The following is a 57,671-nucleotide window of genomic DNA, read 5'->3' as shown; positions in this document are numbered from 1 at the left end:
CAAATTCAGGCAGGGCAGCGGAGTGAGAGCCCTGTTCCGTGAAGAAGGCTCCGCGGTCAGCGTGCTCGAGGAAGAAGAGGATCTGGAGCTCGTGCGGACCAAGCGGCATACGTTGAAGCCGATGGACGTGGAAGAGGCCATTCTGCAGATGAACATGGTCGGACATAATTTCTTCGTCTTTGCCAACGCGGACAATAAGGAAGTCAATGTCGTCTATCGGCGCAGCGACGGCAAATACGGATTGATCGAGCAAGGCTAATCCATAACGGGAATAACCGCGAGCCCTGTCTCCGATTCGGAGCAGGGCTTTTCTGTGCCCCGCGCGTAACACATTGCGACAGTGTCTACAAACTGTTACAATCGTTAACAAATAGACCTACTACCGAAAGGGGAAAACCATGCTCGGACTGGTGAAGAAAATATTCGGGGACGCGAACGAGCGCGAAGTGAAGCGTCTCATGCGGACGGTAGAAGAGATTAATGCTATGGAGCCGAAGTTTACGGCTCTATCGGATGAACAATTGCGCGGCAAGACCGATGAATTTAAGGCACGCATCGAGAAAGGCGAGGAGCTGACGGCGATTCTGCCCGAAGCGTTCGCTACGGTACGGGAAGCTTCGAAGCGTACGCTCGGCATGCGCCATTTTGACGTACAGCTGCTCGGAGGCATGGTGCTTCACGAGGGTAAAATATCGGAAATGAAAACCGGCGAAGGCAAAACGTTAGTCGCGACCCTTCCGGTTTATTTGAACGCGCTGCTAGGCAAAGGCGTGCACGTCGTTACGGTCAACGGTTACTTGGCCGAACGCGACAGCAAGATTATGGGCCAGCTCTATAACTTCCTTGGCATGACGGTCGGCTGCAACCTGCACGGATTGTCCCATGCGGAGAAGCAGGAAGCCTATGCCTGCGACATCACGTACGGAACGAACAACGAGTTCGGCTTCGACTATTTGCGCGACAATATGGTTCTATATAAGGAACAAATGGTTCAGCGTCCGCTGTACTATGCGATCATCGACGAAGTGGACTCCATTCTGGTCGACGAAGCGCGTACGCCGCTCATTATTTCCGGACAAGCCGCGAAGTCGACGGAGCTGTACCATGCGGCAGACCGTTTCGTGGGAAAGCTGAAGATCGAGGAAGACTATACGGTCGACGTGAAGCTTCGCAACGTCATGTTGAACGAATCCGGCGTAGAGAAGGCGGAGCGCGCCTTCGGTATCGAGAATCTGTTCGACCATGCCAACGTGCTCATCAACCATCATATCCAGCAAGCGCTTAAAGCGAACGTGATCATGAAACGCGATGTCGACTACGTCGTGCAAGAAGATGAAGTCGTTATCGTCGACGAGTTTACGGGACGTCTCATGTCCGGCCGCCGCTATAGCGACGGACTGCACCAAGCGATCGAAGCGAAGGAGCAGCTCAAGGTACAGAACGAGAGCATGACACTTGCAACGATAACATTCCAGAACTACTTCCGGATGTACCGCAAGCTCGCGGGCATGACCGGTACGGCCAAGACGGAGGAAGAAGAGTTCCGCCGGATCTACGGACTGGACGTCATCCAAATCCCGACGAACCGTACCATGATCCGCAAGGATACTCCGGACGTTGTATACAAGACCGAGAACGGCAAGTTCAAGGCCGTCGTGGAAGAGATCGTTGGCCGTCACAAGAACAACCAGCCGGTGCTGGTCGGTACGATTTCCATCGAAAACTCGGAGAAGCTCTCGGAGATGCTGAAACGCCGCGGCATCCAGCATAAGGTACTGAATGCGAAGTTCCACGCGGAGGAAGCGGAAATTATTTCGCGCGCAGGCCAATATGGCGCGGTTACGATCGCGACGAATATGGCCGGACGGGGTACGGATATTTTGCTAGGCGAGCAGGTGCCTGCACTTGGGGGCCTTCATATTATCGGTACGGAGCGCCATGAGAGCCGCCGGATCGACAACCAGCTGCGCGGACGCGCGGGACGCCAAGGCGACCCGGGATCGTCGCAATTCTATCTATCGCTGGAAGACGAACTGATGCGCCGTTTCGGTTCGGAGAACATCATGGTCATGATGGATCGTCTCGGCCTGGAGGAAGACCAGCCGATCGAGAGCCGCATGATTTCGAAAGCGGTCGAATCCGCTCAGAAGCGGGTAGAGGGCAGCAACTTCGACACGCGGAAAGTCGTCCTGCAGTACGACGACGTCATGAACCAGCAGCGCGAGGTTATTTATAAGCAAAGACGCGACATTTTGGAGTCCTCGGATATTCGCGGCGAAGTGATGGAGATGATCAAACCGGTCGTCGATCGGATCGTGGAGGCGCATTGCGCGGAGGACATTCCGGAGGAGTGGGATCTGCAAGCCATCGTCGACTACGTGCACGCCAATCTGCTAGAGGAAGGCGCGGTCACGAAGGAAGACCTGTGGGGCAAGGAGAAGGAGGAGATGTCCGAATTCATCCTTGGCAAGGTCGTTGCGTATTATGATCAGAGGGAAGAGCAGCTCGGCGCCGAGACGATGCGCGAATTCGAGAAGGTTGTCGTGCTTCGCGCGGTAGACAGCAAGTGGATGGACCACATCGACGCGATGGACCAGCTTCGCCAAGGCATCCATCTTCGCGCGTACGGCGGCACGGATCCGCTTCGCGAATACCAGTTCGAAGGCTTCGAGATGTTCAAGGCGATGATCGAGACGATTCAAGAGGAAGTCGCCAAATATATTATGAAAGCCCGCGTGGAGAGCAACCTGGAGCGCCAAGAGGTCGTGAAGGGGCAGACGGCTTCCACAAGCGGCGGCGGGGAATCGCAGGAGAAGCGTCCCGTGAAGCGCGAGGAGCGCGTCGGACGCAACGACATGTGCCCTTGCGGCAGCGGCAAGAAGTATAAGCAGTGCCACGGCAAATAATTAGATTTTGAGGAGAATAGCCATGTTGGATATTAAGGTCAAACAAGATTTGCGCGAGATGGCGAAGCGGCTCCAAGAGCTCAGGGGGTCTCTTTGACTTAGATCTGAAGCAGGAGATCATCGCGAACTTCGAAGAGAAGATGTCGATGCCGGATTTCTGGGACGACAACGAACGCGCTCAGGGCGTCATTTCGGAGCTGAACGCGGTGAAGTCGGTCGTGGAGCAATACGATCGCCTGAACAACGATCAGGAAGAGCTGCAGATGATGCTGGAGCTGGCTGAGGAAGAAGGCGACGAGTCACTAGAGTCGGAGCTTGCGCAAGGCGTTGAAACGTTGCTTACGAAAGTAAGCGACTTCGAGCTGCAGCTTCTGCTGAACCAGCCGTACGATAAGCTGAACGCGATCATCGAGCTGCATCCCGGCGCGGGCGGCACTGAGTCCCAGGACTGGGGCCTGATGTTGTATCGTATGTACACGAGATGGGCGGAGAAGCGTGGGTTCAAGGTCGAGGTGCTGGATTACCAGGACGGCGACGAAGCGGGCATCAAGAGCGTTTCCATGCTGATCAAAGGGTATAACGCCTACGGCTACCTAAAGGCGGAGAAAGGCGTTCACCGCTTGGTGCGGATCTCGCCGTTCGATTCGGCTGGCCGCCGCCACACGTCCTTCTGTTCCTTGGACGTCATGCCGGAGATCGACGACACGATCGAGATCGAAATCCGTTCGGAGGATTTGAAGGTAGACACGTACCGCGCCAGCGGCGCGGGCGGACAGCACGTCAACAAGACGGAGTCCGCGATCCGGATCACCCATATCCCGACGGGCATTATCGTGGCCTGCCAACAGGAGCGCTCGCAGATCGCGAACCGCGACAGAGCGATGAAGATGCTGAGGTCGAAGCTCTACGAGCGCAGAATCGAAGAGCAGATGAAGGAGCTGGCCGAGATTCGGGGCGTGCAGTCCGATATCGCCTGGGGCAGTCAAATCCGCTCCTACGTCTTCCATCCGTACAGCATGGTCAAGGACCATCGCACGTCGGTGGAGACGGGCAACGTCGGCGCGGTTATGGACGGCGATCTGGACGCGTTTATCGACGGCTACTTGCGGAGTCAGATCCGCCACGATTGATTTTGATATGAAATAGCTAGTATAGCGATTAAGAAGAGTTCCAACACTGTAATGGACAGTGTGGAGCTCTTCTTTTGCGAATTGGGGGATGAATCGAGTGGAAGTTGGAAAGATGAGACGCGGTGACCTGCTAAAGCGGCGCAATCCGCAGGCCCAATTGATTTGGAATTTGCTGCAATTATTATTAGGTTCGCTCATTGTGGCGCTAAGCTTCAATTTATTCCTGGTGCCGAACGGTATCGCTTCGGGCGGGGTATCCGGCATATCGATCCTGGTGCAGGAGCTGACGGGCTTTATGCCGGCCCTCACCCAGTGGGCGGTCAACATCCCGCTGTTCATCGCGGGGCTTCTGCTGATCGGCCGCAAGTTCGGCGCGAAGACGTTGCTCGGCACGGTCGTGCTGCCTCTCTTCGTCTTGCTGACGGCGCATGTGCCGGCACCGACGGACAATCCGATTCTGGCAGCCATCTACGGCGGCATCGGCGTCGGCTTGGGGCTCGGGTTAGTCTTCCGCGGAGGGGGCTCGACAGGGGGGCTGGATCTGGCGGCGCAGATGCTGCACAAGTTCACGGGGATTCCGTATAGCCTGGCGATCGTTATTTTCGACGGCTGTGTCATTATCGCAGCGGGCATCGTCTTTTCGCCCGAGGTTTCGTTATACGCGCTGATCGGACTGTTCGTGACGAGCAAAACGATCGATTTCGTGCAGAACGGCCTGCAGCTGTCGAAGGTGGCTTTCATCATTAGCGAACGGACGGAGGAGGTGGCGTCCGCCATTCTGAACGATTTGGATCGCGGATTAACGCGGCTGGACGGGCATGGCGGCTTCACGGGCCAAGGCAGGACGGTGTTGATGGTCGTCGCCTCGCAGAACGAGGTATCGAAGCTCAAGCAGCTCGTGCGCGAGATCGACGCGGGCGCGTTCGTCATCATTAGCAACACGGCGGAGGTACTAGGGAAAGGCTTTAAGCTGGAGACCTAAACGAAGTCATAACATACCCATGCGAATGAACGCGAGGACATCGTCCGAACCGTTCGCGTACGCATGGGTTTTTCTTTTTTTAATGCTGGGTTTCAAGATTGCGCTTGTCCCCGAATTGGTGTACACTAACATTTGTCAACAAACAGGAACATATGTTCCTAATTAATGAGGTTGAAATTTAAAGTTGTCAACAAATCGTGCCAAAAAAACGGCATTCCGATGATTGTATTAATATTAGGTTGAATGTATAATAATACAGACTTCGGTTATATGTTCATCGCATCCCGAATGTTGTAGAATAGAAAGTTGTAGATATTGGAAAGCCTTTCGACTGTAGGGCAAACGTAGAAGGACATCCTGCGGAAGCGGGCTTACATAGCACGTAGTATTGAAAATGAGTGGACGGGGAGAGGAAACATGTGGACAAGAAGCTGGGCGTTGCCATCATCGGCTCGACGGGATACGGCGGCGTTGAATTGATACGTCTCCTGGCGTCCCATCCGCTGGCGGAGGTTACTTCGGTAATCTCGTCTTCCAGCGCGGGCACGCCGATTACGGAAGGATATCCGCATTTGAACGGCATCAGGGAAGAGCTTCTGGATGACGTCGATCCCGCGGCGATCAAAGCGAAGGCGGATGTGGTATTTCTCGGCACGCCCGCGGGCGTGGCATCGAAGCTGGTGCCGCAGCTGCTGGAAGCGGGACTGAAGGTTATCGACCTATCGGGAGACTTCCGGCTGAAGTCGCCTGCGCTATATGAGCAGTGGTACAAGAAGCCGGCGGCGGAAGAAAGATATTTGGAGCAGGCGGTATTCGGGCTCGCGGAGATCTACGGAGACAAGGCGCGGGACGCTTCGTTCATTTCGAACCCGGGCTGTTATCCGACTGCGACGCTGCTTGGCCTTATACCAGCCGTTCGGGAAGGCTGGATCGACCCTTCGACCATTATCATCGACGCCAAGTCGGGCGTATCCGGCGCCGGCAGAGGCGCGTCGCTGGGCACTCATTATTCGGAATTGAACGAGAATTTCAAAGCTTACAAAATCAATCAGCACCAGCATATCCCCGAGATCGAAATGGTCTTGTCCGACATGGCGGGCGCACCCGTCGTGACGACGTTCACGACACATCTGGTGCCAATGACGCGCGGCATTATGTCGACGATGTACGCCAAGATCGAAGGCGGCCGCAAGGCAAGCGACTTCGTCGAGCTGTACAGGAGCTTCTACGAGGGCAGACGTTTCGTGCGTATTCGTCCGGAAGGCCAGTGGCCGGCGACGAAGGAAGTTTGGGGCTCCAACTATTGCGATATCGGCTTTGCGGTGGATGAGCGCACAGGACGCGTGACGATCGTGTCGGTCATCGACAACTTGGTGAAGGGCGCCGCGGGTCAAGCGGTGCAGAATATGAATCTGATGATGGGCTGGGACGAGACGCTAGGCTTGCAGTTCGTACCCGTCTATCCGTAAATGATAGATCATCCGAATATCGAAGGGGATACGAACGACCATGGGACAGGACAGCTATAAGGTTGTAGAAGGCGGCTCCGTTACGACGCCGAAGGGATTCCGGGCGGGCGGCTTGCATTGCGGGCTTAAGAAAACGACGCGCCATGATTTGGGAGCCATCGTATGCGAGGTACCGGCGGCGGCAGCGGGTGTTTATACGACGAATATTTTTCAGGCTGCGCCTCTGAAGGTAACGCGCGAAAGCATTGGTTCCGGCGGCGCGCTCCGGGCGGTGCTCGTGAACAGCGGCAATGCGAATGCGTGCACGGGCGAGCAAGGCGAGGCGGACGCGTACGAGATGCGTTCCCGGTTCGCGGAAGCGATCGGCGTATCTGCCGATCATGTGGCGGTGGCATCCACGGGCGTCATTGGCGAGAATTTGAAAATGGACAAAGTCCGCGCCGGCATCGACGGGCTGCCTGGGAAGCTGGACGGCGGCCTGGTCGGCGCCGAGGATTTCTGCCAAGCGATTCTGACGACGGATCTCGTGCAGAAGATGGTTTGCGTGGAGCTTGAGCTGGACGGCGAGCGCGTGTCCGTTGCGGGCGCGGCGAAGGGCTCCGGTATGATTCACCCGAACATGGCGACGATGCTGGGCTTCGTTACGACGGATGCGAAGATCGGAAGCGACGCGCTTCAGACGCTTCTCCGCCAAGCGACGGACCTCACTTTTAATATGATAACGGTGGACGGCGACACGAGCACGAACGACATGCTCGTCGCGATGGCGAGCGGGCTGGCCGGCAACCGGGAGCTGACGCCGGAGCACGAGAACTGGGCGGCGTTCGCCGCAGCGCTGCGCTACGTGTGCGAGGTGCTCGCGAAGGCGATCGCAAGAGATGGCGAAGGCGCGACGAAGCTGGTCGAGGTGCGGGTGCGCGGCGCACAGAGCGACGAATCCGCGCAAGCGATCGCGAAGACGGTCATCGGATCCTCGCTGGTGAAGTCGGCCGTATTCGGCGCCGACGCGAACTGGGGCCGCATCATTGCGGCCGTAGGCCGCGCGGGACAGCCGGTGGATCCGGCCACGGTCGATATCCGCATCGGCGATATCGTCACTTTGGAGCAATCGCGGCCCGTGCCTTTCGACGAGGATGCGGCGCTCGAATACCTCAAAGGCGACACGGTCGTCATCCGTGTCGATCTGAACATGGCCGGCGGCGAGGCGACGGCTTGGGGCTGCGACCTGACTTACGATTACGTTCGCATTAACGCGGCGTATCGGACGTAAGGAGGAGGCGGAGCACATGGAGCAACGGTTTGTGATGAAATGCGGCGGCAGCACGCTCGCGGCGCTTCCGGACGGCTTCTTCCACGAGCTGCGCGACCTGCAGCAGTCGGGCGTGAAGCCCGTCATCGTGCACGGAGGCGGGCCGGCGATCTCGGAGACGCTCACGAAGCTCGGCATCGAGACGGAATTCGTGAACGGGCTGCGCAAGACGAACGACGACGTGCTGGACGTCGTGGAGATGGTGCTGGCGGGACGGATCAACAAGGAAATCGTACGCAAAATCGGCGTGAACGGCGCTCAGGCGCTAGGCCTCTCCGGTGTGGACGGCGGCTTGATTGAAGCGAAGCCGGTTGCGAACGCGGACGAGATCGGTTTCGTCGGCGACGTGACGGACGTGAACGCGTCCATCATCGAAGGCGTGATGGGGATGGGGTACATCCCCGTGATCGCGCCGATCGGAATAGACGCGTCCGGACAACGATACAACATTAACGCGGATACGGCGGCGGGAGCTGTCGCTTCGCATCTTGGCGTGGAGCGGATGATCGTGGTGACCGACGTGCCAGGCATCCTGAAGACGGTAGACGGAGAGAAACGAGTCCTGCCGTCTGTAACGGTAGCGGAGATCGACGAAATGATCGCGAGCGGCGAAATTTACGGGGGCATGATTCCGAAGGTTCGCGCGGCGGTGCAATGCATACAGGGACGCGTGCAAGAGGTGGTTATCGTCAGCGGACAAGAACCGGGCGTGCTGACGCGAGCGGTCCGCGAAGGCGGCGTAGGCACCCGCATCGTCCAATCTAACGAAGGGCGGGTGTAACCCAAGATGACGGATACGATTACGGCTGCGGCCTCGCAGTCGCTGCTTCCGACCTATGCGCGATATCCACTCACGCTGGTGAAGGGTGAAGGAAGCTGGCTGTGGGACGACAAAGGCAACAAATATTTGGATTTCATGAGCGGCATCGCCGTCACGAATCTGGGGCATGCTCCTAAGCGAATCAAGGAAGCGCTGGTGAAGCAGCTGGATGAGCTGTGGCATGTATCGAACTTGTTCCAAATTCCGAACCAGGCGGACGCGGCCAAGCTGCTGACGGACAACAGCTGCGGTGACGCGGTGTTCTTCTGCAACTCCGGCGCGGAGGCGAACGAAGCGGCGATCAAGCTGACGCGCCGTTACCAGCAGCTGGTGGCGAAGAACGGCCGGTACGAGATCATTACGTTCGAGCAGTCCTTCCACGGCAGGACGCTCGCTACGCTGACCGCGACAGGACAAGCGAAGGTGAAGGAAGGGTTCGCTCCGCTGCCGGAAGGATTCAAAACGGTGCCGTACAACCAAATCGGCGCGTTGGAAGAAGCGGTGAGCGACGTGACGGCCGCGATCATGCTGGAACTGGTGCAAGCGGAAGGCGGCGTACATCCGGCGGATGCGGCTTATATCAAGCAAGTTGTCGAGCTTTGCGAGCGTGAGGGCATTTTGCTGATCGTGGACGAGATTCAGACGGGCATTGGGCGGACGGGCAAGTTGTTCGCATATGAGCATTACGGCATCGAGCCGGACATCTTCACGCTGGCGAAGGGTCTTGGCAGCGGCTTCCCGGTCGGCGCTATGGTCGCGAAGGAGAAGCTGCGCGAAGGGTTCACGGCGGGCAGCCACGGCTCGACGTTCGGCGGCACGCCGATCGCGACCGCGGTGGTCAAGGCGACGCTCGAGACGATCGTGGGCGACGGATTGTCCGCGCGCGCCGCGGAGCAGGGCGCTTATTTGATCGGACAGCTTCGCGAGAAGCTGGCGGACGCGCCTTTCGTCCAAGAAGTAAGGGGAATCGGATTAATTGTCGGCATCCAGTGCGCGGGTCCGGTCGCGAACGTGTTGACCGAGGCGCAGCAGCGCGGGCTGCTTGTTATATCAGCGGGACCTAACGTCGTCCGGTTGCTCCCGAATTTGCTCGTCACGCACGAAGAGATAGATGAGGCGGTATCGCTATTGGCGGAGCTTCTCCAAGCATCCGGCTAAGCTCAAGTTTGAAGGAGGAATACCCATGCAAGTCGTAAACGAAGAATTGGCGCATAGCCTGAAAGGCCGCGATTTCCTTATGCTGGTCGATTTCAAGCAAGAGGAGCTGCGGTACCTGATCGATCTGGCGATCGATTTGAAGAAGAAACAAAAAGCCGGCGAGACGCACCATGTATTGAAAGGCAAAACGCTCGGCATGATTTTCGAAAAATCGTCGACGCGTACCCGCGTGTCGTTCGAAGTCGGCATGTACCAGCTGGGCGGCCAAGGGCTGTTCCTGAGCGGCAACGACTTGCAGATCGGACGCGGCGAGACGATCTGGGATACGGCGCAGACGCTGTCGCGTTATTTGGACGGCATCATGATCCGCACGTTCGCGCATCGCAAGGTCGTCGAATTGGCGCGCGGAGCGACAATCCCGGTCATTAACGGCCTAACGGATCTGTCCCATCCTTGCCAGGCGCTGGCCGACTTCCAGACGATCTACGAACAGAAGGGACGTCTCGAGGGGCTGAAGATCGCCTATGTCGGAGACGGCAACAATATGGTCCATTCCCTGATGATGGGCGCGGCCAAGCTGGGCATGCACATGTCGGTCGCGACGCCGGAAGGCTACGAGCCGGATTCGGATATCATTAAGCAGACGGAGGCGCACGCGGCCGAGTCGGGCTCGCGCGTACACATTTGCCGCGATCCGAAGGAAGCGGTCGACGGCGCGGACATTATTTATACGGACGTATGGGCTAGCATGGGCCAAGAGGCAGAACAGAAGGAACGCGAAATCGCCTTCAAAAAGTATCAGGTGAACGACGAGCTCGTGAAATACGCGAATAACGATTATTTGTTCATGCACTGCCTGCCTGCGCATCGCGGCGAAGAAGTGAGCGAGAGCGTCATCGATGGCGGACAGTCCATTATTTTCGATCAGGCGGAGAACCGTCTCCATGCGCAGAAGGCGATCATGGCTGCGATTATGTCCTAAAATTGCTCAAAACGACGATTGAAGGGGAGTTAGAGATATCATGGCGAAAGAAAAAATCGTGCTGGCCTATTCGGGCGGCCTTGACACATCCGTCATCCTAAAATGGCTCAAAGAAACGTACGACGCGGAAATTATCGCGTTCACGGCCGACATCGGGCAGAAGGACGAGCTCGACGGACTGGAAGCGAAAGCGCTGGCGACAGGCGCATCCAAAGTCTACATCGACGACCTGCGCGCCGAATTCGCGAAGGACTTTATTTATCCGATGTTCCAAGCGGGAACGTTGTACGAAGGACAATACTTGCTAGGCACGTCCATCGCGCGTCCGCTGATCGCGAAGCGTATGGTGGACATCGCCCGCGCGGAAGGCGCAACGGCGATCGCGCACGGCGCGACCGGCAAAGGCAACGACCAAGTGCGCTTCGAGCTGACGGCTGCCGCACTGGCGCCCGAGATCGGCGTCATCGCACCATGGCGGCTGGAAGCGTTCCGGGAGCAATTCCCGGGCCGCGCAGAGATGATCGCTTACGCTGAGAAACACGGCATTCCGGTGACGGCGTCGGCGGCGAAGCCGTATTCGACGGACCGCAACCTGCTGCATATCAGCTTCGAGAGCGGCATGCTGGAGGATCCTTGGTTCGATCCGAGCTCGGAAGAGAACGAAGAGATGTACGTGCTGAGCGTATCGCCTGAGCGTGCACCAGACCAAGCGGAATACGTGGAGCTGACGTTCGAGAAGGGCGACTGCATCGCGCTGAACGGCGAGGCGCTGAGCCCGCTGGAAGTGATGGAGAAGCTGAACGAGCTGGGCGGCAAACACGGCATCGGACGCGTGGACATGGTCGAGAACCGCTTCGTCGGCATGAAGAGCCGCGGTGTATACGAGACGCCGGGCGGCACGATCCTGTTCACGGCGCATCGCAAGATGGAATCGCTCACGATGGACCGCGAAGTGATGCATTTGCGCGATTCCTTGATCGCAAAGTACAGCCAGCTCGTGTACAACGGCTTCTGGTTCGCACCTGAGCGTCTTGCTTTGCAGTCGCTCGTGACGGAATCGCAGAAAAACGTGACGGGCGTCGTTCGCCTCAAGCTGTACAAAGGCAACGTCATCGGCGCTGGCGTGAAGAGCCCGGTCAGCTTGTACAACCCGGATATTGCGACGATGGAAGCCGATCCGTCGAAGGCGTACGACCAAGGCGACGCGACGGGCTTCATCCGCTTGAACGCGCTGCGTCTGAAAGTATCGTCGGGCGTGCAGCAAAGCCAAGGCGAATAAACCAGGAATGCATAACGAATGACCGGAAAAGGCGGAAGCTTGCCTCGCAAGCTTCCGTCCCTTATGTCCGAATAGGAGAAAACCTCAATCGATGTCTATCGAAGACGAGCGACCGTAGTTAGAGGAAGAGATATAGCAAGAAAGAACGTTTGGGAAGGGAGTGCTTGAGCGCGTGAGTAAATTATGGGGTGGACGGTTTACGAAGAAAACGGATCAGCTGGTGGAGGAGTATACGGCTTCCATCATGTTCGACAAGGAGCTCGCGGAGGAGGATGTTCAAGGCAGCCTGGCGCATGTAACGATGCTGGGCAAGCAGGGCATTCTGCCTGCGGACGACGTGGAGAAAATTAAGGACGGTCTGCATCGCGTCCTTCAGCGCATCAAACGCGACGATATCGAATTCTCCATCGGCGACGAAGACATTCACATGAATATCGAGAAGACGCTCATCGACGATGTAGGTTCGGTCGGCGGCAAGCTGCATACCGGCCGGAGCCGCAATGACCAGGTCGCGACGGATATGCATCTGTGGCTGCGCAAGCGCGTCGTCGAGTTTGTCGACATGCTGCACAAGCTGCAAACGGCGCTCGTCGAGCAAGCCAAAGGGAACCTAGACACAATCGTGCCGGGTTACACGCATCTCCAGCGCGCGCAGCCGATCCTGTTCGCGCATCACTTAATGGCGTACGTCTCCATGTTCGGCCGCGACATCGAACGCCTGCAGGACAGCTACAAGCGGATCAACGTCTTACCGCTCGGCGCCGGCGCGCTCGCGGGCACGACGTTCCCGATCGACCGCCACTTCGTAGCCGGCCAGCTGAAGTTCGACCGCGTATACGAGAACAGCCTCGACGCGGTGAGCGACCGCGATTTTATACTGGAATTCCTCTCCCACGCTTCGATCATCATGATGCATCTGTCGCGCCTCAGCGAGGAGCTGATTCTATGGTCGAGCACGGAGTTTCGTTTCGTCGAGCTGGACGATGCTTTCTGCACGGGCAGCAGCATCATGCCGCAGAAGAAGAACCCGGATGTGCCGGAGCTTGTGCGCGGCAAGACGGGCCGTGTTTACGGCAACCTCGTTAGCCTGCTGACGGTACTGAAGTCGCTGCCGCTGGCGTACAACAAGGACATGCAGGAAGATAAGGAAGGTATGTTCGATACGGTGAAGACGATGCAGGGCGCCCTTCAGCTGTTCGCGCCGATGATTGCGACGATGAAGGTGAACAAGGAACAAATGCGCCAAGCGGTCAACAAGGACTTCTCGAACGCGACGGATATCGCGGACTTCCTCGTCGGCAAAGGCATGCCGTTCCGGCAGGCGCATGAGGTCATCGGCAAGACGGTTCTGTACTGTATCGAGCAGAACAAATATTTGCTTGACCTGACGCTCGACGAGTTCAAGCAGTTCTCCACGCTGTTCGACGACCGCATCTACGCGGTGCTCCAGCCGGAGCAGGTCGTCAACGCTCGGAATGTCTACGGCGGCACGGCGAAGCCGCAGGTCGAAGACGCGATCGGCCGCGCCGAAGCGGCGCTGTCCGAGACCTCCGTATGGGTCGCGGAATATTTGGAGCGCAGCAGATAAGTTACGTGATGGCTTCAAACCAAGCTGCTCTGCAGCCTATCGACTAGAAGAAAACGGAGAGCAGTCCCTTCAGCATGAGGGGGCCGCTCTCCGTTATTTTTGCATGCAATGCGACGATTCCTCCTACAATCCGTCCTCCAAGATCGGTTCGTCCGTCGAAGGCGCGCTTGGTGCTGGCGTAGCGGAGAGCGAAGACGGTCCAACCTCGATGATCGTCGGCTGGGCGCGGTATGTATCGCGGGAAACGCGCTCGCGCGATACCGCTTTTCCGTCTTGCATGAGCGTGCGGAACGTCTCAACCACGTACCCGGGCTTCCCCTGCTCCACAACGACTTGCTCGCCAACCGGAAGTTTAGGGTTGACGGTCTGCTTCGCGTCAGGCTCTACCGTCTTCAAAGTGACGGATTCGATGTCGTAGCTGACGTCTTCCGGCATCGTGCCGAACAGCTTGACGGTCAATTTGCGATCCTCTGCGACGGTACGGATGATGAGGTGTTTGCCGGTCGAATTGCGGAACTTGAAGTCGATCGCGTCCGTGGCGTAGGTAGCGTCATGTCCAAGCGGAAGATAAGCGACGGGGAGGGAGTGGTTGCGCCGCTCGACGATTTCGAGTCCCGCGCGCAGCACCGCTTGGTACAGCGTACTCGATACTTGGCAAATCCCACCGCCGATGCCCGGCACCAGCTTGCCGTTCAGAATGACAGGAGCCTCCCGGTATTCATGCTCCTTCTCCGCCATGGCGATCAGCTTGCTATAGGAGAACACCTCGCCGGGCGCAAGATGCCAATCGTTCAGCGTCTCCGCCGTCACGGTCACGTTATGTGCCCGGCCTGCCGCGCTGCTGGCGAAGTCGGTCGTGAACGATAAGATTTTGCGATCAATTCCTTCGGCCTTAAGCTTCTCCAGCGTTACTTCCGGATGAACGGTCTTCACGGGCAATTCCGCTACGAAATGCGCCTCGTTATCCGATATTCCCGACCCGATATCCGCTTCGTTGATTACGACCCATTCGTCAACTTGCTTCGACAGCACCCCGATATCCAGCCGATAGGCATCCTTATGGGGCTCGTACACGACCTTGTCATCGTCCGTGATCGTTCGCGTCGCATCCTTCGGCTCGCCTTCCTCCATCCAGCTCCATTGCTTCCGTACGGCCGTATCGAACGTTTCCCGGTCCCAGCTCTGGGCAAGCGAGTAGCTCCTCGGGAACTTGTAGCGATAGACTGCGCGATCCCAGACAGAGCCTTCTCTCAGCCCGAGCAGAGCGATCCGCACCGCATCGAACTGCGCGCGGTAGCCAAGCTCGGCGACGGTCCAGCTTCTGCTGTCGCCAGCCGGATCGCCCGCGCGGACGGTAACCGTGCGCTCCAGCAGCGACTTCTCGTAACCGGAGAGCATGGCGAGCGCGTCGTCGATTGGCATGCCGCCGAGCGCCATGTTGCCGACCGTTACTCCCTCGGGAACGGTGTCCTGCTTCGCGTAGTTCCATACCAGCACGCCGGCGACGGCAGCAACCAGGAGGAGGACGGACAAGAGGGAGACAAGCGTAATACGCAGCTTTTTCATCGATTCTCTAGCACCTTTCCTGTATGAAAATAATTTGGGCAATCATCCTTTCATGTATATGCGAAAGCAAGGTGGTTTTTTCCAAATCCAAGAAAATGGAAGGCGCAAATTCAAAAATATAAGTAGTATAAGTTTTCACTATACTGTGCTTATATTTCTCGGAATGAAACGCGCTGCGCCGCCAAAGGACGGCGACAGCCGTTTCACCTTGAGCCAAGGGTTAACGGTGAAGCAATGGTTTTTCGACAAAGAAAAGACAAGGTGTTCACGCGTAAGATTTGCATTCGAAGAGAATTCGACAAATCTGTGAATCATGAGAAATGTGAAAAAAGAGGAATTGGCGCCGCTGTTGAAGGAATTAGCCGCAAGCTGTCGAAATAGTAGAATTGACTACATACAGGATGTGATAACGTGATCGAAATGCACGACATATGGAAAACGTACGCTGATGGGACGCATGCGCTTCGCGGTGTTTCTGTTCGAATAGATCGCAATGAATTCGTGTACCTCGTAGGCCCTTCCGGCGCGGGCAAGTCTACGTTCATGAAACTCATCTATCGCGAGGAAGTCCCGTCGAAAGGTCAGATTTCGGTCAACGGCTTTAACATCGGCAAGCTGAAGCCTCGCAAAATTCCGTACGTGAGACGGAATATCGGCGTTATTTTCCAGGATTTCCGACTGCTTCCCAAGCTTACCGTCTACGAGAACGTCGCGTTCGCGATGGAAGTCATCGAAGCGCCGCGCCGCATCATCAAGAAACGGACGATGGAGGTGCTGGAGCTTGTCGGTTTAAAGCACAAGCATGCCAGCTTGCCTTCTCAGCTATCCGGCGGCGAACAGCAAAGGGTGTCGATTGCCCGGGCAATAGTGAACAATCCGTCGGTTATCGTCGCGGACGAACCTACGGGGAACTTGGATCCGGAGACGTCGCTCGGCATCATGAACTTACTCGAGGAGATCAACTTCAGAGGTTCGACCATCGTCATGGCCACGCACAACAAAGATATCGTCAACAGCATGCGCAAACGGGTCATCGCGATCGAGAACGGCAACATCGTTCGAGATGAGGCAAGAGGGGAGTACGGCTATGAAGCTTAGCACGTTGCTCCGGCATATGAGGGAAGGCGCGAAAAACATTCTGAGAAACGGCTGGATGTCCTTCGCGTCGATGAGCTCGATCTTCATCTCGTTATTCATTCTCGGCATCTTCATTCTGCTTGCGATGAACGTCAATTCCATGGCCGACCAGATTGAGAGCCGAGTGCAAATTCGCGTGTTCCTGCAGACGAACGTGGAGCAGGCGAAGGTAACGGCCCTGCAGAACGAGATCGGCAACATCCAGGAAGTCAGCAAAGTCACGTTTGTGTCCAAGGAAGAAGGACTCGCGATTCTACGCGAAGCGATGGGCGAGGAGAACGGCGACTGGCTGGAAGGCTACAACAACGAAAACAATCCGCTCCCGGTGTCGTTCACGGTCGAAGTGTACGACCCGCAGACGGTGGACGAAGTGGCGACGAAGATCGAAGCCATCAACACGACGGACGAGACGAAGCCGATATTCCGGATCAAGTACGGGCAAGGCACCGTCGAGACGTTGTTCAAAGTGACGAATGCGGTACGCAACATCGGCTTCGTCATCGTCATCGGCCTGGCGGTAACGGCGATGCTGTTGATCTCCAACACGATCAAAATGACGATCATCAACCGCCGAAGGGAAATCGGCATCATGAAGCTGGTTGGTGCGACGAACGCCTTCATCCGCTGGCCGTTCTTCGTCGAGGGAGCGCTGATCGGATTCATCAGCTCCGGCTTGACGACGGTGCTGGTGCTAATCTGTTATAGCCAGATCATTAAGCTAACGCAGCTCGATATGTCGCTAATGTTGATATCGCTAGTGTCTATGAAGGAAGTTGGCTGGCTGACGGCCGGTCTGTTAATGGTCATCGGATCGGTGATCGGAATGCTCGGAAGCACCATTTCGATACGAAAGTATTTGAAAGTGTAGGTGAATCGCGTACATGAAAAAAGCAGGAGCATGGCTGCTCATCGCGGCCCTGTTGTCGGTATTCGTCTTCCAGCCAGCGGGCAAGGGCGGGCAGGTAGAAGCTGCTTCCCTCTCGCAGATCGAGAAGGACATCGCCGCCGCCAATAAGCAGATCAAGGAAGCGGAGCGCACAGCCGCCAACGCGGCCAAACAGGCGAACACAGCGGAACACGAGAAACAGGATTTGAATGTGAAGAAAGCGGATCTGCAGCAGGAAATCACGAGCTTGATGAAAGAGATCGACAAGGTCGCCGTCGAGAAGCAGAAGACGCAGGAGAAGGTCGACGCCAAGGAAGAAGAGTTGAAGCAAGCCGGCGTGGAGCTGGACGAAGTGCAGGCGCGGATCGTGAAGCGCGAGGCGTTGCTGGAGCAGCGGATGCGGCTGATGTACACGAACGGTTTCGTATCCTATATGGACGTCTTGCTCAGCGCGAACAGCTTCAGCGATTTCCTCGACAGGTTCGACGCGCTCCAGACGATTCTGAACTCGGATCGCGACGTGCTCGAATCCCATAAGAAGGACAAGGTGCTCGCCGAAGAGAAGAAGGCGGATATCGAGAAGCAATACGCCGAGATTCAGGCGCTGTTCCACGAGCTGGAGCTGCAGCAGGTCGACCTCGCGAAGAAGGAATCCGAGAAGGAAGTGCTCATCGCGAGCTATAACGCCAACTTGGAGAAGCTTGACGATACGCTGGAGCATCTGGAGGAAATCAGCGAGGAGCAAGAGAAGCTGCTTGTGGCGCTCGCCGCGAAGAAGTCCAAGCTCGTAGCCGAGAAAAACCGGATCAAAAATCCGTATACCGGCGGCAAGCTCGGCATGCCGATCGATCCTAGTTATCGAGTTACGTCGAACTTCGGCACGCGGGTCCATCCGATCACTGGCAGAAAACATTCGCACACGGGCATCGACTTCGGAGCCCCGTCGGGCACGCCGATCTACGCGGCGGAATCCGGCGTCGTTATCATTTCGCAAGTCTGGAGCACGTACGGCAATTGTATCGTCATCGACCACGGCAACGGGCTGTGGACGCTGTACGCGCATATTCGCAACGGAGGTTTGCTCGTCGACGAAGGAGACAATGTCAAGAAAGGCCAGCAAATCGCGGAAGTCGGCAGCACGGGCAATTCGACTGGGCCGCATCTGCATTTCGAAGTGCGCAAGAACGAAGTGCCCGTTAATCCGGGCGGATATCTGAAATAAAAGCAATCATTCCATAGCTATATTATGACGAGAGGCAGCCCGCGCGAGGGCTGCCCTTGTTGTCAATACGAGGCCGCGCTTGGTAAATAATTGTGTCCCGCTTGTCATATACTAGTGGGGTCGCGCAAGCGGGAATTCGATAAGGTGGTGTACCGGGTGTATTTTAAAGGAAGAACCGTATTTACGTTTGTGCTGCTAACAATGATCGCATCCGTGCTCGTCACGTTAACGGTTGCCGATCAGTTGATACGTCCGGATGCACGCGGAGCGGCCGTGGTCGCCGCAGCGGCGGACGAGGGCGGGGCGCCCGGCCTGAAGAAGGAGGAACTGGCGAAGCTGAACGCGGTGCTGGAGCTCATCGAGACCAGATACTACGAAAAGGTGGAGCGAGAGGAGCTGCTGGACGGCGCGGTCAGCGGGATGATGGAAGCGCTGGACGATCCTTATTCCGTCTATATGGAGAAGGACGACGCGCTGCATTTTTCAGAGTCCATAGAAGGTTCTTTCACCGGGATCGGGGCGGAAGTCACGACGGAGAACGGCAAGATTGTCGTCGTCTCTCCGATCAAAGGATCTCCGGCGGAGAAATCGGGGCTTCTCGCTAAAGACGTGCTTATTTCCGTCAACGGAGAAAGTTTGGACGGGCTTAATCTGCAGCAGGCGGTCGGCAAGATTCGGGGACCTAAAGGGACCAAGGCGAAAATTGTCGTGCAGCGCAGCGGCAATGCCGAGCCGATCCAGCTTGTTTTGATCCGCGACGACATCGATGTCGAGACCGTTTACTCGAATCTGCGTTCCGATGGCGTAGGCATTATCGAAATTAGGCAGTTCTCGCTGAACACGGCGAAGCGGTTCAAGGAAGAGCTCGCGAAGCTGGAGCAAGCGGGCATGAACGGACTTGTGCTGGATGTGCGGAACAACCCGGGCGGTGTGCTGCCGATCGTCGTGGAAATTTCGCAGCTGATGATGAAGGATGGCGCTACGGTCGTACAGGTCGAAGACCGGAACGGTAACCGCGACCAGACGAAGGCGAAGGGCGGCGAAGCGAAGTCATATCCGATCGCGGTTCTGACGAATAAGGGCAGCGCGAGCGCGTCCGAGATTTTGGCCGGAGCATTGCAAGAAGCCGCTGGCGCGAAGGTGGTCGGCGAGCAGTCGTTCGGGAAGGGCACTGTGCAGGTTAGCTATAACAAGGCGCTCGGGGACGGCAGCCTGGTGAAGATGACGATTGCCAAGTGGCTGACGCCAAACGGCAATTGGATTCACGAGAAGGGGATCAAGCCGGATATCGTGGTGCAGCCTCCGGATCTGTACACGGTAGCGCGCATCTCCTTGCAGGAGACGCTGAAGCCTGATTCGCTGAGCGAAGCGGTAAGGAGCGCGCAGGTGATGCTGCACGGCCTCGGCTACGAGCCGAAACGCGAGGACGGCTACTATGGCGAAGAGACGGTGAACGCGGTTCGGCAGTTTCAGTCGGAGCATAGCCTGCCCGTGACGGGAGAGATCGACGTCAAAACGGCTCAGACGCTGGAGCAAGCCGTCATCAAGTGGATTCAGGACAAGGAGCACGATACGCAGCTGCTGGAAGCCGTCAAGGCGGTAAGCAGGAAATAACGTTCCGCGTGTCGAAACATTATAAAGGCCGGTTTCGCGGCAAGCGAAGCTGGCCTTTCTCATTTTAATGACGCGAGGAGTGGACGGGAAATGGAAACGGCTCGTGAAATAGTGGAATTGCTGGGTTCCGCGGCATTGCAGATGGTTACGGGGCCCTTTTATTATATCGCGGTGTTATTTATCATTCTTCAATACACAAGGCAGATGCGGCTGGAGCGGCAGCTGTTCGCGGTGAAGCTTCATGATTGGAAGGGTCTCGCCCTGAAGGCGCTGGCGACGGGGCTGCTCGTCGGCGTCGGCATCTCCGCCGCGTCGGTCTTCATCGGTGCGTCATTGTCGCCGTCGGCCGTGTTATGGTTGTGGGCGATCGCGGCCGTGCTCATGCTGGCGCGCATCCGGTATCTCTGCTTCGCGTACAGCGCGGGCATCGTGACGCTATTGCAATGGGCGGTCGGCTTTACACCGCTGCACGAGCGCGCGGATTGGATCGGCGCTATGGCAACGTCGCTGGCCCGGATTGATGCGGCGGGGCTTCTGCTGCTTGTGGCGCTGCTCCATTTGGCGGAAGCGCTGCTTGTCCGGCTGCAAGGTGATAAGCTTTCTACGCCGCTGTTCCTCGAGGGCAAGCGGGGCAAGCTGGTAGGCGGCTACATGCTGCAGGGCTTCTGGCCCGTGCCGCTTTTGCTGCTTGCGCCGGTATCGGCGGAGACGGCAACAGCTTCCGCGTCGAGCGCAGCGCTGCCATGGACTTCGCTGCTGGGCGGAATGTTGCCTGAAGGCTGGACGTTCATCGCGCTGCCGATGATTATCGGATTCACGGAGATGACCAGATCCATGCTGCCCGCCGCCAAAGCCAGGCATGCGGCCAAGGGGCTGCTGCTCTACAGCGTTTGTTTGGGTGGCGCCGCTCTCGCGGCATGGTGGCAGCCCGCTTTGCTCCCGGTGGCAGCGCTGGCATCGATTCTGCTGCACGAGGCGCTTGTTTGGCGAAGCAAAGCTATGGAAGCAAGACGGGAGCCGCTCTACGTACATGATACGCGCGGGCTTCGCATTCTCGGCATCGTGCCGGGTACTCCCGCGGAGACGATGGGGCTTTCCGTCGGCGAGATGCTCTATAAGGTGAATGGCGTTCGCGTATCGACCAAAGAAGAGCTGTATAGCGCGCTGGCGTCCAATTCGGCCTTCTGCAAGCTGGAAGCGCTGACCGTGGGCGGCGAGCCGAAGTTTGCGCAGCGGGCGCGGTACGCGGGCGAGCATCATCAGCTCGGCGTCATTCTGGCGCCGGATGAGCAAGCGAACTTCTACGCGGCAAGCGGCCCGGCGTCGCTGCTGGAGCTGCTTAGAGGGCGCAAGGCTTCCAATCGAAGAGGCGGCAAAGCAACGGCCGGAGGCAGCGAGGAGCGTCTACAGGCTTAGCGCCGGATTCGGGGATGCAAGCATCCATTGTTCAGAGCGACAAAAAAGAGCTGTTCCTAACCCTTCGGGGCTGGAACAGCTCTTTTGTTTCATCTGGGCGTATCCGTTAAGAGTTCCGACGTTTGCCTCTGGCGCGTAAGACGATACCGCCAGCAACGAAGGCAGCGCCGATCAAATACAGCATCAGATAGCTCTCTTCGCCCGTCTTCGGAAGGTTGCCTATATCAGGCGTGCCTTCGAATCCGCCGAGAGGAGGTTCTTCGACATCGATGTCGAACCAGAATTCTTCTTCGTTGCCGTCCTTGTCTTTGACGATCACGGAGAACTTATCCTTGCCGGTATAACCCGGTTTCGGCGTATACGTTACTTTCCCGCCCGGCTTCACCGTGACGGTGCCGTTCTTCGGCGGCGTGCCGGTTTCGGTTGTTCCGCCCTTCGGCACCTCGACTTCGACGTCGATCGGCGTATCCTCAGGCGTTTTCTCCGTCTGCGGAGTCGGCGTTGGCGTTGCCGTTCCCGGGGACGGCTTCGGCGTTGGAGCAGGAGTCGGCGTCGGTTTTGGCGTTGCACCCGGCTTTTCCGATTCCTCCGGTGTCGGCGTCGGCGTAGGAGTCGGCGTCGGGAATACCGGCGGAATGTAATAGAACCCTTGGTCAATCGTCATATTCCGCCAAACGGCGGGAGCCGCGGATCCGATCGCGACGACTTCGGTATAGCCGCCGAGCGTCGGATTGGAATCTTGACCGACCGTAACGCCGTCCGCTCCTTGTCTGGTCGGAATATAGAATAACGGCGTTACGAATTCCACGTAATAGTTGCCGGCTGTGAGATGATCAAACAAGTAGTAGCCCGGCTTGCCGTCTTTGTCCGCGGTCACGGTCGAGGCGAGCAAGGTTTTCGAGGAGTCGTACAGCTTGACGGTCACGCCGTTGATGCCGTAGTTTTCTTCTTCGTCCTGCTTGCCGTCGTAATCTACGTCATGCCAGACATAATTGCCGATCGCGCCTTTGCGGACCACGCCGAAGTCGATCGTCGGATCATGCCAGCCCTTCGGAGCCGCGTCGCCGATCGCGATGGCGACGGTCATGTTTTGCGCGTTCACCGCGTTGGAATCCAGCTCATGCGCGTTCGCGCCGCTGCCTTGCTCTTCGGCGGTGACTTCATGGTTATCGTCCAGATCGATCTGCACGTAATAGTTGCCGCTTGCCAAGTTGTCGAATAGATAGTATCCCGGTTTGCCGTCCGGGCCGTTCGCGGTGACGGTCTCGGCGTAGACCGGTCCGGCCGCACTGTTCTTGTACAAACGAAGCGTGATGCCGTTCAACCCTGCTTCGGAAGCGTCCTGAATGCCGTTCCGGTTACGGTCGAACCAGACGTAGTTGCCGATCGTGCCTTGAGCTACGAGTCCGAGATCGATGCTCGGATCGACCCAGCCGTAAGGCGTCTCGGTTTCGCCGATCTTGATCGCTCCCGTCACATGTGTCGCGTTCGTCGCATTGGAGCCTACGGCCGAGTCGTCGTCCGATTCCGCGACCGTCTTCTCGTATTCGTCAGGGAGCTCGAAACGAATGTAATACGTGCCCTGCGGCAGTTCCTTGAAGTTGTAATAACCCGGATTTCCGCCTTCTGTTTTCGTCGTATCGGTTTTGTATGGCGTGCCCGTCGACGCATTGCGGTACAGGTAAACCTTTACGCCGTTGATGCCGTGCATCGGGTCTTCATCTTGGATGCCGTTACGATTACGGTCATGCCAGACATAATCGCCGATCGCGCCTTTGCCGGTGAAGCCAAGGTCGACGGTCAGGTTTTCCCAGCCTGCCGGGCCGATCGGAATAGCGTTAATCGTCTGGCCCGCGTTTGCGCCGCCAACCTGAATCCGGTTCGAATCATTGGCGGATGTGGAGCCCGCCTCTTCCATTTTGGCCAGATCGTAAATAGAAGGCGTCTGGAACCAAACGTAATAATCATTGCTTTGAACGAGATGATCGAATAAATAATAGCCGTTGGCATCCGTATATTGCGTTTCCACCAGCACGTTGGCGCCACCGGTTTTGTCGTACAGCTTCACTTCGATGTGCTCGATACCGGGTTCGCCGGCTTCCTGAATGCCGTTATCGTTCGAGTCGAACCAAACGTAGTTGCCGATCTTGCCTTTCGCTTGCAGGCCGAGGTCGATCGTGTGATCTACCCAGTTGCCGACGCCGATTTCGATTAGGTCGGTCAAACCGGTCGCGTCGGTCGCATTGGAGTCGCCCGCGGCGCCTGGGCCAACCTCTTCTGCCGTCTTGTCGTAGCTGACGGGGACAACGAATTGCACGTAATAATCTCCGCCCAGCAGATGTTCGAACAAATAGTAACCCGGCGTATGATCGTACGGATGGTTGGCCGTCAATGTGCGCGCGACTTCCGTGCGAACGCCGCCGGTTTCCTTGAACAGGATCGCCTCGATTCCATTGATGCCTAGCTCGGCGGCGTCCTGACGTCCGTCCCGATCCCGATCAAGCCATACATAGTCGCCGATTTCGCCTTTGGCGACAAGACCAAGGTCGATCGTCAAATCTTCAAAGCCGTTCGCGCGATTGATTGTAATCGCGGCGGTCTTCCGATCGCCGTCCAGCGGATTCGAATCTTTGGTAGCATTGCCCGGCACGTTCTGGGTTAGCTCGTAATCGACGGGCCAATTAAACTCCACAACGTAATTGCCGGGCTCCAGATCGGTAAACAAGTAATGGCCCGGTTCGCCCGATCCTCCGGCCGCCGTTGTCGTCGTTTTGAAAATCGTTGTTTCGCCTGATTTGTACAGATTAACCGTCAAGCCGTTGATGCCGGCTTCGCCGGTGTCCTGGATGCCGTCGCGATCGCGGTCCAGCCAGACATAGTTGCCGATCCTGCCGGTGTTCACCACGTTGGTTAACGTAAGAGTCTGCTCCGTCGTGGAGTTAATTACGATCTCGTGCGCCGTCGTATCCAGCTTATAGCCGGTCGGCGCCGTCACCTCGACGATCTCGTACACGTCGAACGGCAGATTGGTGAACGTCACCTCGCCGTTTTCGTCGGTTGGAGCCGGAGGTATCGTGTCCGGACCGAATTTGGGCTTGATTTTGAAAATGGCGTTCTCGAGCTTCAGACTCGCGTCGTCGTCGGCTTGTTTCACGATTTTCACGCTTCCGCGATAGGAAGCTCCGGACGGGAAGGAGAAGCCCGATGCCGAGTTTTTGTTCACCGAAAACGTATGCTGCGCCGGCTGGCTCGTAACCGACGAGCCCCAGCCGCTCATGGAAAATTGGTTCGTCGTATTATTGCCGACGCCAACCGCGAGCAAGGAACGGTAGACGAGCTTATAGGCCGCTTCGTCCGGCGCGTCGATCGTCAGCTTGAACTTCAGATGGCCGGTCGGCGTAGGCGTGGCGTCAAGGAATTCGAGCTCGTAGTTCGCCGCGGGCACGGGAGTCAGCGTGAAATGGCTGTCCTGCGTCGGATTTGCAACGTTCGGCACCGCCTTGAACAATTGGAACGAATTCTGCACCAGCGTCTGATATTGATCCGGCGTATCCTCTACGACGATTTCGTTCAGCTTGGAGAGGCTGCGGTTGATCCACAGGCTCCACTCGGCAAGCCTCAGGCCGCCGGGATCCGGCTGCTTAAATTGTTTGACGATAAACTCATTGCCGTATGCCGGCGACACGCTGGCTTGCAGGGTGGCGCGGTACAACGCGTTGCTGCTGGTGAATGTGGCCGTGTTGTTGATTTGCTGCGGCACGAGCTTGCCTTCCAGCGTTGTTTTGAACGTAATGAGATGCGGTCCCGTAATCGTGCCGATAAACGTTATCGTCAGCACGGGATTTGCGCCGGAGGTGTTATAGCTCACCGTAAAATGGGTATCTTCCGTTAGCGTCGCTGCGTCGGAGAGGTTCCCGTTAGCGGCAAGCGTCTGGCTTTTTACCACAATGGAACCGGCAACAAGCGCTTGGCCGGATTGCAGCGTATCGGTTACCGTAGCGCCCGTCACCGATTCGTTGTGATAGTTGAACAGAACGTTCCATGTCGTATTTTTGTTGCGGGCGTCATACGAGCCGTTTTTGTAGCCGTTGTAGCGTGTGTTGGTATTCGGCGTGATCGTATGGGCGTTGGACTGGCTGTCCTTGCCGAGCAGCGTCGTCGTGCCCGTTGCCTTGTCCACGATTTTGCCCCACGAGAACACGCCGGTGTTCGGGAACGAATAGTTGCTCAGGCTCCATGAGCCGGCGGCCGGGTACTCTTCGTAGTCGAAGGTCGTTTTGTACGCAATCGTATGCGGCTTGTCGAACGTGTAACCGTCGGCGAACACGATCTCGAAGCCGGACTCCCTGCTGGCGCCGTCGTACGTTTGCGTCAGCACGTAGTCGACGCCGTTCATCAGTGCCGCTCCTCCTTGAGGCGTCACGGTCAACGAAAGCGGGATGAGCGTAAGCCCTCTGTTAGTAAAGGTATCGACCAGCTTCACCTTGTCGGCACCGTCTTCCTCGAAGCGGTATCCGTTTTTGTTGAGCGCGATCGTCCAAGTCATCTCTTTGGCACCGTAGTTCGTAATGCTTCCATCCTTGTCGATGATCCGCTGCTGATAAAGGACCGAAGCGTTTGTGCCGCCCGCGGCCACGTCCGTCGTATAGCTGTTGCTTTTGGTTTCGCTCTTGACGACCGGGGCGATATCCTTGGCTTTCGTTTTGTATACGATCCGATAAGCGTCGTCTATCGTTCCGTTCAACTGCAGATCGAAATCGTCCTTGTCGGTCGGACTTCCGGAAGCCGTGTAAGTCAGCGTGTAGCCGGTACCTGCCGCAAGCGGCGCGCCGATGACGCTGCCCGCCGAGCCGTCGGCGGCCACGTTCACCGCTTCGACCGTCATGGTGCCCGGAACGAGCTCATGCCCTGCAGGCAGAATGTCGGTGAGCACCGGATCCGTATGTTCAAGCTGGCCGAAGTTGAAATACAGCGTCCATGTGACGGTATGATCGGAATCCGGTAAGTAGCTGCCGGAAACTTTCTTCAGCGTAGGCCCGCGCTGAACGGAAACGTTCGCCGAGGCGGACGCCTTTTGGACGGCTCCGTCCAGCAGCCGAACCTGGTTGGTCAGCGACTTCGGCGGATTCTCGGGAATGACCGCGTCGCTCTTTACTTTCGTCGTAAATTTGATTCGATAGGCCGAATTTATCGATCCAAGGTCGACGGTGAATTTGTTCACTCCGGCCGCCGGATCGACTATGTAGGCTGCCGCCGCCAAGGCTGCGCCCTCGGTCGCGGTTCCGTTCATGCTCACATTCAGCGGATGAACAGCGATGCTGGAAGGGACAAGCTCCAGATCGCTTGGGAGCGTATCTTCCACGATGGCTTGTCCGATCGCGGTGAGCGAACGGTTGACGTCGACGGTCCAATACACTTCGGACGTATTGACGGTCCGGTCGACGCCGGCCAGCGCTTTGCTGATGTTTGGCGCGGGATTTCCCAGATCGACGGGGAGGTTGACCACGATCGTAGCCGATGCGCTGACGGGAATGCGAACTTCGATTTCGTTATTTTCGATGACGGTCGTTTGCTCCAGCCATGCGCTGATCTGCATGCCGCCTTTTTTCTGGCGGGCCGAAGGATCCAGGCCGTCCTGCGCGGCGAACGTAATCGTGATCGTTTTGCTGTTCTTGTCCACGGAGAACGAGCCGGCGCTGCCGATCGGGACGTTAAGAATATCGGCTTCGAGCTTAAGCGCGGCCGGAAGGGCGAAGGTATAAGTACCCCCGTTCGCCGCGATATCGTCGTCGATTTCCCATTCGTAGGCAAGCGTGAAAGGATAGCTGGTCGAGCCCAAAGCGGCTTCGAATTCACCGGTGTAGCTAGGCGTCGAAGAGCCGTCGTTCTTGACGGCCGTGAGCAAGGAGGCGCAAGAAGCGTCGGGACTCGAGAAACAGGCCGTTAAGGCGTCGTTGCCGAAGCTCGATCCTTGAAGCAGCAGCACTTGCTTGATCACCGTATCCGGAACGGGCACGGGAGCGGCCGAAGTGTGCTGCATGAATCCTCCTATTTGAATCGTCTGCAGCAGAAGCAGCGCGGCCAGCATGAGGCTGACGCTCTTCCGGCGCAGGGACATGCGGTTGCTGGGCAGGGCAGGCGTGAAGCCCAGCCAGCCCAGCAGCCGGTCGATGGCTGGTTTCTTATGCCGTTTGGATCTTGAAACGTACATGATCGTCATTCCTTTCATTGAATCGGGTTGTGCGCTTTCTCGTATCTAGTCTATTAGTCCTATATATAATTCCTATTTACTAGATTATCATATTGATCTGAACAAAAACTGATCTTTTTGTAGTTCAAAAGAATCTAATTTATGAACATTTTTTGTAAATTTAAGATTCGGGTACGTGAAGCTGAAAACTTTTGGTGAGCCGAGTCGTTTAATAAGAGAGCATATCGCTAGAGTTGGGAAGTGTGGATTGTGGACGTGATAATGATTGACGATGAATGGCTGGGACTGGCCCTCTTGGAGAAAATGCTAGGGGAGGCGGCCGCAGGGCTTGGCCTGCCCGTGCGTCTTCACGGGTTCGAAAGTCCAGAAGAGGCGATCGAACAGGCGGGCAAGCTGCGTCCGGCAGCGGTGTTCCTCGATATTCAAATGCCCGGGCTGTCGGGGATGAAGGCGGCCGAGAAGCTGAAGGAGCTTTGCCCCGACACTTGCTTCGTGTTCGTGACCGCTTACGCCGAATACGCGGTTAAAGCATTCGAGTTGAACGCGGTGGACTACTTGATGAAGCCTTATACCAAGGATCGGGTAACGACGGCGCTTAGACGCGTATTGGACCGGAAGCCGTCCGGCGAACGACTGCAGGCTGCGGCAGCTGGAAACGGAGGGGCAAGGGTCCTTTGCTTCCGCTCCATTCGGTTTCAAGCTCCGGGCGGAACGGCGATCACGCCAAAATGGAGAACGGCCAAGGCGCAGGAGCTATTCGCCTATTTGCTCCAGCGGCGCGGGGCAGCCGTGCACAAATCGGCAATTTTGGAGATGATTGCTCCGCAGCAGGAGAAGAAGCAGGCGATGTCGCTGCTATATACGATCGTCTATCAGATCAGGAAAACCCTTCAGCAAGAGGGTATCGATATTGAGATCGAGAGCTCCGGCGTTCAAGAAACCTATTCGATGCGTATGGGTGAAGGAGTGTCCGTCGACACGGAAACGTGGGAGCGGGAGCTAACGGAAGCGGCGCGCGGCGATATCATCCGATACGACAGGTTGATGAAGCTGCTGAACGAATACGAAGGAGACTATTTGGCGGAACACGGCTACGCTTGGGCGGAGGGCGAGCGGGAGCGGCTGCGCCGGGTGTGGTTGGCCCATGCGCGCAAGGCTGCAGGCCGTTTGGCGGAGGACGGCAGGGAAGAGGAAGCGGCGAAACTTTATGGAACCATGCAAGCGTTCGATCCCTACGACGAAGGAACGGCTTTGACGCTGCTCATGTTATACGATCGGCAGGGGCTATACGACAAAGTGGTCGAGCACTTCGGAAGTTTCGAGCAGGTATTCTTGGAGGGTCTGGAGCTTCCCGTTCCCGTCGCCGTCTCGGAGTGGTACGCGGCGTGGAGAGCCGGCGTGATTCGGGAATGAGGTAGCAACATTTCGAAGATCGACATTGCATCCGTTCGCCGTTAAATGTATAATGAATGGGAACACACATTCTTATATGTGGACAATCGGAGCAATTGGACGCAGAGCGTTCGCATAAGGCAGGAAGAGACGCAGCCGGGCTTCCGTATGGCAAAGCTCGGCCGTTTGCGTTTGCGCTCGTTATTTTTGAGACGGGAAGAATTTGACTATACTGTATGCATACAGGAATGGCTGGGGGGAAGCGGGTTATGAATGCTGTGCCGGAAGAGAAAGTGTTTCAGTTGAAATCGGAATATACGCCGCAAGGCGATCAGCCGAAGGCGATTAAGCAGATCGTGGAAGGGATAACGGCGGGCAAGCGCCACCAGACGCTGCTCGGGGCGACGGGGACGGGCAAGACCTACACGATCGCGAACGCCATTGCTGAGCTGAACCGGCCTACGCTGGTCATCGCGCACAACAAGACGCTCGCAGCTCAATTATGCAGCGAATTCAAGACCTTCTTCCCGGACAACGCGGTCGAATATTTCGTCAGCTATTACGACTATTACCAGCCTGAAGCCTATATTCCGTCCACAGATACGTTCATCGAGAAGGACTCCAGCATCAACGACGAGATCGACAAGCTGCGGCATTCCGCGACGAGCGCGCTGTTCGACCGCAGGGATGTCATTATCGTGGCGAGCGTATCGTGTATTTACGGTCTCGGTTCGCCCTCGGAATACGGCAGTCTTGTGCTGTCGCTCAGGGTCGGCATGGAGAAGCCGCGCGACGCGATCCTTCATAAGCTCGTCGATATTCAATACGCGCGGAACGACATTAGCTTCACGAGGGGGACGTTCCGCGTACGCGGCGACATCGTGGAGATCTTCCCGGTCGCGAATAACGAACGGGCGATCCGGATCGAGCTGTTCGGCGACGAGATCGAACGAATCTCGGAGATCGACGTGCTGACGGGAGAGATCGTAGGGGAGCGGGATCATGTGGCGATTTTCCCGGCGTCCCACTTCGTTACGCACGAAGAGACGATGAAGCGGGCGCTTGTCAACATCGAGCGCGAGCTGGAGGAGAGGCTTGCCGAGCTGCGAGAAGCGGGCAAGCTGCTGGAGGCGCAGCGGCTGGAACAGCGAACGCGCTACGATCTGGAGATGATGGCGGAGATGGGATTCTGCTCGGGCATCGAGAACTACTCCGGGCCGCTCACGTTCAGAGAGCGTGGATCGACTCCGTACACGCTGATGGACTACTTTCCGGACGACTTCCTGGTCGTCATCGACGAATCCCACGTGTCTCTACCGCAGATCCGCGCCATGTTCAACGGCGACCGGGCACGCAAGGAAATGCTCGTGAATCACGGCTTCCGGCTGCCGTCCGCCATGGACAACCGGCCGCTTCGTTTTGAGGAATTCGAAGAGAAGGCGAAGCAGCTCGTATATGTTTCGGCGACCCCGGGGCCCTACGAGCTGGAGCATTGCCCGACGATGATCGAGCAGATCATCCGTCCGACGGGACTCGTGGACCCGATCATCGACCTGCGGCCGACGAAGGGCCAGATCGACGATCTGCTGCATGAAGCCCGCGAGCGGATCGCGCGCGACGAGCGCGTGCTCGTGACGACGTTGACGAAGAAGATGGCCGAAGATCTGACCGATTACTTGAAGGATGTCGGCATCAAAGTCCGCTATTTGCACTCGGATATCAAGACGCTGGAGCGGCTCGCGATTCTTCGCGACTTGCGTCTTGGCGTATTCCACGTGCTGGTTGGCATCAACCTGCTGAGGGAAGGGCTCGATCTACCGGAAGTATCGCTGGTCACGATCTTGGACGCGGATAAGGAAGGGTTCCTGCGATCCGACCGGTCCCTCATCCAGACGATCGGACGGGCGGCGCGGAACAGCGAGGGCCGAGTCATCATGTATGCGGACAAAATAACGGATTCCATGGACCGCGCGATGAAGGAGACCGATCGTCGCCGCTCGATCCAAGTGGCTTATAATGAAGAACATGGCATTCAGCCGCAGACGATCCGCAAGCGGGTGCACGACGTCATCGAAGCGACGAAGGTGGCGGAGCAGAAGGCGGATTACCTCACGGGTGCGGATTCCGGCAAGATGACGAAGAAGGAGCGCCAGAAGCTGATCGAGCGTCTGGAGGCGGAAATGAAGGATGCGGCGAAGAGCTTGCAGTTCGAGCGTGCCGCGGAGCTTCGGGACGCGCTGCTTGAGCTGCGCGCCGAGAATGGGTAGTAGGAGGAGAACACATTGGCTAGTGATAAAATCGTCGTGAAGGGCGCTCGCGCCCACAATCTCAAAAATATTGACGTTACCATCCCCCGCGACAAGTTCGTCGTATTGACGGGACTTAGCGGCTCCGGCAAGTCGTCGCTCGCTTTCGATACAATCTATGCCGAGGGTCAGCGCCGCTACGTGGAATCGCTGAGTGCGTACGCCAGGCAATTCCTCGGGCAGATGGAGAAGCCCGATGTCGATTCCATCGACGGATTGTCGCCGGCCATCTCCATCGACCAGAAGACGACCAGCCGCAATCCGCGTTCGACCGTCGGCACCGTTACGGAGATTTATGACTATCTCCGTCTGCTGTTCGCCCGCGTCGGACGTCCGCATTGCCCCGATCATGGCATCGAGATCACGTCGCAGACGATCCAACAGATGGTGGACCGGATCATGGAATATCCGGAGAAGACGAAGCTGCAGATCATGGCGCCGATCGTGTCGGGCCGCAAGGGCGAGCACACGAAGCTGCTTGCGGATATGCAGAAGCAGGGGTACGTTCGCGTGCGCGTTAACGGCGAGCTGCGGGAGCTGAGCGAGAAGATCGAGCTCGAGAAAAACAAGAAACATAATATAGAGGTCGTCATCGACCGGATCGTGGTCAAACCGGATATTCACGCACGGTTGGCTGATTCGCTGGAGACGGCGCTGAAGCTGGCGGAAGGCCGCGTTCTGGTCGACGTCATGGAGCAAGAAGAGCTGTTATTCAGCTCCAATCTGGCTTGCCCGGAATGCGGCTTCAGCATCGAAGAGCTCGCGCCGCGGATGTTCTCCTTCAACAGCCCGTACGGGGCCTGCCCGGAGTGCGACGGACTCGGCGCGAAGATGATCGTGGATCCGGACCTGCTGGTTCCGGATATGAGCAAGACAATCGAAGAAGGCGCGTTCCTCGCTTGGGCGGGAAGCACCTCCAATTACTATCCGCAATTCCTGAGCGCGGTGTGCGTTCATTACGGCATTCCGGAGGACGTTCCGTTGTCGGAGCTGACGCAAGAGCAGATGAAGAAGCTGTTGTACGGCACGGGCGGAGAGAAAGTCCGCTTCCTATATGAGAACGACTTCGGCCACCGGAAGGAAGCGTACGTGCCGTTCGAAGGCATCGTAAATAATTTGGAACGGCGTTACCGCGATACCGCCTCGGAGATGATGCGGGAGCATATCCAGAATTACATGAGCGCCAAGCCTTGCGGCGGTTGCAAAGGCCAGCGTCTGCGCAAGGAAAGCCTCGCCGTGACGATCGGCGACGAGAATATCGCGTACGTGACATCCTTGTCGATCGGGGAAGCCAAACGTTATTTTGATTCCCTATCACTCACGGAGAAGGAGCGCACGATCTCTCATCTCATTCTGAAAGAAATCAACAGCCGACTCGGTTTTCTCGTAAACGTCGGCCTGGAATACTTGACGATGAGCCGCGCGGCGGGCACACTGTCCGGCGGCGAAGCGCAGCGGATCCGGCTCGCAACCCAGATCGGCTCCAGCCTGATGGGCGTTCTCTACATCCTGGACGAACCGAGTATCGGTCTTCACCAGCGGGACAACGACCGTCTGATCCAAACGTTGGAGCATATGCGCAACCTTGGCAACACGCTGATCGTCGTCGAACACGACGAGGATACGATGATGGCGGCCGATTACATTATCGACATCGGACCAGGGGCGGGCATCCACGGCGGACAGGTCATCTCCCAAGGCACGCCGCAGGAAGTCATGAGCGACGAGAACTCGCTCACCGGACAATACCTCAGCGGGCGCAAGTTTATCGAGGTGCCGCTGGAGCGGCGCGCCACGAGCGACAAGTGGATGGAGATCCGCGGGGCGAAGGAGAACAACCTGCGGAACGTGAACGTGAAAATTCCGCTAGGCGTCTTTACGGCGGTGACCGGCGTATCGGGCTCCGGCAAGTCGACGTTCGTGAACGAAATTCTGTACAAGACGCTTGCCCGCGACCTGAACAAGGCGAAGGTTCGCCCAGGCCAATACAAGGAGATGCGCGGAATCGAACATTTGGAGAAGGTCATCGACATTGACCAGTCACCGATCGGACGAACGCCGCGCTCCAACCCGGCAACCTACACGGGCACCTTCGACGACATTCGCGACCTGTATTCGAACACCAACGAGTCCAAAGTACGGGGTTACAAGAAAGGCCGATTCAGCTTCAACGTGAAGGGCGGCCGCTGCGAAGCCTGCAGAGGGGATGGCATCATCAAGATCGAGATGCACTTCTTGCCGGATGTATACGTACCGTGCGAGATCTGCAAAGGCAAACGCTACAACCGAGAAACGCTGGAAGTGAAATACAAAGGCAAAAACATTGCCGAGGTGCTGGAGATGACGATCGAGGACGCTTGCGCGTTCTTCGAGAACATTCCGCGCATTCATCGCAAGGTTCAGACATTGCTCGACGTAGGCCTGGGTTACATGACGCTTGGGCAACCGGCTACGACGTTGTCGGGCGGCGAGGCGCAGCGCGTCAAGCTGGCGGCCGAGCTGTATCGTCGAAGCACGGGCAAGACGCTGTACATTCTTGACGAACCAACGACGGGACTGCATGTCCATGACATCGACCGTTTACTGACGGTGCTGCACCGTCTTGTCGAGTCCGGTGAATCTGTGCTTGTCATCGAACACAATTTGGATGTCATTAAGACGGCGGACTACCTGATCGATCTGGGACCTGAAGGCGGAAGCGGCGGCGGCATGATCGTCGCTACGGGTACGCCGGAACAGGTTGTCAAAGCGGAGGGCTCCTATACGGGGCGGTACTTGAAGCCGATTTTGGAACGCGACAGGGAACGGACGGAGCAGCGCTTACGGAGCTTAGAGCATGTCGGAGCAGGCATCCAGGAATAATCCGTGTCAAATCGTGACAAACTTGTTACGAATGCGAATTCGGACTTGCAACGTAAGCGTCTAGAGGCTAACATAGACTAAGATTAGGTTACGTGTGATTTGGAGGGGGTCCCTTATGTTGTTCCTGGCAGAAGAAGCTACAAAAACAAGCACTATTGATCCGTTCGATTGGTTTATGCTTGCTTTCACGGTCATCATCGCAATCGGCTTCGTACGTCTTCTCATGGCTCGTCCGAGGAAGAACCTGTTTGCAATTGGCTTCACGACCGTCGCGCTCGCTATATTCCTGTTTATTGATTACGTGATGATCTTTAAGATCTGGATGGCCTAGTTGCCATTGAACCAAAAAGCGGTCTGTTGAGTTTACTCAACAGACCGCTTTTTTTGTTGAAACAGGTTGTTTAAAGCTTAACTTCCTACACCCACCACATGTCGCCAAGCGGCTCGCGGATAAGCACTTGTTGCAGGTTCTGGACAGCTTTCGTGAAGCCTTCGTCGACGGACATCAAGCCGTCTTCGTGTTCGATGCTGACGACGTAGTCGTAGCCGACCAGGCGAAGGGCGCTGATGATGTCGGCCCATACTTTGAGGTCGTGGCCGAAGCCGACGGTACGGAACTGCCAAGCGCGGTCCAGCATAAGCGCATAGGACTGCATGTCCGTTACGCCGTGGCGGTTGACGTTGATCGGATCGATCGTCGTATCCTTCGCGTGGAAGTGATGGATCGCTCCGGCGCGGCCGAGGATATGTACCGCTTGAACGGGATCAATGCCTTGCCACCACATGTGGCTCGGATCAAGGTTCGCGCCGATCGCGTTGCCAGCCGCTTCGCGAAGGCGAAGAAGCGTCGCAGGGCTGTGTACGGAGAATCCGCCGTGCAGCTCCAGACCGATCTTAACGCCGGCTTTCTCGGCGATGCCGCCGATCTCGGACCAATAAGGAATCACTTTTTGTTCCCATTGCCATTTCAGGATATCTTGGAAGTCGTTCGGCCAAGGAGCAACCGGCCAGTTCGGATACTTCGCGTCCTCGTGGTCGCCTGGGCAGCCGGAGAACGTGTTCACGACTTCGACTTCGAGACGGTTTGCAAGCTCGATCGTCTTGCGGATAATGGCGTCGTCCGGAGCGGCCAGAGCCTTCTGCGGATGAAGCGGATTCGCATGGCAGCTGAGCGCGCTGATCATGAGGCCGCGCGATTCTACCGCTTGTTTAAACGCTTTCAGCTTACCTGCGTCGGCAAGCAAAGTATCAGGGTCGCAATGCGCGTTGCCAGGATATCCGCCCGTGCCGATCTCGACGGCGTCAAGGCCTTTCGATGCGATGTAATCGAGTGCTTCTTCCAGCGGTTTCTGTGCGAACAATACGCTGAATACGCCTAATTTCATACGTGATATACCTCCCGAATCCATATGATGGATTGATTTCACAGCCGCCATTAGTATACCACTTTCCTTTTGGATACACATGTGGGAAAACGCGATTTTGACAAAATCGCATAATAACTGGGCAAATGAGGAACGAGCCGTCGTAGCTGGAAGCATTGTTTGCTGGAATCAACCGGCTTCGTTTGATAAACTAAGGATAGCGAATTTATAGGACTAGCTGTTTTTTAAAACCGCGCATCGACCCGAGGGGCTGCGCCGAGAGGAATATAGAACACATGAATACAACGCAATTAACAAGATCGGATATAGAATTGCTGGCTCCGGCCGGCGATTGGGAATGCATGCGGGCAGCCGTCGCGAACGGAGCGGACGCGATTTTCTTCGGAGTGGAGAAGTTTAATGCGCGCGCTCGGGCGAACAACTTCCGTAGTGAAGAACTTCCGGAGATCATGAGCTTCCTGCATACGTACGGGGTGAAGGGTTTCCTAACCTTCAATATTCTCGTCTTCGAGGACGAACTAAGGGACGCGCAGAAGCTCATCGAGATGTGCATCGATGCCGGCGTGGACGCGGTAATCGTTCAGGATCTCGGCCTCGTGAAGCTCATTCGCGAGCTGTCGCCGGACTTCCCGATCCACGGCTCCACGCAGATGACGATTACGTCGCCCGAGGCGGTGGAGTTCACGAAGCCGTTCGACCTGGAGCGGGTCGTGCTGGGACGCGAGAACAATCTGAAACAAATCAAGAAGATCGGCGAACAGGCGAAACTTCCGATGGAAGTGTTCGTGCATGGCGCGCTGTGCGTATCGTATTCGGGCCAATGCTTGACTTCGGAAATGTGGGGCGGCCGTTCCGCGAACCGCGGCGAATGCGCGCAGGCATGCCGCTTGCCGTACGACCTGATGGTGGACGGCGAGCATAAGCCGATGGGCGACATTGCTTACTTGCTGTCGCCGAAGGATTTGGCTGCGATCGACCTGGTGCCGGAGCTGATCGAAGCGGGAGTGACCTCGTTCAAGATCGAAGGGCGGCTGAAGAGCCCGGAATACGTCGCCAATGTAGTGAGCAAGTATCGCAAGGCGATCGACAACTATTTTGACGGCAATATGGAGAAGCCGTCCAAAGAAGACGTCCGCGAGCTGCAGCAGAGCTTCTCGCGCGGCTTCACGCATGGCTTCTTGAGCGGAACGAACAATAAGCAGCTCGTGGAAGGCACGTTCCCGAAAAGCCGCGGGGTTTATCTGGGGCGCGTGGAGCGGATCATGCGCGACGCGGTGACGGTGCGCCTGGAAGCCCCGCTCAAGCGCGGCGACGGCATCGTGTTCGACGCTGGCGACCCAACGAAGAAGGAAGAGGGCGGACGCGTTTACGACGTGAGGCGCCAAGGCGTGAAGCTGGAAGGCGAAGCGGCGGAAGGCATCTTGATCGAAGTCGTGCCGGGTCGCAATGACGTAGACCTCCGCAAAGTCCATGTCGGCGACCGCGTATGGAAAACTAGCGATCCGGCGCTCGACAAGCGTCTGCGTGCGACGTTCGAGACGGACAAACCGTACCGCGTGTTCCCGCTTCATATCCGCGTGACGGGCGCGCTCGGCGAGCCGATGCGCACCTGGTGGACGGACGTACAAAAGGGAACGACGGTAGAGGTTGTCTCCGAGCTTGAGCTGGAGCAGGCGCAGAAACGTCCGATGGACGCGGCATTGCTCGAGGATCAACTCGGCCGTCTCGGCGGGACGGTGTTCCAACTGGATAAGCTGGATGTCAATCTGCAAGGCGAACTGATCGTGCCGATCCGCGAGTTGAACCGGATGCGCCGCGAAGCGGTCGAACTGCTGGCAGGCGAGCGTCCAAAGCCGCCGGTCTATGTGAAACATCATGTAGACGCGTTCTCCGACGCAGCCAATAATGGCGCCGAGAGACGGGATGCCGCGCGCAGCGGCAAGGCTGCAATGCTGACGGCGCTCTGCCGAACGCTTGAGCAAGTCGAGGCGGCGATCGAAGCGAACGTTTCGTACATTTATGCCGACTTCGAGTTTATCAAGCAATTCCCGGCAGCCGTGGAAGCCGCTCGCCGCGCCGGCGTGCCGATCGCGCTTGCGACGCCGCGCATTCATATGCCGGGCGAGAACGGCTACCACGCGAACATTCTCAAGCTGAAGCCCGATGCGGTGCTGGTGCGGAACACGGGGGCGCTGTATTATTACCTCCGTGCGAAGATGGACAATCCAGACGCGCCGTTCCCGAAACTGATTGGCGACTTTTCACTTAACGTCGCTAATCATAAAGCCGTTAAATTATTCGCGGAAGCCGGAGTCGACCTGATCACGCCGTCGTACGACCTGAACATTCAACAAATGGTCGATCTGCTCGAACGTTCGGACACGTCGAAGCTGGAGGTCGTCATTCATCAGCATCTGCCGATGTTCCATACGGAGCATTGCGTCTACTGCACGTTCATGAGCGAAGGGACGGACTTCACGAACTGCGGACGTCCATGCGAAGAGCATCGCGCGTCGCTGCAGGACCGGATCGGCATGTCCCATCCCGTCCGCGTCGACGAGGGCTGCCGCAATACGGTATATAACGCGATCGAGCAATCCGGCGCGGAATATATCCGTAATTTCGTAGAGCTGGGCGTCTCGCATTTCCGAGTCGAGTTTCTGGAGGAAGCCGGCGACAAGGTGGGCGAGGTGCTGTCGCTTTACCGCGACGCGCTCGACGACCGCATCAGCGGCACACAAGTATGGCGCAGCTTGAAAGCGACAAACCAACTCGGCGTGACGCGCGGGCAGTTGGTGAAATAACGAAGAGAACCGCCTTCCACTCGGGAGGCGGTTCATTTCGTTAGAGAGTGACGAGGTGAGGTAAATCGCTCATACGCTGCCCGATGCTTTTACGAGGAGTTGGGAGGCGTCTTCCGGAAGTCGGAGCGATATGAATCGTTGCTTAAGTAGAATGTTCATTTGGTTTTTTCACAAAAATGCTTTTCCGCGAGACCGGGTTACGAATGATAAGGCTGTTCTTGTCGAAGACGGGGGATCGGTAATCATCTTGATTATAGTCGCCTAACGATTCGTACTGTGGTGCAATAGTGGTATCCATTATTGAATATTGCGTATAATGCACGGTTAATAATCCTTGCGGTTTGAGCAGCTTATCCAAGTCGATGAGCTGCTTTTCGAATTTTTCGAAAGGATAAATCTTTTGAAGAGAGGTGATCCCTTTGCCCTCGATGAGATTTGGTTTTCTTTGCAAAACGGCCATGCAGAAAATCGCATCGAATTTCCCGTGTTTTTGAAGTTCGCCGAATGATGAATGTACGAAGGTGATTTTCTCGTCCACGGACCGTTTTTTGCATACGGCGAGGCTATGTTTGTTAATTTCCGCTCCAACGATGTGCGCGGTAGGGAAATATTGTCTTAAGGTTAAAACTTCCTCCCCCGTCGAACAACCGTAGGAAAGGATTTTCAGGTTCCCGTTATCGCCCAGATAGTCGCGGCATGCCGAGAAAATGACGGGGTAACGATTCATGGAGGTGAGCGGCGTTGTTTGATGGACATGTTGGGCATTCAAAACCCGCAATTGAATGATCGACCGAAATTCTTTAGAGGTTATAGCCCGCACTGCCGTACGCGCGGCATTTCGAATCCGAGATGCGACTGAAACGCCGGCTCGAATCAACGGGTGATGATAGAGCCGATGCTGCTTAATCGCTTGGATCGTTACGCCCGGCTTCTGATTCCGTGAATTTGTGAACAAACGAACACCCCTCGCTTTTATGAAATATAATAAAACGCATTCCAATCGTTCCGGAAGTTTGATGTCGCCCGGAGTCGAAATAAGCATACCATTGTTCTTTATAAAGAACAATGGAAATGCAAGATTGAACGGTGCCCCGGTCAACATGGATGGCAATTGACACTCGCTCTTTACTGCCTTAGCATAAGAGTCGAACCGTTTAATCGCGGTTATCGGAATACGTTCATAATAAGAAACGAGGCGAAAGCGTTAGATGAATTGGTATTCGCATTGGCGGCATGCGTTCAAGCTTGACCCTGACAAAAATATATCGGATGAGGCGCTCGACGCCGTATGCTTGTCCGGAACCGACGCCATTATCGTCGGAGGTTCCAGCGGCGTGACCTTCGAGAACACGGTGGATCTGATGTCGCGCATTCGCCGGTACGAGGTGGACTGCGCGCTGGAGGTTTCCACATTGGAAGGAGCGGTTCCCGGATTCGACGGCTATTTTGTTCCGTTGGTGCTGAACACGGACCGCGCGGAATGGATCATCGGCCGCCAGCTGGAGGGGCTCAAGGAATACGGAACCTTCGTGCCGTGGGACGAAACGGCTGCACAAGGATACATTATATTGAACGAAGAAGCGACGGCGGCCAAGCTGACCGGGGCGAAAGCTCCCCGCGACGAAGAAGAGTTGATCGCCCACGTGAGAATGGCGGACAGGCTCATGCGGCTGCCCGTCATTTATTTGGAATACAGCGGACGGTTCGGCGATATGGAGCTGTTGAAGCAGGCTAGCAGGCATGTTAGCCAGGCGCGGCTGTTCTACGGCGGGGGCATCGATTCCGCGGAGAAGGCGGGCATGGCCGCGGAACACGCGCATACGGTCGTGGTCGGCAACATCTTGTACAACGACCTCCAGGCGGCGCTGTCGACGGTCGGGGCCGTTAAGCGGCTGTAGTATCGCTATTATGAGCTTGATGGCTCCGCTCGAAGTTATAAACGAAAACACGGCAGAATACAATAATCAAAAATAGGGGAGGTGTCTTTCAGGTGGACAGGGAGCTGACAGCCAGACTATCGGCGCGCGCATCCAATCTGATCGAGAGAGGCATGCTGCCGCCCCCCATGAATGAAAGAGTGACCGTCATTGTGCGCAGCACGAGGGCGAGATGGACGAAATTATGTATATACGCCTTGTGCCAAAATACGAAACAAACCATCCATGTTATCGTCGTCCCCGATCATACGGAAGAGCTAACTTCCATCGACGAACCCCACACTGTTTCCGTTCAATATCTGGCGCCGGAGCCTGGACTCGACCTATCGAATCTCGCTTTGTCCATGGCGGAAAGCTCCTTGTTCGTTATGATGGAAGACCGCGTCATCGTTACTCCCGATTGGCTTTCTAAGCTGCTATGGCCTTTTTACGAGGATTCAACGATTGCCCTAACCGGACCTGTCACCAGCAAGCATCATCCCACAGCCGCAGGGCAAGCGGAAAGCTTGAATCGCCTCTATCACATTTCGAAGGAATTGTCTTCGGAATACGCCGGCGTTTGGACTTATGAACCCATGCTTGATTGGACCTGCCTTGTTTGCCGAGCAAATCTCATATCCGAAATCGGCGGGCTCGATTACGCGTGCCCGACTGGGGAAGCGAGAGTGACGAATTGGATAATCCGCGCAATCGATCATAATTGGAAGCTTGCGCTCTGCCGCGATACCTACCTACATGCCATGCAAGCTCGCGAACCTGGAACAACAATCAATCGGGAGCCCGTTATGCGGGAAAACTCGAAGGACCTGTTCATCCCTCTAACGAAAGCTGCCTTATCCCCTCCGTTAATGACATTAATCGTCAATCTCCCGAATTTTTCATGCGATCAACTTAATCGGATCATATTGGAATTAACGAAACAAAACTATCCCTCTATCGAACTGGTGGTCATTTCCCGGCTTCCGGATAGCGGTTTTATTGCAGAAAAAAATGACAGTCCGTTTCCCGTTCATTTCATCGGCCTGGCAGGCAATCCACATTCACCCAAAGCATACGCGGCAGCGTGGGCGCTTGCAAACGGCAAATACATCTCGTATTGGAATCCGGATACGATCTACGATTCCGATTATTTCGGCACGTTGTTGGACCGAGTGCACAAGCGCCGTTCTTTGATCGCTTTTTATGACGATAAAGGAAGCCATGTGCCAAAAAATAAAAAACAACAAATCCCTCTGAAACGCCTCATCCATCTTCATCCCAACGAAAACGATACCCCCTATGTCGTGCATATTGCTCAAGATGAGGCGTACCTGTCGATCGACGGCTGGAAGGACAATCAAATGAACAGAATCGAAAGGATCTTGCCTTATGAAACGGATTATCATCTTTCCTGAAGCTTCATGGCGGCATTATTCGTTCAAATGGATGATTCCGCTGCTTCATGAATACGGGCAAATCTACTTTATAACGAGCAAGCAAGACGACGAGTTGCCCGAAGCAGTCATCCCCCTTTCCTATTCAGAGCTGCATACGATGGAGCTCACGGATACGATTGCGGTCGTTTCCCATCCCTACTGGGTCCCCAGCCTATACGAACATCAACCCGACTTTGTGATCGCACTATTACCTAATCAACCGGAAGACGAAGCGTCAGGACTGTGGCGAAAATACCGCGAACAGCTGATCGCCGCGGCCGCTCTTGTCGGCACCCCGTCGGAGACGCAATATTTGGAGCTGCAGTTCCGCCGCGACAATGTGATTTTCTTAAATGGGGAAGATCGCTCCGCTTACGACTTTATCGCATACGGTTCAGATATTTTGTTTCTCAAAGATTATGAAGCATGGATGAAGCAAGCCTTTGGGCATATGCTTCGTCATGAATCGCTACAATCTGTCGCCAGACAACAGTGGCTGGCCAGAAAAACGTGCTACGAGAGCCTCGTTCGAAATACGGAAGGTCATGAGACGATCAGCTTTCTGATCTCCGTGTACAGTTACCTTCTAGGCGATGGGGATGCCAAAGAACATTTACTATTAGCCTTTGAGCAAGCCGTCCTATCCGGCGCCGGAGATTGCTTGCATACCCATTACCGGTTCTTGTCTGCCATTGAAGCACTGTATGGGGATCTGGATCGGGCGGCCGATCTATACGGCATAACGGCAACGACGCCGGAAGCCAAGCGGCAATATGCCTCGGTTGTCTCTTTCCTTGGGCAAGGGAAGCGGGATCTCGCTAAAGCGAAGCTTCTCGAGTTAAATGACGATTACCGGTTAGCCGCAGAGCTCCTTGCATCTAACTCTTCAACAGAGGCAAGAACGCTGCTCATTCAAAATCATTTACAAGCCGGGCGGCTTGAGAGCGCGTTCCAACTGCTTGTGCCGGAGGAGCTTACAACGGACAGCGATCTTCGCGACTACTATCTACTTGAAGGAACTGTATATCTGAGCCGCAACAATCGGCATCTCGCCATCCGCTCCTTTTTGAAGGCGGCAGCTTACGACTACGACGCGCTGGCTCACATCCTCGAACTGAAAGCGTTGGATGAAGCACGAATCCATTTGATCGGAGAGGATCTGCGTTGACATTCCGGCCTTTGCGCAAACCGGCAAACAATAAATTAACCGCGATGATGCAGGTCCGAAACGAAGAAAACCGCTACTTTGAAGAAGTATTAGACCATCTAACCGGGTTTGCGGATGAGATCGTCATCGTCGACGATGCCAGCTCGGATCGTACCGTGGACATTTGCAGGCGTTATCCCAAGGTCGTCAAGCTGGTGGAATTGACCGAATCGAAGTTCCGTGAGGAATGGAAGCTGCGCCAGCTGCTATGGGAAGCGGCGGCGGCAACCGATCCCGACTGGTTGCTTGCGATCGACGCGGACGAAATCTACGAGGACAAAACCAAACACCGTATTCATGAGCTCATCAATCAGGACCGGTATGATTGGGTCGGCTTTCGCTTTTACGATTTCTGGGGCGGAACTACGTATTACCGCGAGGATGAATATTGGAATATTCATAAGCGGCATACGATGACGCTGGTCCGATATTTGCCTGAATACCATTATTTCTATCCGAAGCGGGAGCATCATGTCTCGAGGCTCCCTCTAAGCTGCGGCGCTTTGCCTGGTCATGGGAGCGAATTGCGGGTTAAGCATTACGGCTGGGCGGGAGGCGAAGAGGAGAGGCATCGCAAATACGTTCGCTATATGGAGATGGACCCGGAAGGGAAATGGGGGAGCTTGGAGCATTACCGGTCGATCCTGGACCCCGATCCTCATCTTGTCGAATGGAAAGAGGAGCCGTAACGATGACGAAAGTCAGCATTCTGACCCACAGCTTTCTGGATGGCTACAACCGTAATTTCTCGCGCATATTCGGCGGCGGGCTCGAGAGATATATATACGATCTGTGCGGGATCGTGAAAGAGCTCGGCGGCCAGCCGATCGTCCATCAATTATCGTTTTACGAGCCTTTCGAGACGACGGTGGAAGGCATTCAAGTATACGGACATCCATATGAGCTCGATAAGCAGGCGGAAGGCTTCGAGAAGATGGCCGATCAGGCGGAGGGGAAGCTGATTTACGCCAGCTTCATATGGCATCAGATGCAATACAAGCCGGGCAGCATCGGGATATGCCACGGGATCAATTGGGACCAACCCGCTTTGCCAAACCCACAAAAACAGCATGTGGCTATGAGTATTCAAAACGCGCTGAGCCAGCTGGACCGTATCGTTTCCGTCGACTCCCATTTTCTGACCTTCTGCCGGTCCGCTTGTGCGTATACGGATCCGGAGAAGGTTATCCTGATTCCCAATTCCGTAGATACGGGTTATTTTAAGCCTGCCAAAAAGAAGCGCGCTTCTTCCCGGCTGCGCATATTGTACCCGAGAAGAATCAGCTACGAACGGGGCATCATTCCGATGATGCTGGTCACCGACCGCCTGCTGGAGAAGTATCCCGGTATCAAAGTCGAGTTTGCCGGCGAACTCATTCAAGAAAGCCATATCGGCGATACGTTTGCGATTTGGCGGCAAGCCCATCCGCACAAGGACCGCATCCTTCAGCGCAGCTATACCTTTGATCAAATCATTGATGCGTATCACGGTGCGGATATTGCGGTTATTCCGACGATTTTTTCCGAAGGCACCTCTTACTCCTGTTTGGAGGCGCTTAGCTGCGGGCTTCCCGTCGTCTCCAGCAACGTAGGCGGCCTGAACGATCTCATTATCGACGGCTACAACGGCAAGCTGGTCGTTCCGACGGAACAGAGATTGTTTGAAGCCATATGCGAGCTAGTCGACAACAAAGAAGAGAGGCGCAAGCTGTCCGGACATGCGCGGAATACGGCTTTTGCCTTTGACAAATCGGTCTGGACGAAGAGATGGAAGCAAGTGTTGACTCATTATTTGGCTTAAGGGGATGGCATAAGATGGAGGACCGGAGAAGCTCAAGATTTTTTGTGGCTGGAGACGCGAGTGCGGACACGTTCCTGTTCAAGCTCCCCCCAACCTGGTGGAGCCGTCCGTATGAATATGAATGGGCGAAAGAGTTTGTCCGACAAGACAACGTCGTGCTGGACGCCGCATGCGGCATTTCCCATCCGTTCAAATTTGTGCTGTCCGAATTATGCCGGGAGGTGCATGCATGCGATATCGATCCGCGGATCACTTCCCCCGACGAGATTGTTCTGGATATCGAAAATGATTTCGGAGCGGAAGCGGCCCGGCAGTTTCCTCGTTCTTACTTGAACATCATCCGGTTTTGCCGCGCCAACCTCGCAAGTCTGCCTTATGGCGATCGGACGTTCGATCGTATCTTTTGCATTTCCGTATTGGAGCATTTGGATTTTGGGACGATGCTTCGCTCCTTTCATGAATTTCGCCGCATATTGAAGGATGACGGAAAGCTGGTCGTGACGTTCGATTACCCGATCATACAATTTGATGCTTTGCGGGCGGCACTGGCCGATGCGGGACTGGTCTTTGCAAGCGATGTGTACTACGAAATGCCGGACGATGCTTTGTATTCCGACTTGTACGGGGTCAGATTGTTTTGTTTCCGGGCCGTCTTCGGCAAAAAAACTAGTCTTCCATAAGCAAGCAATTCCATACGCTCTCCGGCGGATCAAGCTCGACGACGCTGTAGCGACGGGCCGCTTCGATGAACGAATGAATCAAACCGGTGTACGTAATCAGCCGTTTGCCTTCGTATTGATCCGCTGCCTTCATAAACCAGCGTGCGGATTCTTTGTATTGCCCGCATTCGGTGGAGAGCACGCCCGCCAGCAGCAGATCGGAATACGGGAGAGGGGGCGCTTGATTATTCAACCGGTCCAGATGAAGCTGCAGCAGGAAGGACTTCGTTTCGCCAGACAGAAGCAGCAGCTGTTCCGAGATAAACGAATTCAGCCGATGCGAGCGCCCCGACAAACAAGCGGTAAACGTTAACTGCTGCCAAGCAGGCGAATAGTTGGGATGATACTGCAGCGCTTTGCCGTAAAGCTCGAAAGCTTCCTCCCACATGAACAGCCGTTCATGGAGCGTTCCCGCCATAAAGCAGCTTCGATAGGTTCCCGATCCGGAGGAACTCGTATATTTATGAGACACATCCCCAATGCTAATGGCGCGCTTCAGCAGCTCCAAGGCCGCTTCATACGCTCCCGAATCCGAATGCATTATCGCCATAAATTCCAGCAGATCGGTGAAGTCGGGAAAATAGCGAAGTCCTTCTTCCGCAAGGCTTAATGCCCGCTGACGGTTTCCCGTTTCCTTGCAGGCATAAGCCGTCTTCAGCAAAATATCCGACGCGAAGCCGGCGTACACCGATGTGCGGGGCAGGATCGACTCGAATACGGCGAGCGCCTTATCATAATCCTTCTGCTGGAAATGCTCCGTGCCAAGCGCGTACAGCAATTGCAGGTCGTCCTGTCGAGCTTTCAATGCTTCCAAGATGATCGCCAAATTACGTTCGTTTTTGTTTTTTTCGCGGATGACCGCATCCAAATAACCGTAATGCCTGATGACAAGGCTGGACGATTCTATGCCGCTAGGCGAAATCGCCAATATGCTGTCCGTCACGCCTTCGTGAATGGAGCCGGAGAAGCGGATGCGGGGATCGTTGCGGAAGAGGCGGCATACCGAGTCGGTCACCGATTCTTGGCCCGTTTCTCCTACATAGCTAACGAGCTTCACATCATAACCTGATCTCTGTTCGTTGCCAAGCAATTGCCGCAAGTAGTCGGGGGCCGGCGGCGCCCATTCTTCGTCCGCATCCAATACGAGTATCCATTGCCCGGTTGCCCGTTCTAACGCCGCGTTTCTTGCTTCGGCGAAGTGATGCTTCCAAGGGACGTTGATAACGCGCGCGCCAAACGTCTCGGCGATCTCGACGCTTCGATCGGTTGATCCCGTATCAACCACGATTATTTCGGCAACCGTGTCCTTGACCGAAGACAGACACCGGGAGAGCGTTTTTTCCTCATCCCGCACGATCATGCATAAAGAAATATCGAATGTGCGCATAGCCATTCTCCTCGCCATTTAAAAGCCTTCTTTGCAGGGCAATAGAGTACGGGCGGAGCGAATAAGGGTTTGCACATGTTGCCGGCCGCCTATCGAAGCCAAGTGCTGATCGGCAAGCGTGATCAAAGCTCTGCTTATCGCTTCCGATGCCTCCTTCCGCTCATCCGGGTGCTGTCCCGCCGCCTCATGCCGCCATTGCTCTGTGAATAAGGAGGCTGCATATTTGTTGCCGGAGGCGTAAGCAGCGGGAATAACGATATCCGCGTCCTCCCATAGAGATTCTTCTTCGGGCTTTTCGTTATTTTCGATCCACCTCAGCCAAGCTTTGAAATTGCGCAGCTCGAAGTCCGTTTCCCCGCCGCGGGTCTTTTCCCGCTCTTCTAAAAAGGCTTTCATTTCATCGATTTGCCCGCCGCTCAGCATCTTCAACATGTGGACTGTCGAAGTCATGGCCTGATGTTCAGAGCCCGGCAGTTTTTCCTGTGCCAGCTTCAGTGCGGCCTCGTAACAACGGCATTCGATCAAGATCGAAATCATCTTTATGGCGGACTGCGACGAACGGATGACAAACCGCTCATGGAACAGGTCCGCCAGACATTCCTCCCGGCCCAGCACTCTGTATATATGAAATAGGCGATAGAGAGGCGGATTCAAATCCGATTTCAACCGAATCGCTTCGACGTAAGCTTCTACAGCGCGATCGTATTGATTCTCGGCTTCAAACAGCTGTCCCAGCATATAGAGGCTTTGATAGCTTCCGATTCCATCCTCCGTATGATAGCCGGCCGGCGCCGGACCGAGCCGAAGAGCTTGCTCGATCGCTTCTTTCGCTTCGTCAAACTGGCCGAGCGCCAAGTGGCATGACGCTTTGTAATGGTATAAATCGCTGTAGTCCTCGTAGATGCCGATCGCTTCCCTCAGCGAACCGATAGCCGAAGACAATCGTCCCAGCGCCTGCAGGCAGCGCGCTTCGTATTTACGGATTAAATGCGCATAGCTGATCTCGGGTGAAGGGATCATCTCTTTTGCTGTTTGGAATGATGTAAGTGCAGACTCCGCGTTGCCCGCACGCAAATATTCGACACCTATGTTATAGCGGTGGAAGGGTTCGTCCGGCTGCTCTTTGATCGCCTCGAGAAGCAACCGCAGGTTCCGGTCGGTTTTTCCTTTTTTGACGACCGTACGATGAATGTAGCCATAATGATGGATCTTTACATCGGTCATCAGGAAGGCGGCATCCGGCACGCGCTCGATGATTTGCGAAGCGATCTGTTCGTGAATTTTCCCTTTAAACCGGCATCCGGGCAAGTTCCGGAACATCCGCAGGACGGGGTTGATCGTAGCCCCCTGACTGCCGTTCCCTACGTAATTGTGAATGTGCAGAAACAATCCGGCAATTTGCTCTTGCAGAGCGTATTGCCTTAGCTTATAGCCTTCCTGATCGAGTCTTTCGTCCGCATCCAGAAAAAGAATCCATTCGCCGTCGGCTAGTTCTATTCCAGCGTTTCGTGCCTCGGAGAAATCGTGCTGCCACGGGACAGAGACGACGCGGGCCGCATGTTGTTCGGCGATGGCGACGGTTCGGTCGCTTGACCCGGTATCGACCACAATGATTTCATCCACGACGCCGCGGACGCTTTCCAGGCAGCGCCCAAGGCTTTCTTCCTCATCCTTAACGATCATGCATAGGGAGATCAATTTTGGCCGCATTAAAATTCCTCCTTTGCACGCCGTTCCATTCCGTGTGCCAACGAAGACCCGTCAACTTTTTTTTGCTGTTCTCCACGCGTTGCCACTCGTTTCGGAGAGTCGGATCATCCGGCTGCTCCCGCAGACATTCCGAGATGAGCTCCGAAGCCATCTCCAGATAACTTAAAGCCGCTCCCGTTCTAGCATGCATACAATTCGGATCGAGCTCGGCCGCCTGTTCGAACAAGTTAACGCTTTGGCCGAAATGCCCTTTGTCGTACAAAATTTCCCCCAGCATGAACAGGCCTTCCGCATCCAGCTTGTTTTGCTCCATAAAGCGCAGCAAGTACTCTGCGGCGGCATGCAAAAATCCGTTTCGGTACAACCGGCTCGCGAAAGCTCGCGGAAGAAGAACGTTCAGCTCAGAAAGCTTTGAGGCAATCCGAAGCAGCCGCAGCTGTACGGCACGGTCCATACATTCCTTTGCGATTTGCGTCAAAATCGGATCTGTTTGCTCAATGTCCTGAAGCTCCATCGTTTGGATCCATAGCTCCAATGCATGCCAAATCTTTTTTTCGGAGCTTGGCAGATCTTCATAAAAAGAATAAGGCAGATTCTTTCCTTCGCTTAGGCGGCACAAAGCCAGATCGTGTAGATAATATGGGTTAAGCGGGCGAATTTCGTCTTTCCAGCTATCCAGTTTTTTATAAGCTTCAATAAACTGCCCGGTTTGCATCAAGCATTCGCACATATTGCGTTTTCCGTCAGCGTTAAGCCGTTCCTGAGAAGCGCGCAATAGAGGGAGCGCCGTGGAGAAAGCGCCTATCTCCGTCAATATTCCGGATAGTAACATATTGTCTTCAGCGCATGCCGGCAGGATGATGGCTTCCATATGGCCTCTGACTTCTTCATCCGTGCACCCATGTCGCTTCAACAAAACGGACAAGCCTAATAAGGAAGGGCGGAAACGAGGATGGTCTTTTAACGCTGCACGTTGCAACGATTCGGATGTTTTGATATCGCCCCATCTTGCAGAGATGGTCGCCATACCATAGCGAGGGCGATACGAGTTCATACCTGCTTCGATTACATATTTGGAATCGATAGTAACGCATTGCGCCGCATGCTCGTAAGCTTGATAAGCTTCCGCCAGCAAACCTATTTGTTCCAGTGAACATGCATATAAACAATACAAATCGGGGTAATCCCGGTAACGGGCGGTCTCCGCTTGGAGCAGCTGGCAAGCTTCGTCGTATCGTTGCAGCTCGATCATCACTTTGGCGCTGTCCCGGATTAAGGTCGGACGATAAGCGGCGTTGTTATCCGTCCCGCTGCGGGCTTCTTGCAATACGGCATAAGCTGCTTGAGGCTTGCCGGATTGGCAGAAGGATACGCCGAGGTTATAAAGCTGGAAAGGATCACGCGGATTTTTAGTTAAGCTGTCTTGAATCATGGCGATATTGCGCGCGAGCTTATTTTTGCGCTGCATCACTTCGGGCAAATAGCCGTAATGCACTAATTTGATCGAGGAATTGCAAAATTTTGAAGGTGGATGGAGCCCAAGAATGGACGGAGCGATCTGTTCGTGAATATTTCCGGTGAAGCGGTAACCGCGGTCAGCCCGGAACAATCGGACCGTACGATAGCCGACCCTATCTTCTGATTCTGGACCCAGCCAGTTTTCGATGTGAACCTCAAAGGCTTCCGCATCGGTATGATGAAGCGTTTCGAGAAGCTCACCCTGTCCCTCTACCAACGCCTCATCCGCATCGAGAACCAATACCCACTCCGTGGTTGCGTGCTCCAAAGCCAAATTTCTAGCCTTCGAAAAATCATGTTCCCAGCGCGTTTCGATGACCCGGGCTCCGGATGAACGGGCGATTTGAAGCGTGCCATCCGTAGAACCGGTATCGACGATAATGACTTCATCGGCAAGGTCACGAATGGTGCTCAGACACCGGGAAAGAAAGGTTTCTTCATCTCTTACGACGAGATGAACGCCAAGCAGCTTTTTATCCACGGACCAGCCTCCCTGTCCTTAATGGCGAAAAATACATGGCATCCCCTAACAGGAGTCCATGTATTCTTCTCTCTTTATAGAGGTAGTTCAAAAAGTCCGCTTTTGATCACGAAGTATTTCAAGAAGTTAATTCGACATCGAATCTTGAATTCAGCCGGAACAAGCATATGCTTTCGAAGTATGTTTCCTTCGGAAACATTTCAGGTTCTCACGTAGGCTTACCTACGCTCCGATCCTCATTTCCTAGCTTCATCCAACCTTCTCGGTGCTGAAAACCGAACTTTTTGAACTCGAATTTACGTTCCCTGACCGTTAAAAAATACATCGATCGTGGTTGGATTGCCGGTAGAGCTGGAGCGGTAAGCAAGACGCGTATACTTCAAAAACTTGGAAGGCACTAACACGTCGACCGAGCCGGTCGATATGCCGGTTACCGTATCGACATTGGCGTACCAGTTCGAGCCGTCGGCGCTAATTTCAACGCGGGCGTCCACTTTGTTCGCTCCCGGTCCCTGGTTGTATACGAAGAAGGAATAGGTGCCGAACACGCTGGTCGTTACCGCGCTAAGCGCCGTGAACGCATTCGCCGTAATGACGTCTTGTCTTTCGATCTCCTGGAAGCTTTTTTGCGAAATCGAGGTAACGCTGCTGAGAGTGCCCGCTGTAATCGTGGTGCCGAGCACGCTGGTGACCGTGCTTAAGGTGCCTGCGGTAATCGTGGCGCCGAGCACGCTGTTTACTGTGCTCAAGGTACCCGCGGTAATGGTGGCGCCGAGCACGTTATTGACCGTACTCAAGGTGCCTGCGGTAATCGTGGTGCCGAGCACGCTGTTTACTGTGCTCAAGGTACCTGCGGTAATGGTGGCGCCGAGTACGTTATTGACCGTGCTCAAAGTACCTGCGGTAATGGTGGTGCCAAGTACGCTATTGACCGTGCTCAAGGTACCTGCCGTAATCGTGGTGCCCATTACGGCGCTGATCGTACCGTCCATCGTTACGTTCAATAATTGTCCGCTCGTTGTTGTGGCTAACGCTTTGGCGCTCGCGGTAGCATCCTGACCGAAAATTAAAGTACGCAAGTCGTCGGGATTCGTATTAAATGTACTAAAGTTAGGCAAGTCGCATCTCTCCTTTGGCATAAAGATTCATTTATTTCTTTTTATGCTATGTGGAAAGGAAGGAGCGGCTTGTATGGATAACTAACAATACGAACACATTTATTTGACTTCTTGCGACTGAAAGTAAACGTCTACGATCGTCGATTCATCCGATCTTTCGGAACGTACCGCAAGCCGGGTGTAACGGAGGAATCGATTCGGGACCAGCACGACGGTTTCGCCGGCGTCAACGGGTTGCTCAGTGTCGTCGGCGTAATTTCTCGCATTCGGACTAATTTGGATTTTAGCGACGGCGGGGAAATTCCCTTTATTGATTACCGCATAGGAATAAGTCGCTTTTGTCGAAGTGTCCTGAACAGGCAAATATTTATTTTCATCCGTCGTCTCCACATTAAAAAAGGTCCTCTCGCAAAAGATGCTCTCCGAGAGGCATCTTTTTTTCTTTTTTAAGGGACGCAGTTTCATATTGCTTTTCCTGAAGCTGGGGACGACATTAAGATGAAGTTTGCTGGGGCTGTGCTTAATTTTGTTGTGTTTCTTTTTTTTCATCGCAATGTCTCCTCAGATTCCGCTTCGTGCAATAATGTATGGGATACTGTCCTGTACGGGCACGGCATCTGTCATGATGAATAGGCCCGATAATTTCGCGATCTCTAAATTGACATGGGGACGGGTCGTTGTCTAAACTGTGAATAGGCGAACAAAATGGCGAACAAAGGAGTTCAATCATGTTCAATCATATCGGCATCGAACAGGCGGTGCAGAAGCTGAATCCGCCGCAGCGCGAGGCTGTTCAGGCGACCGACGGGCCTTTGCTCATCATGGCCGGGGCGGGCAGCGGCAAGACGCGAGTGCTCACGCACCGCATTGCTTATTTAATCGAGAAGAAACGCGTCGCACCATGGAGTATCCTGGCGATTACGTTTACGAATAAAGCATCAAGGGAAATGCAAGAGCGGGTAAGCGCGCTCGTCGGACCTTCCGGACGGGATATTTGGGTATCGACGTTCCACTCCATGTGCGTGCGCATCCTGCGCAAGGATATCGACCGGATCGGCTTCACGTCGAATTTCTCCATTCTGGACTCATCGGATCAGCTTTCCGTCATCCGGAATTGCATGAAGGATCTGAATGTCGACACGAAGAAGATCGAACCGAAGGCGGTACAAGCGTCGATGAGCAGCGCGAAAAACGAACTGATCTCGCCCGAGAAGTTCGAGGAGAAGGTCGGGGACTATTTCGACGGCATCGTGGCCAAGGTGTACGAAATGTACCAGAAGCGGCTCAAGAGCAACAATTCGCTGGACTTCGACGACCTCATCATGATGACGATCCGGCTGTTCAAGGAAATGCCCGAGGTGCTGGAGTTTTACCAGAACAAGTTCCGTTACATCCACGTCGACGAATATCAGGATACGAACCGCGCGCAATACATGCTCTGCCGCATGCTGGCCGATAAACATCACAACATCTGCGTGGTAGGCGACAGCGACCAGTCGATCTACCGGTGGCGCGGAGCGGACATTACGAACATTCTTAACTTCGAAAGCGATTATCCGGAAGCCCGCACGATTATGCTCGAGCAGAACTACCGGTCGACGGCGAACATTCTGGACGCGGCGAACGCGGTCATCAAGCTGAATTCGGGCCGCAAGCCGAAGAAGCTGTGGACGGATCAAGGCCCTGGGGACTTAATTTCGCTGTACCAGGCCGATTCGGAGCATGACGAAGGGTATTACGTAACGGGCGAAATTCGCAAAAACGTAAACAAAGGACGCCGTTTCTCCGATCACGCGATCCTGTACCGGACGAACGCGCAGTCGCGGGTCATCGAGGAAATCCTCATCAAATCGGATATTCCGTACCAGATCGTGGGCGGTATCAAGTTCTACGATCGCAAGGAGATTAAGGACTTGCTCGCGTACCTTCGCCTTATGTCCAATCCGGACGACGACATCAGCCTGACGCGCATCATTAACGTGCCGAAGCGAGGTATCGGCGACACCACGGTGGGCAAGCTGGAGGAAGAGGCTGCCAGACGGGGCGTGTCGATCTACAGAGTGCTCGGCGATCTGGGCGATCTCGAAGTGAACGGCCGGACGCGGACGCTGCTCGTCGAATTTTACGGTCTCATTTATAACTTGACGGCGATGGTCGACTATTTGACGGTGACGGAGCTGACGGAGAAGGTGCTGGAGCTGTCGCAGTACCGTATGGAGCTGCAGCGCGAGAATACGCTCGAATCCAAGGCTCGCATCGAAAATATTGACGAGTTCCTCTCCGTCACGATGGACTTCGAGGAACGGAACGAAGACAAGTCGCTCGTCGCGTTCCTGACCGATCTGGCGCTCATCGCGGACATCGACTCCATGGGTAAGGACGAGGAAGAAGAAAAAAACGCGGACGACGCCGTCGTCCTGATGACCATGCACAGCGCCAAAGGGCTGGAGTTCCCGATCGTGTTCATTATCGGCATGGAAGAATCCGTCTTCCCGCATAGCCGCGCGCTGAACGACAACGAGGAGCTCGAGGAGGAGCGGCGGCTGGCCTACGTAGGCATCACCCGCGCGGAGAAGCAGCTGTACTTGACCTGCGCCCGCATGCGGACGCTCTTCGGCCGGACGAGCATGAACATGCCTTCGCGTTTCCTGGACGAGATCCCGGATGTCGTGAAACAAGGCGTTTCCACCGCCATCGGCGGAGGCGGTGGCAATGGCGGCTTTGGCGGCGGAGGGGGTTACGGCCGCTCGGCGCCTGGACGCTTCGGCGGCGGCGCTTCGCAGGCCGCGCCTAACACAGGCGCGCGCTCCCCGGGCTTCGGGGCGGGGAGCGGCAGAGCCGCCGCGGGCGGAGGAGGCGGAGGCGTGCGCGTCACCACCTCCCTGGATGCGGCCCGCGCGGCCAAGACGGCGGGAGCGGCGGCTGCAGGCGGAGCCTCCGCTCCCGGCGGCGGCGATTTCGCGGCCGGCGACCGCGTCGCCCATGGCAAGTGGGGCGAAGGCACCGTCGTTTCCGTCAAGGGGACGGGGAACGACATGGAGCTGCAGGTCGCATTCCCGGCGCCTGTCGGCATCAAACGGCTGCTCGCCGGCTTCGCGCCGATCAAGAAGGTTTAGGTTGCCAACGGTTAACGCCGTCAATCGTAATGGCAAGCCGGGGTCTCAGGTTAAGCCGCAATAGTACGAAATCGCCAATTGGAGGAGGATTCAATCGTGAACGCTGGGTCAGAACGGATGCAAGAGCTAATCGCGCTCATTACCGAGCACAACTATCATTATTATACGATGGACAATCCGAGGGTTAGCGATGTGGATTACGACAAGCTCTACGATGAGCTTCTCGCCTTGGAAGCAACGGAAGGCGTAACGCTGCCGGAATCGCCGACGGTGCGCGTGGGCGGCGAGCTGCTGAAGGGTTTCGATCCGCATCGCCACCGGGCGCGTTTGTGGAGCCTCGATAAGGCGCAGGATCATGAGGATCTGCTCGCTTGGCATGCTCGCGTTCAGAAGGCGGTCGCGGACTATAACGCGAAGAATCCGGGCGTCGAGCCTTTACCTCAGCCTAGTTATGTCATTGAGCTGAAGTTCGACGGCCTGACGCTTAATCTCACGTACGAGAACGGCAATCTCGTGCAAGCCTCGACGCGGGGCAACGGTACGGTAGGCGAGGGCATTCTGCAGCAGGTCCGCACGATCCGATCGGTTCCGCTGACGATTCCGTTCAAGAACGGTCTGATCGAAGTGCAAGGCGAAGGCATTATGGGCTTGTCCGTGCTTGCCAAATATAACGAAACCGCCGTCGAGCCTCTGAAGAACGCGCGGAACGCGGCGGCAGGTGCGCTGCGCAACCTGAATCCGGCTGTGACGGCGGAGCGGAAGCTGGATGCTTTTATCTATAATATCGGTTACTCGGAAGGCGTATCGTTTAAAGATCATCAGGAATTGCAGCAGTTCCTGCGCGACAATCGGTTTAAGGTGAATCCGTACGTGAAGTACGTGGATACGATTGAAGAAGTGCAGGCGGAGCTCACCGAGATTGCTTCTCGCCGAGATACGTTCGACTTCCTGATCGACGGCGCCGTCGTGAAGCTGACGGACATGAGAACGAGGGAAGTGCTCGGCTATACGGACAAGTTCCCGCGCTGGGCCGTCGCCTTCAAGTTTGAGGCGGAGGAAACGACAACCGTTCTGGAATCCGTGTCATGGGAAGTGGGCCGTACCGGCAAAATCACGCCGGTAGCACGCGTCGAAGCCGTCGAGCTCGCCGGCGTCACGGTTCAGAACTGCACCCTCAACAATATCGGCGACATTGAGCGCAAAAACCTAAAGCACGCGCTAGGCACTTTGGTGACCATTCGCCGTTCGAACGACGTTATTCCCGAAATATTGGGCAAAGCCGACGACGAACCCGGCGGGGAGATCGTATTCCCGATCGTTTGCCCGTCCTGCGGAACGGAACTCGAGCAGCGGGGCGCGCATTTGTTCTGCAACAATAATTTGGGCTGCCGTCCGCAAATCATCGGCCGTATCACGCATTTCGCTTCGCGCGACGCGATGGACATTGAATCGTTCAGCATCATGACGGCCGAGCAGCTATACGCGGATTGCGAAGTCCGGGATCCGGCGGATCTGTACGCGCTTAGCTTCGACGATCTGATCAAGCTGGAGCGATTCGGGGAGAAGAAGGCGACGAAGCTGCTCGAGGCACTGGAGAAGTCGAAGGATCGTGATCTGGCGGCGTTTTTGTTCGCGCTTGGTATCCCGAATACGGGCAAAGCTACGACCAAAATGCTAGCTGACCACTATCGCGATTTGGACGCGATCATGGCGGCCACGGCGGAGGCGCTTGTCGGCCTGCCGGATATCGGCGGCATCGTGGCGGAGAGCATCGTCGGATTTTTTGCCAATCCGACCTATGCTGAGAGTATTGCCAGAATGCGGGCTTACGGCGTGAAGGCCGAAGCGGAGCAACCGCCTGTCGTTCGCGTCGATAGCGTGTTCAGCGGCAAGACGGTCGTGCTGACGGGAACGTTGCCGACGATGACGCGCGACGAAGCGGCCCGCAGGCTGGAAGCCTGCGGGGCGAAGATCTCGGGAAGCGTCTCGAAGAAAACGGACTTCGTCGTCGCGGGCGACAGCGCAGGCAGCAAGCTGACCAAAGCGCGGGATCTTGGCGTGACGGTAATCGACGACGAGGCGGAGCTATTGCGTTTATTAGGAGAGGCTTGAATCGCGATATAGCAAGAAAGGTTAACGAGAGAAACGGATGGAGCGGCTTGCTCTGTCCGTTTTTTTGCGCATCCTGATTATAATAGAAGAAGCAGGGAGAAGTTCTTGCGAGCGAGTTAACTCCTAATAATATGATGTTCTCGAGTTGATTAGAGATCTTCAATTGGCCGATTATCTAATAAGAAGAAGTGTTAGGGATCACGAGGCATAAACAGAGGTCACATCGGCAGAGGTCACATCCGGTTTATGGCTATCCGATTACGCCGGATTCATTTGTAAGAAACTTCAAGTTGTAATTCGTTTGGGCCCGTGGTATATTATTTCTTGTCGCTTCTGAGACACGGCGCTTGAGACAAACGAGTCACAACAAAATGTGAAACGAATGCTTGACACGAAGTTGAGAAGCTGATAAGATATGTACTTGTCACGGCAAACGCCTGACGGTAAACAAGTTCTTTGAAAACTGAACAAATGGATCACGTCAAATCCAAACAATGCAATACAAGCTAGTATCGATTTGAGCAAGTCAAACACCTTTATGGAGAGTTTGATCCTGGCTCAGGACGAACGCTGGCGGCGTGCCTAATACATGCAAGTCGAGCGGACTTGATGGAGTGCTTGCACTCCTGATGGTTAGCGGCGGACGGGTGAGTAACACGTAGGTAACCTGCCTGTAAGACTGGGATAACATTCGGAAACGAATGCTAATACCGGATACGCGAATTG

At 55.6% G+C, this 57,671-nt stretch carries 38 protein-coding genes and 1 rRNA gene (1 of these 39 running past the window's edge); 30 read left to right on the top strand and 9 right to left on the bottom strand.

The annotated features are described in order from the left end of the window. From hpf to argH, 11 genes are all read left to right on the top strand, one after another. Positions 1 to 259: the 3' portion of a ribosome hibernation-promoting factor, HPF/YfiA family gene (hpf, locus tag RB620_RS23980; protein WP_308098809.1), read on the top strand. It extends 287 nt beyond the left edge of the window; only the last 259 of its 546 coding nucleotides appear in the window; its start codon lies off the left edge, out of view; the stop codon is at positions 257 to 259. 139 nt (positions 260 to 398) lie between these two features. Beyond that, positions 399 to 2,906 carry a preprotein translocase subunit SecA gene (gene secA, locus RB620_RS23975; RefSeq protein WP_308098807.1) on the top strand — a complete coding sequence of 836 codons (2,508 nt, stop codon included), beginning with the start codon at positions 399 to 401 and terminating at the stop codon, positions 2,904 to 2,906. 22 nt (positions 2,907 to 2,928) lie between these two features. Then, positions 2,929 to 4,036 (top strand): peptide chain release factor 2 gene (gene prfB, locus RB620_RS23970; RefSeq protein ID WP_308098805.1). Its coding sequence is split into 2 segments (ribosomal slippage): positions 2,929 to 3,000 and positions 3,002 to 4,036, totalling 1,107 coding nucleotides; the frame shifts between segments, so codons are not numbered across the junction. Between the two features lie 112 nt (positions 4,037 to 4,148). After that, positions 4,149 to 5,018, top strand: coding sequence for a YitT family protein (locus tag RB620_RS23965; RefSeq protein ID WP_308098803.1), 870 nt, complete (start codon positions 4,149 to 4,151; stop codon positions 5,016 to 5,018). 419 nt (positions 5,019 to 5,437) lie between these two features. Beyond that, on the top strand, positions 5,438 to 6,487 hold the full coding sequence (gene argC, locus RB620_RS23960; RefSeq protein WP_308098802.1) for an N-acetyl-gamma-glutamyl-phosphate reductase: 1,050 nt from the start codon (positions 5,438 to 5,440) through the stop codon (positions 6,485 to 6,487). 40 nt (positions 6,488 to 6,527) lie between these two features. Beyond that, positions 6,528 to 7,757, top strand: a complete 1,230-nt coding sequence (gene argJ / locus RB620_RS23955; protein ID WP_308098801.1) for a bifunctional ornithine acetyltransferase/N-acetylglutamate synthase — start codon at positions 6,528 to 6,530, stop codon at positions 7,755 to 7,757. Between the two features lie 16 nt (positions 7,758 to 7,773). Next, positions 7,774 to 8,577: an acetylglutamate kinase gene (gene argB / locus RB620_RS23950; protein WP_308098800.1), complete on the top strand. Its 804-nt coding sequence runs from the start codon at positions 7,774 to 7,776 to the stop codon at positions 8,575 to 8,577. Between the two features lie 6 nt (positions 8,578 to 8,583). Further along, positions 8,584 to 9,774 (top strand): acetylornithine transaminase, encoded by a 1,191-nt coding sequence (locus RB620_RS23945; RefSeq protein ID WP_308098798.1) that lies wholly within the window; start codon positions 8,584 to 8,586, stop codon positions 9,772 to 9,774. A 25-nt stretch (positions 9,775 to 9,799) separates the two neighbouring features. Beyond that, positions 9,800 to 10,756, top strand: a complete 957-nt coding sequence (gene argF / locus RB620_RS23940; protein ID WP_308098796.1) for an ornithine carbamoyltransferase — start codon at positions 9,800 to 9,802, stop codon at positions 10,754 to 10,756. A 40-nt stretch (positions 10,757 to 10,796) separates the two neighbouring features. After that, on the top strand, positions 10,797 to 12,035 hold the full coding sequence (locus RB620_RS23935) for an argininosuccinate synthase (RefSeq protein WP_308098794.1): 1,239 nt from the start codon (positions 10,797 to 10,799) through the stop codon (positions 12,033 to 12,035). Positions 12,036 to 12,207: 172 nt separating this feature from the next. Next, a complete protein-coding gene (gene argH / locus RB620_RS23930) occupies positions 12,208 to 13,623 on the top strand; it encodes an argininosuccinate lyase (protein WP_308098792.1) in 1,416 nt (471 codons plus the stop codon). Between the two features lie 123 nt (positions 13,624 to 13,746). Here the strand turns inward: argH and RB620_RS23925 are convergent, their stop codons facing one another. Beyond that, on the bottom strand, positions 13,747 to 15,189 hold the full coding sequence (locus RB620_RS23925; protein ID WP_308098791.1) for a VanW family protein: 1,443 nt from the start codon (positions 15,187 to 15,189) through the stop codon (positions 13,747 to 13,749). Positions 15,190 to 15,600: 411 nt separating this feature from the next. On the opposite strand from RB620_RS23925, the gene ftsE reads away from it, so the two are divergent. From ftsE to RB620_RS23900, 5 genes are all read left to right on the top strand, one after another. Next, complete coding sequence (ftsE, locus tag RB620_RS23920) at positions 15,601 to 16,287, top strand: cell division ATP-binding protein FtsE (protein WP_308098790.1); 687 nt, start codon at positions 15,601 to 15,603, stop codon at positions 16,285 to 16,287. Beyond that, the gene (gene ftsX / locus RB620_RS23915) at positions 16,277 to 17,194 is read left to right on the top strand and encodes a permease-like cell division protein FtsX (RefSeq protein ID WP_308098789.1); all 918 of its coding nucleotides are present in this window, start codon (positions 16,277 to 16,279) and stop codon (positions 17,192 to 17,194) included. The genes ftsE and ftsX overlap by 11 nt, the downstream gene beginning before the upstream one ends. 13 nt (positions 17,195 to 17,207) lie before the next feature. Beyond that, positions 17,208 to 18,434, top strand: a complete 1,227-nt coding sequence (locus RB620_RS23910) for a murein hydrolase activator EnvC family protein (RefSeq protein WP_308098788.1) — start codon at positions 17,208 to 17,210, stop codon at positions 18,432 to 18,434. A 156-nt stretch (positions 18,435 to 18,590) separates the two neighbouring features. Next, positions 18,591 to 20,048: a S41 family peptidase gene (locus RB620_RS23905; RefSeq protein WP_308098786.1), complete on the top strand. Its 1,458-nt coding sequence runs from the start codon at positions 18,591 to 18,593 to the stop codon at positions 20,046 to 20,048. 90 nt (positions 20,049 to 20,138) lie between these two features. Then, entirely contained in the window at positions 20,139 to 21,464 is a 1,326-nt protein-coding gene (locus RB620_RS23900; protein WP_308098785.1) for a PDZ domain-containing protein, read from the top strand. Between the two features lie 106 nt (positions 21,465 to 21,570). On the opposite strand, the gene RB620_RS23895 is transcribed toward RB620_RS23900, so the two are convergent. After that, complete coding sequence (locus RB620_RS23895) at positions 21,571 to 27,675, bottom strand: SdrD B-like domain-containing protein (RefSeq protein WP_308098784.1); 6,105 nt, start codon at positions 27,673 to 27,675, stop codon at positions 21,571 to 21,573. Positions 27,676 to 27,924: 249 nt separating this feature from the next. Here RB620_RS23895 and RB620_RS23890 point away from each other — a divergent pair, with 249 nt between their 5' ends. From RB620_RS23890 to RB620_RS23875, 4 genes are all read left to right on the top strand, one after another. Beyond that, positions 27,925 to 29,088 carry a response regulator gene (locus RB620_RS23890; RefSeq protein WP_308098783.1) on the top strand — a complete coding sequence of 388 codons (1,164 nt, stop codon included), beginning with the start codon at positions 27,925 to 27,927 and terminating at the stop codon, positions 29,086 to 29,088. Positions 29,089 to 29,336: 248 nt separating this feature from the next. Then, positions 29,337 to 31,334 carry an excinuclease ABC subunit UvrB gene (gene uvrB / locus RB620_RS23885; protein WP_308098782.1) on the top strand — a complete coding sequence of 666 codons (1,998 nt, stop codon included), beginning with the start codon at positions 29,337 to 29,339 and terminating at the stop codon, positions 31,332 to 31,334. Between the two features lie 15 nt (positions 31,335 to 31,349). Then, complete coding sequence (gene uvrA, locus RB620_RS23880; protein WP_308098781.1) at positions 31,350 to 34,235, top strand: excinuclease ABC subunit UvrA; 2,886 nt, start codon at positions 31,350 to 31,352, stop codon at positions 34,233 to 34,235. 115 nt (positions 34,236 to 34,350) lie between these two features. Then, positions 34,351 to 34,566, top strand: coding sequence for a hypothetical protein (locus tag RB620_RS23875; protein ID WP_308098780.1), 216 nt, complete (start codon positions 34,351 to 34,353; stop codon positions 34,564 to 34,566). A gap of 85 nt (positions 34,567 to 34,651) precedes the next feature. Here the strand turns inward: RB620_RS23875 and RB620_RS23870 are convergent, their stop codons facing one another. Beyond that, positions 34,652 to 35,620 carry a sugar phosphate isomerase/epimerase family protein gene (locus RB620_RS23870; protein WP_308098779.1) on the bottom strand — a complete coding sequence of 323 codons (969 nt, stop codon included), beginning with the start codon at positions 35,618 to 35,620 and terminating at the stop codon, positions 34,652 to 34,654. Positions 35,621 to 35,895: 275 nt separating this feature from the next. Here RB620_RS23870 and RB620_RS23865 point away from each other — a divergent pair, with 275 nt between their 5' ends. Continuing rightward, on the top strand, positions 35,896 to 38,424 hold the full coding sequence (locus RB620_RS23865; protein WP_308098778.1) for a U32 family peptidase: 2,529 nt from the start codon (positions 35,896 to 35,898) through the stop codon (positions 38,422 to 38,424). Between the two features lie 142 nt (positions 38,425 to 38,566). Here the strand turns inward: RB620_RS23865 and RB620_RS23860 are convergent, their stop codons facing one another. Next, positions 38,567 to 39,526, bottom strand: a complete 960-nt coding sequence (locus RB620_RS23860) for a class I SAM-dependent methyltransferase (protein ID WP_308098851.1) — start codon at positions 39,524 to 39,526, stop codon at positions 38,567 to 38,569. Positions 39,527 to 39,632: 106 nt separating this feature from the next. Between RB620_RS23860 and pcrB the strand changes: the two genes are divergently transcribed. The 6 genes from pcrB to RB620_RS23830 all read left to right on the top strand — a co-directional run bounded on the left by pcrB (position 39,633) and on the right by RB620_RS23830 (position 45,464). After that, positions 39,633 to 40,322, top strand: coding sequence for a heptaprenylglyceryl phosphate synthase (pcrB, locus tag RB620_RS23855; RefSeq protein ID WP_308098776.1), 690 nt, complete (start codon positions 39,633 to 39,635; stop codon positions 40,320 to 40,322). Positions 40,323 to 40,414: 92 nt separating this feature from the next. Further along, positions 40,415 to 41,755: a glycosyltransferase family 2 protein gene (locus RB620_RS23850; protein ID WP_308098775.1), complete on the top strand. Its 1,341-nt coding sequence runs from the start codon at positions 40,415 to 40,417 to the stop codon at positions 41,753 to 41,755. After that, the gene (locus RB620_RS23845) at positions 41,730 to 42,944 is read left to right on the top strand and encodes a hypothetical protein (protein WP_308098774.1); all 1,215 of its coding nucleotides are present in this window, start codon (positions 41,730 to 41,732) and stop codon (positions 42,942 to 42,944) included. The genes RB620_RS23850 and RB620_RS23845 overlap by 26 nt, the downstream gene beginning before the upstream one ends. Continuing rightward, positions 42,941 to 43,672 (top strand): glycosyltransferase, encoded by a 732-nt coding sequence (locus RB620_RS23840; protein ID WP_308098773.1) that lies wholly within the window; start codon positions 42,941 to 42,943, stop codon positions 43,670 to 43,672. Before RB620_RS23845 ends, RB620_RS23840 begins: the two co-directional genes overlap by 4 nt. 2 nt (positions 43,673 to 43,674) lie before the next feature. Then, entirely contained in the window at positions 43,675 to 44,784 is a 1,110-nt protein-coding gene (locus RB620_RS23835; protein WP_308098772.1) for a glycosyltransferase family 4 protein, read from the top strand. A 14-nt stretch (positions 44,785 to 44,798) separates the two neighbouring features. After that, positions 44,799 to 45,464, top strand: coding sequence for a class I SAM-dependent methyltransferase (locus tag RB620_RS23830; protein ID WP_308098770.1), 666 nt, complete (start codon positions 44,799 to 44,801; stop codon positions 45,462 to 45,464). Here RB620_RS23830 and RB620_RS23825 read toward each other — a convergent pair. From RB620_RS23825 to RB620_RS23805, 5 genes are all read right to left on the bottom strand, one after another. Beyond that, positions 45,451 to 46,908: a tetratricopeptide repeat-containing glycosyltransferase family 2 protein gene (locus RB620_RS23825; protein WP_308098769.1), complete on the bottom strand. Its 1,458-nt coding sequence runs from the start codon at positions 46,906 to 46,908 to the stop codon at positions 45,451 to 45,453. The genes RB620_RS23830 and RB620_RS23825 overlap by 14 nt on opposite strands. Next, positions 46,909 to 48,600 carry a tetratricopeptide repeat-containing glycosyltransferase family 2 protein gene (locus RB620_RS23820; RefSeq protein WP_308098768.1) on the bottom strand — a complete coding sequence of 564 codons (1,692 nt, stop codon included), beginning with the start codon at positions 48,598 to 48,600 and terminating at the stop codon, positions 46,909 to 46,911. Continuing rightward, the gene (locus RB620_RS23815; RefSeq protein WP_308098767.1) at positions 48,563 to 50,599 is read right to left on the bottom strand and encodes a glycosyltransferase; all 2,037 of its coding nucleotides are present in this window, start codon (positions 50,597 to 50,599) and stop codon (positions 48,563 to 48,565) included. Before RB620_RS23815 ends, RB620_RS23820 begins: the two co-directional genes overlap by 38 nt. Positions 50,600 to 50,895: 296 nt before the next feature. Further along, on the bottom strand, positions 50,896 to 51,717 hold the full coding sequence (locus tag RB620_RS23810; protein WP_308098765.1) for a DUF6385 domain-containing protein: 822 nt from the start codon (positions 51,715 to 51,717) through the stop codon (positions 50,896 to 50,898). A gap of 99 nt (positions 51,718 to 51,816) precedes the next feature. After that, complete coding sequence (locus RB620_RS23805) at positions 51,817 to 52,107, bottom strand: DUF6385 domain-containing protein (RefSeq protein WP_308098763.1); 291 nt, start codon at positions 52,105 to 52,107, stop codon at positions 51,817 to 51,819. A 338-nt stretch (positions 52,108 to 52,445) separates the two neighbouring features. Between RB620_RS23805 and pcrA the strand changes: the two genes are divergently transcribed. The 3 genes from pcrA to RB620_RS23790 all read left to right on the top strand — a co-directional run. Further along, positions 52,446 to 54,833, top strand: coding sequence for a DNA helicase PcrA (pcrA, locus tag RB620_RS23800; protein ID WP_308098761.1), 2,388 nt, complete (start codon positions 52,446 to 52,448; stop codon positions 54,831 to 54,833). A gap of 117 nt (positions 54,834 to 54,950) precedes the next feature. Further along, on the top strand, positions 54,951 to 56,945 hold the full coding sequence (ligA, locus tag RB620_RS23795; protein WP_308098849.1) for an NAD-dependent DNA ligase LigA: 1,995 nt from the start codon (positions 54,951 to 54,953) through the stop codon (positions 56,943 to 56,945). Between the two features lie 535 nt (positions 56,946 to 57,480). Beyond that, positions 57,481 to 57,671 (top strand): 16S ribosomal RNA (locus tag RB620_RS23790); the annotation flags it as partial.

This window comes from Paenibacillus sp. LHD-117, from assembly GCF_030929555.1.
GTDB lineage: Bacteria > Bacillota > Bacilli > Paenibacillales > Paenibacillaceae > Pristimantibacillus.
The sequence above is the reverse complement of the archived record's forward strand: the minus strand, read 5'-3'. Positions and strand labels throughout refer to the sequence as shown.

Bases quoted from the DNA above. Each gene is read 5' to 3' on its own strand.
- secA (WP_308098807.1), top strand. From the start codon at position 399: ATGCTCGGACTGGTGAAGAAAATATTCGGGGACGCGAACGAGCGCGAA.
- RB620_RS23965 (WP_308098803.1), top strand. From the start codon at position 4,149: ATGAGACGCGGTGACCTGCTAAAGCGGCGCAATCCGCAGGCCCAATTG.
- argJ (WP_308098801.1), top strand. From the start codon at position 6,528: ATGGGACAGGACAGCTATAAGGTTGTAGAAGGCGGCTCCGTTACGACG.
- argB (WP_308098800.1), top strand. From the start codon at position 7,774: ATGGAGCAACGGTTTGTGATGAAATGCGGCGGCAGCACGCTCGCGGCG.
- RB620_RS23945 (WP_308098798.1), top strand. From the start codon at position 8,584: ATGACGGATACGATTACGGCTGCGGCCTCGCAGTCGCTGCTTCCGACC.
- argF (WP_308098796.1), top strand. From the start codon at position 9,800: ATGCAAGTCGTAAACGAAGAATTGGCGCATAGCCTGAAAGGCCGCGAT.
- RB620_RS23935 (WP_308098794.1), top strand. From the start codon at position 10,797: ATGGCGAAAGAAAAAATCGTGCTGGCCTATTCGGGCGGCCTTGACACA.
- RB620_RS23925 (WP_308098791.1), bottom strand. From the start codon at position 15,189: ATGAAAAAGCTGCGTATTACGCTTGTCTCCCTCTTGTCCGTCCTCCTC.
- ftsX (WP_308098789.1), top strand. From the start codon at position 16,277: ATGAAGCTTAGCACGTTGCTCCGGCATATGAGGGAAGGCGCGAAAAAC.
- RB620_RS23910 (WP_308098788.1), top strand. From the start codon at position 17,208: ATGAAAAAAGCAGGAGCATGGCTGCTCATCGCGGCCCTGTTGTCGGTA.
- RB620_RS23900 (WP_308098785.1), top strand. From the start codon at position 20,139: ATGGAAACGGCTCGTGAAATAGTGGAATTGCTGGGTTCCGCGGCATTG.
- RB620_RS23895 (WP_308098784.1), bottom strand. From the start codon at position 27,675: ATGTACGTTTCAAGATCCAAACGGCATAAGAAACCAGCCATCGACCGG.
- uvrB (WP_308098782.1), top strand. From the start codon at position 29,337: ATGAATGCTGTGCCGGAAGAGAAAGTGTTTCAGTTGAAATCGGAATAT.
- RB620_RS23875 (WP_308098780.1), top strand. From the start codon at position 34,351: ATGTTGTTCCTGGCAGAAGAAGCTACAAAAACAAGCACTATTGATCCG.
- RB620_RS23870 (WP_308098779.1), bottom strand. From the start codon at position 35,620: ATGAAATTAGGCGTATTCAGCGTATTGTTCGCACAGAAACCGCTGGAA.
- RB620_RS23865 (WP_308098778.1), top strand. From the start codon at position 35,896: ATGAATACAACGCAATTAACAAGATCGGATATAGAATTGCTGGCTCCG.
- RB620_RS23860 (WP_308098851.1), bottom strand. From the start codon at position 39,526: ATGTTGACCGGGGCACCGTTCAATCTTGCATTTCCATTGTTCTTTATA.
- pcrB (WP_308098776.1), top strand. From the start codon at position 39,633: ATGAATTGGTATTCGCATTGGCGGCATGCGTTCAAGCTTGACCCTGAC.
- RB620_RS23845 (WP_308098774.1), top strand. From the start codon at position 41,730: ATGAAACGGATTATCATCTTTCCTGAAGCTTCATGGCGGCATTATTCG.
- RB620_RS23835 (WP_308098772.1), top strand. From the start codon at position 43,675: ATGACGAAAGTCAGCATTCTGACCCACAGCTTTCTGGATGGCTACAAC.
- RB620_RS23830 (WP_308098770.1), top strand. From the start codon at position 44,799: ATGGAGGACCGGAGAAGCTCAAGATTTTTTGTGGCTGGAGACGCGAGT.
- RB620_RS23825 (WP_308098769.1), bottom strand. From the start codon at position 46,908: ATGGCGAGGAGAATGGCTATGCGCACATTCGATATTTCTTTATGCATG.
- RB620_RS23820 (WP_308098768.1), bottom strand. From the start codon at position 48,600: ATGCGGCCAAAATTGATCTCCCTATGCATGATCGTTAAGGATGAGGAA.
- pcrA (WP_308098761.1), top strand. From the start codon at position 52,446: ATGTTCAATCATATCGGCATCGAACAGGCGGTGCAGAAGCTGAATCCG.
- ligA (WP_308098849.1), top strand. From the start codon at position 54,951: ATGCAAGAGCTAATCGCGCTCATTACCGAGCACAACTATCATTATTAT.